57 protein-coding genes, 1 tRNA gene, 1 other RNA gene and 1 pseudogene (2 of these 60 cut by a window edge) are annotated in these 53818 nt (G+C 67.9%); 34 read left to right on the forward strand and 26 right to left on the reverse strand.

Features of this window, described 5'->3' with window-relative positions; genetic code table 11:
* Positions 1-609 carry the 3' portion of a dihydroorotase gene (locus tag AAW00_RS13295; protein WP_047004920.1) on the forward strand. Its footprint begins 615 nt before the window's first position, so the window shows 609 of its 1224 coding nt (coding positions 616-1224); its start codon lies off the left edge, out of view; it ends in the stop codon at positions 607-609.
* The gene (locus AAW00_RS13300) at positions 596-1360 is read left to right on the forward strand and encodes an SDR family NAD(P)-dependent oxidoreductase (RefSeq protein ID WP_047004921.1); all 765 of its coding nucleotides are present in this window, start codon (positions 596-598) and stop codon (positions 1358-1360) included. The genes AAW00_RS13295 and AAW00_RS13300 overlap by 14 nt, the downstream gene beginning before the upstream one ends.
* Before the next feature lie 63 nt (positions 1361-1423).
* Here the strand turns inward: AAW00_RS13300 and AAW00_RS13305 are convergent, their stop codons facing one another.
* The 3 genes from AAW00_RS13305 to AAW00_RS13315 are packed head-to-tail and all read right to left on the reverse strand — an operon-like array spanning position 1424 to position 4068.
* A complete protein-coding gene (locus AAW00_RS13305; RefSeq protein WP_047004922.1) occupies positions 1424-2854 on the reverse strand; it encodes an SPOR domain-containing protein in 1431 nt (476 codons plus the stop codon).
* Positions 2855-2869: 15 nt separating this feature from the next.
* Positions 2870-3349, reverse strand: coding sequence for a hypothetical protein (locus tag AAW00_RS13310; RefSeq protein WP_047004923.1), 480 nt, complete (start codon positions 3347-3349; stop codon positions 2870-2872).
* Positions 3349-4068: a ParA family protein gene (locus tag AAW00_RS13315; RefSeq protein WP_047004924.1), complete on the reverse strand. Its 720-nt coding sequence runs from the start codon at positions 4066-4068 to the stop codon at positions 3349-3351. The genes AAW00_RS13310 and AAW00_RS13315 overlap by 1 nt, the downstream gene beginning before the upstream one ends.
* 251 nt (positions 4069-4319) lie before the next feature.
* On the opposite strand from AAW00_RS13315, the gene AAW00_RS13320 reads away from it, so the two are divergent.
* Positions 4320-5516 carry an SPOR domain-containing protein gene (locus AAW00_RS13320; RefSeq protein ID WP_047004925.1) on the forward strand — a complete coding sequence of 399 codons (1197 nt, stop codon included), beginning with the start codon at positions 4320-4322 and terminating at the stop codon, positions 5514-5516.
* A gap of 34 nt (positions 5517-5550) precedes the next feature.
* The gene (locus AAW00_RS13325) at positions 5551-6822 is read left to right on the forward strand and encodes a DUF418 domain-containing protein (RefSeq protein WP_052761954.1); all 1272 of its coding nucleotides are present in this window, start codon (positions 5551-5553) and stop codon (positions 6820-6822) included.
* Here the strand turns inward: AAW00_RS13325 and AAW00_RS13330 are convergent.
* The 6 genes from AAW00_RS13330 to AAW00_RS13355 all read right to left on the reverse strand — a co-directional run bounded on the left by AAW00_RS13330 (position 6819) and on the right by AAW00_RS13355 (position 11561).
* Positions 6819-7487: a hypothetical protein gene (locus tag AAW00_RS13330; protein WP_047004926.1), complete on the reverse strand. Its 669-nt coding sequence runs from the start codon at positions 7485-7487 to the stop codon at positions 6819-6821. The genes AAW00_RS13325 and AAW00_RS13330 overlap by 4 nt on opposite strands.
* Positions 7488-7527: 40 nt before the next feature.
* Positions 7528-7743 carry a hypothetical protein gene (locus tag AAW00_RS13335; RefSeq protein WP_047004927.1) on the reverse strand — a complete coding sequence of 72 codons (216 nt, stop codon included), beginning with the start codon at positions 7741-7743 and terminating at the stop codon, positions 7528-7530.
* Between the two features lie 145 nt (positions 7744-7888).
* Positions 7889-9391: a ribosome biogenesis GTPase Der gene (gene der / locus AAW00_RS13340; RefSeq protein ID WP_047004928.1), complete on the reverse strand. Its 1503-nt coding sequence runs from the start codon at positions 9389-9391 to the stop codon at positions 7889-7891.
* Positions 9392-9441: 50 nt separating this feature from the next.
* Positions 9442-10086: a murein L,D-transpeptidase catalytic domain family protein gene (locus AAW00_RS13345; RefSeq protein WP_047004929.1), complete on the reverse strand. Its 645-nt coding sequence runs from the start codon at positions 10084-10086 to the stop codon at positions 9442-9444.
* 83 nt (positions 10087-10169) lie between these two features.
* The gene (locus tag AAW00_RS13350; protein ID WP_047004930.1) at positions 10170-10607 is read right to left on the reverse strand and encodes a VOC family protein; all 438 of its coding nucleotides are present in this window, start codon (positions 10605-10607) and stop codon (positions 10170-10172) included.
* A gap of 144 nt (positions 10608-10751) precedes the next feature.
* Positions 10752-11561 (reverse strand): TorF family putative porin, encoded by an 810-nt coding sequence (locus tag AAW00_RS13355; RefSeq protein WP_047004931.1) that lies wholly within the window; start codon positions 11559-11561, stop codon positions 10752-10754.
* Positions 11562-11865: 304 nt separating this feature from the next.
* Here AAW00_RS13355 and AAW00_RS13360 point away from each other — a divergent pair, with 304 nt between their 5' ends.
* Positions 11866-12684 carry a metallophosphoesterase family protein gene (locus AAW00_RS13360; RefSeq protein WP_047004932.1) on the forward strand — a complete coding sequence of 273 codons (819 nt, stop codon included), beginning with the start codon at positions 11866-11868 and terminating at the stop codon, positions 12682-12684.
* An 11-nt stretch (positions 12685-12695) separates the two neighbouring features.
* On the opposite strand, the gene rnpB is transcribed toward AAW00_RS13360, so the two are convergent.
* The 5 genes from rnpB to AAW00_RS13380 all read right to left on the reverse strand — a co-directional run bounded on the left by rnpB (position 12696) and on the right by AAW00_RS13380 (position 18314).
* Positions 12696-13113: RNase P RNA component class A (rnpB, locus tag AAW00_RS14400), an RNA gene on the reverse strand.
* A 26-nt stretch (positions 13114-13139) separates the two neighbouring features.
* Entirely contained in the window at positions 13140-16466 is a 3327-nt protein-coding gene (locus AAW00_RS13365; RefSeq protein ID WP_047004933.1) for a S41 family peptidase, read from the reverse strand.
* A 78-nt stretch (positions 16467-16544) separates the two neighbouring features.
* Positions 16545-17249: an N-acetylmuramoyl-L-alanine amidase gene (locus AAW00_RS13370; protein ID WP_047004934.1), complete on the reverse strand. Its 705-nt coding sequence runs from the start codon at positions 17247-17249 to the stop codon at positions 16545-16547.
* A gap of 5 nt (positions 17250-17254) precedes the next feature.
* Complete coding sequence (locus AAW00_RS13375; protein ID WP_047004935.1) at positions 17255-17908, reverse strand: histidine phosphotransferase family protein; 654 nt, start codon at positions 17906-17908, stop codon at positions 17255-17257.
* 10 nt (positions 17909-17918) lie between these two features.
* The gene (locus AAW00_RS13380) at positions 17919-18314 is read right to left on the reverse strand and encodes a M67 family metallopeptidase (protein ID WP_047004936.1); all 396 of its coding nucleotides are present in this window, start codon (positions 18312-18314) and stop codon (positions 17919-17921) included.
* Between the two features lie 17 nt (positions 18315-18331).
* Here AAW00_RS13380 and AAW00_RS13385 point away from each other — a divergent pair, with 17 nt between their 5' ends.
* The 5 genes from AAW00_RS13385 (at position 18332) to AAW00_RS15085 (ending at position 22541) form a co-directional block, all read left to right on the forward strand.
* A complete protein-coding gene (locus AAW00_RS13385) occupies positions 18332-19285 on the forward strand; it encodes an RluA family pseudouridine synthase (protein ID WP_047004937.1) in 954 nt (317 codons plus the stop codon).
* A gap of 126 nt (positions 19286-19411) precedes the next feature.
* Positions 19412-20311, forward strand: coding sequence for an RNA polymerase sigma factor RpoH (rpoH, locus tag AAW00_RS13390; RefSeq protein WP_082125092.1), 900 nt, complete (start codon positions 19412-19414; stop codon positions 20309-20311).
* A gap of 88 nt (positions 20312-20399) precedes the next feature.
* The gene (gene mtgA, locus AAW00_RS13395) at positions 20400-21071 is read left to right on the forward strand and encodes a monofunctional biosynthetic peptidoglycan transglycosylase (RefSeq protein ID WP_047004938.1); all 672 of its coding nucleotides are present in this window, start codon (positions 20400-20402) and stop codon (positions 21069-21071) included.
* A 161-nt stretch (positions 21072-21232) separates the two neighbouring features.
* Positions 21233-22213 carry a cation diffusion facilitator family transporter gene (locus AAW00_RS13400; RefSeq protein ID WP_241461747.1) on the forward strand — a complete coding sequence of 327 codons (981 nt, stop codon included), beginning with the start codon at positions 21233-21235 and terminating at the stop codon, positions 22211-22213.
* 46 nt (positions 22214-22259) lie between these two features.
* Positions 22260-22541, forward strand: a complete 282-nt coding sequence (locus tag AAW00_RS15085) for a hypothetical protein (protein WP_156170082.1) — start codon at positions 22260-22262, stop codon at positions 22539-22541.
* A gap of 21 nt (positions 22542-22562) precedes the next feature.
* On the opposite strand, the gene clpX is transcribed toward AAW00_RS15085, so the two are convergent.
* Together clpX and AAW00_RS13410 are read right to left on the reverse strand one after the other, a co-directional pair.
* A complete protein-coding gene (clpX, locus tag AAW00_RS13405; protein ID WP_047004940.1) occupies positions 22563-23837 on the reverse strand; it encodes an ATP-dependent Clp protease ATP-binding subunit ClpX in 1275 nt (424 codons plus the stop codon).
* A 196-nt stretch (positions 23838-24033) separates the two neighbouring features.
* Positions 24034-24729: an ATP-dependent Clp protease proteolytic subunit gene (locus AAW00_RS13410; protein WP_047004941.1), complete on the reverse strand. Its 696-nt coding sequence runs from the start codon at positions 24727-24729 to the stop codon at positions 24034-24036.
* A gap of 141 nt (positions 24730-24870) precedes the next feature.
* Here AAW00_RS13410 and AAW00_RS13415 point away from each other — a divergent pair, with 141 nt between their 5' ends.
* Both AAW00_RS13415 and AAW00_RS13420 read left to right on the forward strand, forming a co-directional pair.
* The gene (locus tag AAW00_RS13415; RefSeq protein ID WP_047004942.1) at positions 24871-26415 is read left to right on the forward strand and encodes an amidase; all 1545 of its coding nucleotides are present in this window, start codon (positions 24871-24873) and stop codon (positions 26413-26415) included.
* A 106-nt stretch (positions 26416-26521) separates the two neighbouring features.
* On the forward strand, positions 26522-28621 hold the full coding sequence (locus AAW00_RS13420; RefSeq protein WP_047004943.1) for a TonB-dependent receptor plug domain-containing protein: 2100 nt from the start codon (positions 26522-26524) through the stop codon (positions 28619-28621).
* Positions 28622-28695: 74 nt separating this feature from the next.
* Here AAW00_RS13420 and tig read toward each other — a convergent pair whose 3' ends face one another.
* Together tig and AAW00_RS13430 are read right to left on the reverse strand one after the other, a co-directional pair.
* The gene (gene tig / locus AAW00_RS13425; protein WP_047004944.1) at positions 28696-30294 is read right to left on the reverse strand and encodes a trigger factor; all 1599 of its coding nucleotides are present in this window, start codon (positions 30292-30294) and stop codon (positions 28696-28698) included.
* A gap of 63 nt (positions 30295-30357) precedes the next feature.
* A tRNA-Leu gene (locus tag AAW00_RS13430) sits at positions 30358-30442 on the reverse strand.
* A 161-nt stretch (positions 30443-30603) separates the two neighbouring features.
* Here AAW00_RS13430 and AAW00_RS13435 point away from each other — a divergent pair.
* Both AAW00_RS13435 and AAW00_RS13440 read left to right on the forward strand, forming a co-directional pair.
* The gene (locus AAW00_RS13435) at positions 30604-30831 is read left to right on the forward strand and encodes a hypothetical protein (RefSeq protein WP_047004945.1); all 228 of its coding nucleotides are present in this window, start codon (positions 30604-30606) and stop codon (positions 30829-30831) included.
* Between the two features lie 32 nt (positions 30832-30863).
* A complete protein-coding gene (locus tag AAW00_RS13440) occupies positions 30864-31145 on the forward strand; it encodes a DUF3297 family protein (protein ID WP_047004946.1) in 282 nt (93 codons plus the stop codon).
* A gap of 18 nt (positions 31146-31163) precedes the next feature.
* On the opposite strand, the gene nhaA is transcribed toward AAW00_RS13440, so the two are convergent.
* The gene (gene nhaA / locus AAW00_RS13445) at positions 31164-32393 is read right to left on the reverse strand and encodes a Na+/H+ antiporter NhaA (protein WP_047004947.1); all 1230 of its coding nucleotides are present in this window, start codon (positions 32391-32393) and stop codon (positions 31164-31166) included.
* A gap of 176 nt (positions 32394-32569) precedes the next feature.
* Here nhaA and AAW00_RS15555 point away from each other — a divergent pair.
* Positions 32570-33178: pseudogene (locus AAW00_RS15555) on the forward strand (glycosyltransferase); the annotation flags it as partial.
* Positions 33179-33234: 56 nt separating this feature from the next.
* Here AAW00_RS15555 and AAW00_RS13455 read toward each other — a convergent pair.
* The 4 genes from AAW00_RS13455 to AAW00_RS13465 all read right to left on the reverse strand — a co-directional run bounded on the left by AAW00_RS13455 (position 33235) and on the right by AAW00_RS13465 (position 35865).
* Complete coding sequence (locus AAW00_RS13455) at positions 33235-34812, reverse strand: recombinase family protein (protein WP_047004949.1); 1578 nt, start codon at positions 34810-34812, stop codon at positions 33235-33237.
* Positions 34813-35036: 224 nt separating this feature from the next.
* The gene (locus AAW00_RS15090; protein WP_156170083.1) at positions 35037-35186 is read right to left on the reverse strand and encodes a hypothetical protein; all 150 of its coding nucleotides are present in this window, start codon (positions 35184-35186) and stop codon (positions 35037-35039) included.
* Positions 35183-35587, reverse strand: a complete 405-nt coding sequence (locus tag AAW00_RS13460; protein WP_047004950.1) for a hypothetical protein — start codon at positions 35585-35587, stop codon at positions 35183-35185. The genes AAW00_RS15090 and AAW00_RS13460 overlap by 4 nt, the downstream gene beginning before the upstream one ends.
* Entirely contained in the window at positions 35584-35865 is a 282-nt protein-coding gene (locus AAW00_RS13465; RefSeq protein WP_047004951.1) for a hypothetical protein, read from the reverse strand. The genes AAW00_RS13460 and AAW00_RS13465 overlap by 4 nt, the downstream gene beginning before the upstream one ends.
* 137 nt (positions 35866-36002) lie before the next feature.
* On the opposite strand from AAW00_RS13465, the gene AAW00_RS15335 reads away from it, so the two are divergent.
* Positions 36003-36761, forward strand: coding sequence for a hypothetical protein (locus AAW00_RS15335; protein WP_206539333.1), 759 nt, complete (start codon positions 36003-36005; stop codon positions 36759-36761).
* Between the two features lie 6 nt (positions 36762-36767).
* On the opposite strand, the gene AAW00_RS14355 is transcribed toward AAW00_RS15335, so the two are convergent.
* Positions 36768-37595, reverse strand: a complete 828-nt coding sequence (locus tag AAW00_RS14355; RefSeq protein ID WP_082125094.1) for a helix-turn-helix domain-containing protein — start codon at positions 37593-37595, stop codon at positions 36768-36770.
* On the opposite strand from AAW00_RS14355, the gene AAW00_RS13480 reads away from it, so the two are divergent.
* Genes AAW00_RS13480 through AAW00_RS13510 form a run of 7 tightly spaced genes read left to right on the forward strand, consistent with a single transcriptional unit; the run spans position 37589 to position 41399 of the window.
* Positions 37589-37924, forward strand: a complete 336-nt coding sequence (locus tag AAW00_RS13480; protein WP_047004952.1) for a hypothetical protein — start codon at positions 37589-37591, stop codon at positions 37922-37924. The two genes, AAW00_RS14355 and AAW00_RS13480, sit on opposite strands and share 7 nt — an antisense overlap.
* Positions 37921-38442 carry a phage regulatory CII family protein gene (locus tag AAW00_RS13485; RefSeq protein ID WP_156170084.1) on the forward strand — a complete coding sequence of 174 codons (522 nt, stop codon included), beginning with the start codon at positions 37921-37923 and terminating at the stop codon, positions 38440-38442. Before AAW00_RS13480 ends, AAW00_RS13485 begins: the two co-directional genes overlap by 4 nt.
* Positions 38435-38641: a hypothetical protein gene (locus AAW00_RS13490; RefSeq protein ID WP_047004954.1), complete on the forward strand. Its 207-nt coding sequence runs from the start codon at positions 38435-38437 to the stop codon at positions 38639-38641. The genes AAW00_RS13485 and AAW00_RS13490 overlap by 8 nt, the downstream gene beginning before the upstream one ends.
* Entirely contained in the window at positions 38641-39225 is a 585-nt protein-coding gene (locus AAW00_RS15190) for a hypothetical protein (protein WP_047004955.1), read from the forward strand. The genes AAW00_RS13490 and AAW00_RS15190 overlap by 1 nt, the downstream gene beginning before the upstream one ends.
* Positions 39222-39788: a helix-turn-helix domain-containing protein gene (locus AAW00_RS13500; protein ID WP_162199440.1), complete on the forward strand. Its 567-nt coding sequence runs from the start codon at positions 39222-39224 to the stop codon at positions 39786-39788. Before AAW00_RS15190 ends, AAW00_RS13500 begins: the two co-directional genes overlap by 4 nt.
* Positions 39788-40810 (forward strand): DUF6551 family protein, encoded by a 1023-nt coding sequence (locus AAW00_RS14360; RefSeq protein ID WP_052761956.1) that lies wholly within the window; start codon positions 39788-39790, stop codon positions 40808-40810. The genes AAW00_RS13500 and AAW00_RS14360 overlap by 1 nt, the downstream gene beginning before the upstream one ends.
* A 4-nt stretch (positions 40811-40814) precedes the next feature.
* Complete coding sequence (locus AAW00_RS13510; RefSeq protein WP_047004957.1) at positions 40815-41399, forward strand: hypothetical protein; 585 nt, start codon at positions 40815-40817, stop codon at positions 41397-41399.
* 2 nt (positions 41400-41401) lie between these two features.
* Here the strand turns inward: AAW00_RS13510 and AAW00_RS13515 are convergent, their stop codons facing one another.
* Positions 41402-43021 carry a hypothetical protein gene (locus tag AAW00_RS13515; RefSeq protein WP_047004958.1) on the reverse strand — a complete coding sequence of 540 codons (1620 nt, stop codon included), beginning with the start codon at positions 43019-43021 and terminating at the stop codon, positions 41402-41404.
* 44 nt (positions 43022-43065) lie between these two features.
* On the opposite strand from AAW00_RS13515, the gene AAW00_RS13520 reads away from it, so the two are divergent.
* Positions 43066-45024: a DNA primase family protein gene (locus AAW00_RS13520; protein WP_052761957.1), complete on the forward strand. Its 1959-nt coding sequence runs from the start codon at positions 43066-43068 to the stop codon at positions 45022-45024.
* 2 nt (positions 45025-45026) lie between these two features.
* Here AAW00_RS13520 and AAW00_RS13525 read toward each other — a convergent pair whose 3' ends face one another.
* Positions 45027-45872: a hypothetical protein gene (locus tag AAW00_RS13525; protein ID WP_156170085.1), complete on the reverse strand. Its 846-nt coding sequence runs from the start codon at positions 45870-45872 to the stop codon at positions 45027-45029.
* Positions 45873-46181: 309 nt separating this feature from the next.
* On the opposite strand from AAW00_RS13525, the gene AAW00_RS14365 reads away from it, so the two are divergent.
* The 10 genes from AAW00_RS14365 to AAW00_RS13575 form a co-directional block, all read left to right on the forward strand.
* Positions 46182-46676, forward strand: coding sequence for a hypothetical protein (locus AAW00_RS14365; protein ID WP_156170086.1), 495 nt, complete (start codon positions 46182-46184; stop codon positions 46674-46676).
* Between the two features lie 85 nt (positions 46677-46761).
* Complete coding sequence (locus AAW00_RS13535; protein ID WP_047004960.1) at positions 46762-47112, forward strand: hypothetical protein; 351 nt, start codon at positions 46762-46764, stop codon at positions 47110-47112.
* 93 nt (positions 47113-47205) lie between these two features.
* Entirely contained in the window at positions 47206-47697 is a 492-nt protein-coding gene (locus AAW00_RS13540) for a hypothetical protein (RefSeq protein WP_156170087.1), read from the forward strand.
* A 17-nt stretch (positions 47698-47714) separates the two neighbouring features.
* Entirely contained in the window at positions 47715-48152 is a 438-nt protein-coding gene (locus AAW00_RS13545; RefSeq protein ID WP_047004962.1) for a hypothetical protein, read from the forward strand.
* Between the two features lie 575 nt (positions 48153-48727).
* Positions 48728-49000 (forward strand): hypothetical protein, encoded by a 273-nt coding sequence (locus AAW00_RS13550; protein WP_047004963.1) that lies wholly within the window; start codon positions 48728-48730, stop codon positions 48998-49000.
* Between the two features lie 79 nt (positions 49001-49079).
* Positions 49080-49565, forward strand: a complete 486-nt coding sequence (locus AAW00_RS14370; RefSeq protein WP_156170088.1) for a hypothetical protein — start codon at positions 49080-49082, stop codon at positions 49563-49565.
* A complete protein-coding gene (locus AAW00_RS13560; protein ID WP_047004964.1) occupies positions 49558-51270 on the forward strand; it encodes a terminase large subunit in 1713 nt (570 codons plus the stop codon). The genes AAW00_RS14370 and AAW00_RS13560 overlap by 8 nt, the downstream gene beginning before the upstream one ends.
* The gene (locus AAW00_RS13565) at positions 51267-52532 is read left to right on the forward strand and encodes a phage portal protein (RefSeq protein WP_052761960.1); all 1266 of its coding nucleotides are present in this window, start codon (positions 51267-51269) and stop codon (positions 52530-52532) included. The genes AAW00_RS13560 and AAW00_RS13565 overlap by 4 nt, the downstream gene beginning before the upstream one ends.
* Entirely contained in the window at positions 52516-53403 is an 888-nt protein-coding gene (locus AAW00_RS13570) for a head maturation protease, ClpP-related (RefSeq protein WP_206539334.1), read from the forward strand. Before AAW00_RS13565 ends, AAW00_RS13570 begins: the two co-directional genes overlap by 17 nt.
* An 18-nt stretch (positions 53404-53421) precedes the next feature.
* A protein-coding gene (locus tag AAW00_RS13575; RefSeq protein ID WP_047004965.1) for a phage major capsid protein crosses the window boundary here: on the forward strand, positions 53422-53818 show its start. It continues 857 nt past the right edge of the window; only the first 397 of its 1254 coding nucleotides appear in the window; it begins with the start codon at positions 53422-53424; its stop codon lies beyond the right edge, outside the window.

A 53818-nucleotide genomic window follows, 5' to 3' on the forward strand; every position in this document is an offset into this window, starting at 1 on the left:
GCCGAGAAGAGCGGCGCAAGGGTGCACGCGCGGCAGGTGACGACACGCGCGGGCCTCACGCTGGTGCGGGCGGCGAAGGCGCGGGGCGTGGCGATCACCGCAGGGGTGACGCCGGCGCATTTCATGCTGTCGGACCTGGCGCTGGCTAATTTCCGCACCTTCGCCCGCCTCTCGCCGCCGCTGCGCAGCGAGGACGACCGGCAGGCGGTGATAGAGGCGATTGCCGAGGGCACCATCGACGTGATTTCCAGCGGCCACGATCCGCGTGGGCCGGAGGACAAGAACCTGCCGTTCGCCGATGCCGCGCCGGGCATGGCCGGGGCCGAGACGCTGCTCGCCATGACCCTGACGCTGGTGCGCGACGAGGTGATCGACCTGCCGCGCGCCTTCGACCTGCTCGCCCGCAATCCCGCGCGATTGCTGGGTGTCGAGGCGGGCGAACTGGCCGCGGGCAAGGAAGCCGACGTGCTCGTGCTCGATCAGCACGCGCCGTGGGTGGTCGACAGCAGCGAGATGGCGGCCGCCGCGGGCAACACCCCGTTCGACCGCCAGCCGGTGGAAGGCCGCGTGGTGGCGCTTTTCAAGGGAGGCGTGCGTGTCGACAAGTGAATTTTCGGGCAAGACCGCGCTGGTGACCGGCGCGGCGCAGGGCATCGGGGCAGCCTGCGCGGCGGCCTTGGCAGGGTCGGGCGTGGCCAAGGTGGTGCTGGTCGACCTCGATGGTGCGACACTCGAAGCGATGGACTTGCCGTGCGAGGTGGTGCGCGTGGCGGGCGACGTGACCGACGAGGCGCTGTGGGCGCGGGTGGAGCAGGCCTGCGGGACCCTCGACTGCGCCGTGCTAAATGCCGGGATCGCGGGCACGCCCGCGCTGCTTTCGGACATGAGCTATGAAGACTGGCGGCGCGTGGTCTCGGTCAACCTCGACGGGCTGTTTCTCTCGCTCAGGAGCACCATGAAACTGGCAGCCAAGGGCGCGGGCGTGGTCCTGACGGCCTCGGTCGCGGGCGTGAAGGCGGAACCCGGCACCGGCCCCTACGGCGCGTCCAAGGCCGCCGTCCTGCACCTCGCGAAGATCGCCGCCAAGGAAGGCGCGCGTCGCCGCATCCGCGTTAACGCCATCGCGCCGGGCGGGGTGGATACGGCGATCTGGGACGCGGTGCCCATGTTCTCCGACCTCGTCGAGAAGCACCAGGGCGACCGCGCCGGTGCGCTGGAGGAAATGGCCAGCTACGCGACCCCCATGGGCCGCTTCCAAAGCCCTGAGGAAATCGCCGCGCAGGTGCTTTTCCTGCTCTCCGACGCGGCGGGCACGATCACCGGCACCGCGCTGGTCACCGACGGCGGTTACTCGCTTTAGCCCAAAGAAAAGGCCCCCTTCCGCTGAGGGAAGGAGGCCCGAGGTTCAGAGAGAACTGTTAGGCTAGCGACGCGCGAAGCGCACGGGGCCGCGGTCGATGGCGCCGGGCAGCGGGCTGTTGGCGGCCCAGCTGATGCAGCCGTCGCCTCCCGAGGAGCTGACGCGTCCGCACATCGCGCGGCTGGAGGCGCGGTCGAAACCGCCCGCCGACACGCGCCAGTAATTGCGGCCGTTCACCACCGCCTGGGTGATGACCATCTCGCGGTCGGCAAGCTCGGGATAGCGCGAGCGGTAGATGCCCCAGGCACGCCGGGCACCCGCTTCGCTGGCGAAGCTGCCGAGCTGGACGAGGTGCGTCGGGTTGGCGGAGGGCGCGGGGACCGGAGTGGTGTCGAGACGCGGCTGGGCCAGGCGCTGCGCGGACGGCGCGGCACGCTCGGCACGCGGCGCGACCGGAGCGGGCGCGGCGGCCACCGGGGCACGCGGCGCGGGGGCCGCATCGGCAAAGGCCTGCGCGAAGCTGGCCGGAGCCGGAGCCGGAGCCGCAGCGGATGGCGGGGCAGGCGCCGGGGTAGCGACGAGAGCCGGCCGCGCCGCATAGCGATTGTCCGAGGGAGCGCCGACCGCGGGCAGTTCGCTGCCCGATGCGGGCACGGCCATGCGCGCCTGCTGCACGGGGGGCAGCGGCAGGGCGGCCGGAGCGGCGTAGGTTTGGGCGGGAGCAGGAGCGGCGGACGCTTCCATCGCCAGATCGGCGGCACCCGGCGTGTTGGCGAGCGCGAGGTGCACCGGCTGGCCGGCATCGCGCACGTTCGTCGGCACACCCAGCAGGCTGGCGATGCGCTGCTGGTAGGCCTCGGCATGGGCCATCGCGGCCCATTCGCTCATCCGCGCACCCAGCTCGCCGGCGGGAACGTCCTGCGCCGCCATCGTGCGCGCCTCGCGCCAGCGACCGGCCACGGCATAGGCGTAGGCGAGGTTCTGGCGGCTCTTGACGGTGTTGTCGCCGCCGCGAATGGCATTGGTCAGCACGTGGATGCCGCGCTCCGGCTGGCCGGACAGCGCCAGCGCAAGGCCGAGGTCGGCGGGCGCGATCTGGCCTTCCCAGTCGAACAGGATGTCGGCGGCCTCGGCGAAACGGGCCTGGCCGTTCAGCGCGAGGGCGAGGCTGAGGGCAGCGCGCGGGCTGTTCTCGCCCAGTGCCATCGCGTCCTCGAACGTGGTGGAGGCGGAGGCGAAGCGCCCGGCCTCGAGGTAGGCGTTGCCCAGCGTCATGCGGTAGGCGGCATTGCGCGGATCGGCGGCGACGGCGGCCTCCGCCGCGGCCACGGCGCGCGAGGTCTGGCCGCTCGCCAGCGCCTGCTGCGCCTGCGCGGCGGAAACCTCGGCCCGCGGCGCGGCGGCGGAGGTGGCGCAGCCGCTCAGCATGGCCGCGGTCATCGCGGTCGAGAGGCCGAGGGCGACGAGATGGTTGCGCTTTTCGGGTGCGTACATGATCTTAGCCTTCCTTCAGGACTGCTTGCCGCGCGGCCGCATTCCTGCGGCGATCGCTTCGATTTCCGGGTTGGCGGCGAGGAAGCGGTCGAGCGCCTCGGTCACCAGCACCTGCGCGCTGCAGCCGTGCAGCGTTCCCGCCAGCCGCAGCTTCAGGTGGCGCTCGGCATCGAGACGCAGGGTAAAGGCCTTGCGACCCTTCGTGGCGGGCGCGGTTCGCGGGGCAGGCGCGGCCTTCACACGGTCGGCGGCGAGCGGCAGGGGGACGACGGTGTCGTCGTTAGCGCCCCATCCCTCGCCCCTGTCTTCACCCATGTCGTTCCAGCCCAGCGCACCCTGGCTCACGGCGAGCTCGTCGAGCTCGTCCGAAAGTTCGGCCATGCGCGAATCCTGGCCAAGCATGGCGCGCATGGCGGGCTTGGCGGAACCCTTGCGCGCCAGCAGCATCGGGCCGAGCGAGGCGAAGGCCTTTGTCTCGGTGACCGCGGCGCCCATCACTGCGCCACCCGGCGGCCGAACCCGCCCTGCTGCGCGCCGCGCTGCATCCCGGCCTGGGCCGCATGGCCCGGCGCGGCGAAGACGGTGCGGCGGAAGTTCTTTTCCAGGCGATCGGCGACATAGTGCCACAGCGCGGTGACCTCCTGCGCGCTCCGGCCTTCGGGATCGACCTCCATCACCGTGCGCCCGTCGATCATCGAGGCGGCGAAATCGGTGCGGTGGTGGATGGTGATGGGGGCCACGGTGCCGTGCTGCGACAGCGCCACGGCGGCCTCGCTGGTGATGCGGGCCTTGGGCGTGGCCGCGTTCACGACGAAGATGAGCGGTTTGCCGGCACGCTCGCACAGGTCGACCGTGGCGCCCACGGCGCGCAGGTCGTGGGGGGACGGGCGGGTCGGCACGACCATCAGCTCGGCTACGTTGATCACGCTCTGAATCGCCATGGTGATGGCGGGCGGGGTGTCGATCACGGCCAGCTTGAAGCCCTGCTGGCGCAGGATCGCCAGATCGTTGGCGAGGCGCGCCACGGTGGTCTGGGCGAAGGCGGGAAATTCCGCCTCGCGCTCGTTCCACCAGTCGGCGAGCGAGCCCTGCGGATCGATGTCGATGAGGACGACGGGACCCGCGCCGGCCCGCTGGGCCTGCACCGCCAGGTGCCCCGAAAGCGTGGTCTTGCCCGAACCACCCTTCTGCGATGCCAATGCTAGAACGCGCAAGGCTAATCCCCTTAAAGTCTTGACCCGGCCCATTGCGGTGTGCGGGCCTTCCGGGGATTGGCTTCGCAGGATACCGTTTATTTTGAGTTAAAGGGCGGGCTGCGAATGTCAGGAAATTCGACACGCCCGGCCTCGCTTACGGCTGGCTTGCGGCAGGGCGGATGCTACGCGCTACGCATAAACGCTTTGCTAACGCCCCGTTTACTATGGCAGTCTCCATGACAGGCACGAAGCTGCCAGGGGAAAGAGCCATGCCGCGAACGATCGCCCGCTGGGGCTGGAAAACCGCCGCCATTGCCGCGCTGGCCGTGGGCGCCGCGCCGACGGGCGCGACCGTGCGCGACGGGGTGGAGGCGTGGAGCCGCGGCGACTATGCCGAGGCCGTCGCCCAGTGGCAGGGTCCGGCCGCCGCGGGCGACCCCGATGCGATGTTCAACCTTGCCCAGGCCTATCGCCTCGGGCGCGGGGTGGTGGAGGACGCGGCGCGGGCCGAGGAGCTCTATCGCCGCGCGGCCGAGGCGGGCCACGTGCAGGCCGCCGACACCTGGGGGCTGATGATGTTCCAGGACGGTCGGCGCGAACAGGCGCTGCCGCTGGTCGAGGCCGCCGCCCGGCGCGGCGACCCGCGCGCGCAGTACCTCGTCGGCATCGCCCATTTCAACGGCGACCTCGTCCCGCTCGACTGGGAACGTGCCTATGCCCTGATGATGCTGGCCAATGCCACCGGCCTGCCGCAGGCGGGTCCGGCGCTGGCGCAGATGGACCAGCACATCCCGCTGGAACAACGCCAGAGCGGCGCGGCCCTCGCGCGCGTGCTGGAGGAGGAGGCCGTGGCCGCGCGCCAGTCCGAACTCGCCGCCGCCGATCTCGCTGTGGAAGGCGGCGTGCCGACCGCTTCGGGAGCCCCCGTCGCCGTGGCCAGCGCCAGCCCGCGGGTGCCGCGCCCGATGCAGACGGTTGCCGTCTCGCCCTCCGTCGCCGCCGCGCGCGACGCGGTGATGCAGGCGCGCCAGGCCACCGGCACGGCCAGCCCCGCCGAGGCCGGAGCGAGCTACGCCAATGCCGCGCCCATTCGCATTTCGCCCACCCCGCGGCCCGCGCCGAGTGCGACACCCGCGCCAGCCCCGGCACCGGCACCCGCACCCGCCCCGGTGGCTGTCACGGCGAACCGGCCCGAACCGGCGGCCCCCGCGCCGCGCCCTGCTGCCGCCCGCGCCAACGGGCCCTGGCGCGTCCAGCTCGGCGCGTTCGGCGTGCCCGGCAACGCAGAGCGGCTGTGGTCGCGCGTGTCCGGTCGGCCCGAGGTTGCAGGCTACGAGCGGCTGCTGCTGCCGACCGGCCGCGTCACCCGCCTGCAGGCCGGCGGCTATGCCAGCCAGTCCGATGCCCAGAGCGCCTGCAACGGCCTGCGCCGCGCGGGCTTCGAGTGCCTTGTGACGCGCAACTGATCGGCTAAGGCGGCGCTTCTGCAAGGGGCGCACCATGGACCGCGACGACATCGACGAGCCGGAGCCACACGCCGGACCGCCCGCACCCGTCGCGCGGGCCGAACGCATCGTGGCGCTCGACGTGGTTCGCGGTATCGCCGTGCTCGGCATCCTGCTCGCCAACATCACCGCCTTTGCCCATATGCGCGCCGCCTATTACTGGCCGCCCGCGCTGCCCGGCGGGGCGCAGGCCTCGGACGAGTGGCTGTGGCTGGCGCAGTTCGTGCTGGTCGACGGCAAGATGCGCGGCCTCTTCGCCGTCCTGTTCGGCGCGGGCCTCGCCCTGTTTGCCGAGCGCGCGGTCGGCATCGCTGGCCTGTGGTTGCAGGCGCGGCGGCTGGCATGGCTGGCGCTATTCGGCGCGCTGCACTTCGTCCTCCTGTTCGACGGCGACATCCTGCTGACTTATGCCGTCGCCGGGCTGATCGTGCTGCCGTTCCTCCATCGATCGCTCGACTTCGCGGTGCTGGGCCTGATCTGGGCGATGATCGGCGCGCTGGTCGTGGCGGCGGCCTACTTCTCGGCGGCCCAGCTCGAATGGCAGGCGGTAACCACCGCACCCGGCGAGGCATGGCTATCCGTCGAGCAGGCCTGGCAGGCGCGCCTCGCGGAATACGCGGCAGAGGCGCAGGTGCACCTGTCGGGCACCTATGCCGACGTGGCGGCGATGCGCCTTGCCGACCTTCCCTCACACGCCGGGGATGCAGTCACCTTCGTGTTTTTCGAGACGATCCCGATGATGCTGATCGGCGTGGGCCTCTACCGCGCCGGGCTGCTCACCGATTCCGCCGTGCGGCGACGCTGGCGCAGAGCCGCGTGGGTCGGTCTGCTGGCGGGCGCGGGTGTGCTGGCGGTCACGGGCCTTGCCGTGATGGACCGCGGCTTTCCCATCTACCAGACGCAGTTCGCCTTCTACGGCGTGGCGGGGCTTGCCAACGTGCCGTTCGTGCTGGGCGCGATGGTGCTGCTGACCGACTGGGCGGAGCGCGCGCGCGAGGGCTGGCTGGCCGAGCGGCTGGCGCTGGCCGGGCGCATGGCGTTCAGCAATTACGTCGGCACCTCGCTGATGATGATGCTGATATTCGATGGCTGGGCGGGCGGGCGCTTCGGCACCATGCACCGGGGAGAGCTGCTGGTAGTGGTCCTGCTGGGCTGGGCGCTCATGCTGACCTTCTCGCGCGTGTGGCTCGCACGCTTCCGCTACGGTCCGCTCGAATGGCTATGGCGCTGCCTGACCTACTGGCGACGCTTTCCGCTACGGCGCTAGGGGAGGCGGCGGAAGAGGGTCTCGCGCAAGGGAGCTCCCGCGCCCTGCATCTGACCGCCCGCAAAGAGCTGTACGTTCAGCGTGCCGCCATCCGCGAGGTCGAGCACCAGCGAGGCGACGGGCCCGCCTTCGACAGGGACGAGGTCGATCAGTCTGGCGTGCAGGTACGGGAGCGCCGCCCCGTCCACGATGACGCCGGCGCCTCGGAAAGCGAGCCGCTGACCCTGCCACTCGCCGCGCCATTCGCCCTGAAAGGCTTCGGGCAGGTCGGCCCCTTGCGGCAAGTCGATGAAGGGCCAGCGCGGCGGACGCACCTTGGCCCAGTCCACCGCCTCGCGCCGGACGAGGTTTGCCGGATCGCCGCGTCCGCAGACCATCAGCCCGCCGTCCGGATCGAGCGCCAGGAGGTAGATCGTCTCGTCCTCCCAGCCATCCGGCAGCCGGCCGGGGTCGGAAAGCGTGTTGAGCACCATCGTCCACCCGTCGCCCTCGCGCAGGAAGAGGTCATGGACCATGAGTTCACGGTCGGCCCGGAGCGTGCGCCCCTCCACGACCAGCCCCGTCCCGCCGCTTTCCGGCCAGAGCCACTCGCCCTGTATGGCCGCAGGAAAGGGCGCATCGGGCGCCAGCGACACGGTATCGGCGAGGTCGGGTTGAAAGGGCATCGACCGGCCTTTAGCCGACAGAGACCAACATCGCGTTACCTCACGCCGCCGCGCTGATTTCCCAGTAGGTGCGTCCGCCGCGGCCGTGCTTCTCGATGGTGGCGACGAGCTTGTCGCCGTCGTGGAGCTCCGCCACGCCGCGCTCGAGGTTGATGTCGGCAACCACCAGCGCGGTCGTGAGGTCGGGGACGGGCAGGCTCTGCCGGTCGCCCGATGGCAGCCCGCCCTGGTTGAACTCGACACGATATGAACTCATCGGCGACCTCTCTTCCCGCGGGACACAATGAACGCCCGCAGGACCATGATTGCCGCGAGAAAATGGCTGAAAGCTGTCGATACAGAGATGCCAGCCGCAGATTTTGGGCAGTCCGGCGCGAAACGGGCGCCGTTTGCGATGGGCGTCAGTCGCGCCCGGCGCCGCCGCTGAACTTGCCGCCGCCGCCGCGATTGGAATCGTAGGGGTTCTTCGGGCTCTTGAGCGAAAGGCGCACCGGCACCGCGCCGAAGCCCAGTTCGCGCCGGATCCCGTTCAGCAGGTAGCGTTCGTAACTGGCGGGAAGATCGAACAACCGGCTGCCGAAGATCACGAAGCGCGGTGGGCGGGTGCCGACCTGGGTGATGTAGCGCAGCTTGATGCGCCGACCGCCGGGTGCGGGCGGGGGGTTGGCGGCGAGCGCGTCGTCGAACCAGCGGTTGAGCGCGGCGGTCGGCACGCGGCGGCTCCAGTCGGCGCGCAGCTTGAAGGCCGCGCCCAGCATGGTGTCGAGCCCCTTGCCGGTCATGGCGGAGACGGCGAACAGCGGCACGCCGCGCAATTGTGAAAGGCCTTCCTCCAGCGCCGCGCGGATGCCGTTGAACAGGCCGCTGGCGTCCTCCGCCACGTCCCACTTGTTGATGGCGATCATCAGCGCGCGCCCTTCGTCGAGCACCTTGCTGGCGATCTTGAGGTCCTGCACTTCCAGCCCGCGCGTCGCGTCGAGCAGCAGCACGACGACCTCGGCATAGTCGACCGCGCGCAGGCCGTCGGAGACACTGAGCTTCTCCAGCTTGTCGACCACCTTGGCGCGCTTGCGCATCCCGGCGGTGTCGATCAGCTGGATGTCGCGCACCTCGCCCGACTGCGGATCGGTCCACTGCCAGTCGACCGAGATCGAATCGCGGGTGATCCCCGCCTCCGGCCCGGTCAGCAGGCGGTCGTCGCCCAGCAGGCGGTTGATGAGCGTGGATTTGCCCGCGTTGGGTCGCCCGACGATGGCGAGCTTGAGCGGCGCTTCGGGATCGTGCTCCTCGAGGTCGACATCCTCGCCCGCCGCCTCGGCCTCGGCAATGCGGCGCGCGCGCTCGTCGGCGGCTATCGCGGCGTCGTGCTCGGCCTCAATCTCCAGCTGTTCGGCGCGCTCGCCGATCAGCGGGATGAGCGCGGCATACAGGTCGGCCACGCCCTCGCCGTGCTCGGCGCTGACGGGCACGGGTTCGCCGAGGCCCAGCGCGTAGCTTTCGAGGATGCCCGACTGCCCGGCGTTGCCCTCCGCCTTGTTGGCGACGAGGACTACGGGCACCTCCTGCTCGCGCAGCCACTGGGCGATTTCCTCGTCGAGCGGGGTGAGACCCGCGCGGCTGTCGAACACGAACAGCGCCGCGTCCGCGCCCTTTAGCGAGACCTGCGTCTGCGCGCGCATCCGGCCGGGGAGGCTGGCGTCGTCCTCGTCCTCCCACCCGGCTGTATCGACCGCCTCGAACTCCAACCCCAGCAGGCCCGCATTGCCCATCCGCCGGTCGCGGGTGACGCCGGGCTGGTCGTCGACCAGCGCCAGCTTCTTGCCCACCAGCCGGTTGAACAGCGTGGACTTGCCCACGTTGGGGCGGCCGATGATGACGACCTGGGGAAGCTTCCTGACGGACATGATGGCGCGTCAGGTGGCGTTTTCGCCTCGGAATGGCAAGCGAATTGGGTTCAGGCGGCCAGGCGGTCGGCGTAGAGCAGCGTGCCCTTGGGCAGCCGGTCCATGACCTCGCCGATCAGGTGACGCTCGCAGGCGAAGCAGCCGTAGCTGCGCCCGATCTTGCCCTGCGCGGCGACCAGTTCGGGCGCGACATAGTCCGCGCCGTGCATCACGATGGCGCGCTGCATGGCGAGGTCGTTGTCGGGGTCGAGCCCGACGAGGCGACGCGAGCGGCCGTACTTGCCGATGTAGGCCTCGCCCACAAGGAAAGCGCCACGCGAGCTGGCGTTGGAGCCTTCGACATTGGAGAACTTGGCGAGATAGCCTGAGTGCGCCGGGTCCGATCCTTGCCCGTGCGCGACGAGATAGGTCGCGAAGGCCTTGCCCCCTGCCACGTCGTACAGCGTGAAACGCTCGGCGGAGGAGTGCTCGGCGAAGTCGACCACGCCGATGACATCGCGCCTGCCGATGGCGGCTGCGTGCCCGTCCAGCGCGGCGAGCGCCCGTTCGACGAGCGGAGAGGGCGCGGCCACGCGCGGCACAGCGGCCAGCGGCTTGGGCGCCGGTGAAGCAGCGGCGTGCGCGAGCGATCGCTCTCCCAGCACCGTCGCGGGAACGGCGGCGGTCAGGGCCAGCAGGCCGGCGGCTTTCAGCAAGTCGCGGCGGTGGGGTCGGGTCGCGGTATCTGCTATCACGTTGAGGGTATTAGCAAATCCGCGCTGAACCCCAGCTTACGGGCTTACCAGCTGCCGGTGTTCGGCATGCTCGCCCACGGTTCCTGTGGCGGGAGGTGGCCGTCCTGCAGCAATTCGATGCTGATGCCGTCGGGACTGCGGACGAAGGCCATGTGCCCGTCGCGCGGAGGGCGGTTGATGGTGACGCCCGCGTCCATCAGGCGCTGGCAGGTCTCGTAGATGTCGTCCACGCGGTAGGCGAGGTGGCCGAAGTTGCGCCCGCCGGTGTAGCTCTCGGGCGCGCTGCCGTCCTCGGGCGGCCAGTTGTAGGTGAGCTCCACCTCGGCGACGCCCTCCTGTCCCGGCGGGGCCATGAAGATAAGCGTGAAGCGTCCCTTCTCGGATTCGATGCGGCGCACCTCCTCCAGCCCGATCAGTCTGAAGAAATCGACCGTTGCCTCCGGGTCGGCGACGCGGATCATGGTGTGCAGGTACTTGGCCATAAGATGCTCCAGAATGCTCTTGGCAAGCCCATAGCGCGCCCCATGGCGAAAGCGAAAGGGGCGACGACAGCGAAAGGGCCCGCGCCGTCGCCGGCACGGGCCCTCCCGTTCCTCGCTGCGGTCAGCGATGTATCAGGAGAGGTGTCAGAAACTGGCCGAGAGCGTCAGCACAACAGCGTCGTCGGTGTAATCGTAGACGAAATCGTCGGTGAACACCGCCGGGGTGCCGCCGTCGTCGAGCAGGACGGGATCGCCCTCCGCACCGACGTAGGCGAGGCTGAGCGACAGCGGCGTGCCCGACAGGGCGACCTCCGCGCCGACGGACCAGTCGAAGGCCGTGCCGTCGGGGGTGTAGGTCAGGAACCCGTCGGTATAGCCAAGGTGCGCCGAAAGGCTGACGGGCGTGCCGGGCACGCCGAAGCCGAGATCGCCGTAGACATAGACGTTGTCCGTGCCGCCGAGTGAATCCTGCTCGGGCGCGTAGGCGATGCCCAGCGTCGCCTCGGCCGGGCCGATCGATGCGCCGACCGATGCATAGCCTTCGTAGTAGTCGAATTCGCCGGGCCCGGCATTGGGATAGAGGTAGGCGATCACGCCGACATCGACGGCGGCAACGCCGAATTCGCCGGCCCAGCCGCCATAAACGTCGAGTTCGGTGTGGCCGTAGCCGACCGTGTCCTCGTCGAGCGAAGAGCCCCAGGTGCCGACGTAGAAACCGGCAGGCAGGCCGAGGTCCACGCCGCCCTGGATGGCGATGTCGCCGCCAGACAGATCCACGCCGCGGAAACGGTATTCCGAGGTGATGGCGGCGTTCGCGGAGAACTCGATGCCGAGGCCGCTGTCGTCCTCGACCTCGTCGGCGGGGTTGGTCACCTGCGCCGCGGCCGGGACGGCGAGCGCCGTCATCGTTGCGAAGAGCGAAGCAGCAGCAAGGCTGCGAATGGACGTAAGCATGGGCAATTTCCTTAAATTGCTGGTGTGAAAATGCTTCGTCCCACCTGCGCCAGCACGGCCCGCGCATCTTTGTTGTGCCCGATACCGCATTTGCGCAATCTTCATGCACTCTGATGCTGCACTGCACAAGGGATTTTCGCACACCCTTGTCGTGCCCCGGCAGGTGTGGGAAAATTGCATCACATTCAGCCTGCGATCAGCAAAACCCGCCGAGGGGCGCGGGCATCCCGCTCAGGCCGGTGGCGCACCTCTGTTGCACCGCAGCGCCGAGCCATTATGTGACCGCCCGCAAAGACAACCGACCATGTTCGAATTCCTCCGCTCCAGACTGGCCCCCGGCAAGGCCCCCGCTCGATCCAGGGGGCCGCGCGTGCCCGATGGCGAGCGAGTCTATGCCGTGGGCGACATCCACGGGCGCAGCGACCTCTTCTCGGCGATGATCGACGCCATCGAGCACGATTTCGCCGAGGCGGGTGAGGGCGTGACCTCCACCGTCATCCTGCTCGGCGATCTCGTCGACCGCGGCCCCGACAGCGCGGGCGTGCTGTGGCTGGCGCGCAAGTGGGGCAAGCGGCGTCCCGTGCGCGTGCTGGCCGGCAACCACGAGGAAATGATGCTCAAGAGCTTCGAGGACACCGATGTCCTCAAGCATTTCCTGCGTCATGGCGGGCGCGAGACGCTGCTGAGCTACGGCGTGGATCGCAAGGCATTTACCAAGGCCAGCATCGAGGAGGTGCGGGCCCTGCTGGCCGAGCACGTTCCTGCCAAGGACCGGCGTTTCATCGAGGGTTTCGAGGACATGGTACGGATTGGCGACTACGTTTTCGTCCATGCCGGGATCGAGCCGGGCGTGCCGCTGGACGAGCAGAAGACCCGCACGCTGCGCTGGATCCGCGAGCCCTTCCTCAGCCACGCGGGCGCGCACGAAGGCATGGTGGTGCACGGCCATACCATTACCGAGGGCGTGGAGGCCACGTCGAACCGCATCGGCATCGACACCGGCGCCTATGCCAGCGGGCGGCTGACGGCGCTGGTGCTGGAGGGCGCGGAGCGGCGCCTTATCAGCGTTGTCGAGGGCAAGAAGGGCGTGTTCGCCGTGGAGAATTCCGCGCTTCCCGCCTGAGGCGCGGATGGAGTGCCGGGGAGCCTGTAAGCCGGGTTCTGTCCCGCGACCGATATAGAACCTATCAGCGCCGCGGGGGCAGCCATTCATCTTACGCGGGGGATCGCTCCCGCCGCTCCAGCGACCAACCCGGGTCTCTCGCGGCGAAACGCCGTTGCCCCGAAAGGCGCGAGACCCCTATGCGGTCTTGCTCCGGGTGGGGTTTGCCGTGCGGGCGCCGTTGCCGGAACCCCGGTGCGCCCTTGCCGCACCCTTTCACCCTTGCCTGTGCCCGCAAGCGGGCCATCGGCGGTTTGCTCTCTGTGGCACTTTCCCTCGGGTTCGGCCCGAAGGCTTCCCCGGGCGGGCGTTACCCGCCACCCATGTTTCGTGGAGCCCGGACTTTCCTCGGCCATCCTTGCGGACGGACGCGGCTGCCCGGCTCCCCGGCACGAGCTTCCCTAGGCTCCGCCGCCTCAGTCGTCCAGCCGCCGCACGTCGCTCGCCGGCGTGCCGAGCGGCGAGAGCGGGCGCGGGCGCAGAACCGGCACCGGCTCGGCGGCAATCTGCCGTTCGAGCAGGGCGACGGCGGCGGCGAGCTGCGCGTCTTCGCCCTCGAACCGCGCACGCGGCAGGTTCTCGACAGGATAGTCCGGCGCGACGCCCAGCCCCTCGATGATCCAGCTGCCGTCGAGCGAATACTGCGCGAACTCGGCGATGCGCACCGCGCCGTTGTCGGTCAGGCGATTGGCGTCGCCCAGCCAGATACCTGCCCCTGCCGTGCGCTGGCCCACCAGCGGGCCGATGCCGAGCGACTTGATGCCGGCGGCAAAGGTCTCGCCGTCGGAGTAGGTGCCTTCGTCGATAAGCACGGCGATATGGCCGCGGTAGGCGTCCTGCATGTTCGTCGTCACCCGGCCCGTACCGTCGGGAGAGGCCCAGAAGGCCCACGGTTGGCGCAGCAGCTGCGATATGAGGATGGAGTCGATGCTGCCGCCGTTGTTGCCGCGCACGTCGATGATGAGGCCGGGGCGGTCGAGCTGGGCGAAATAGTCGCGCGCGAAGCTGGCGATGTCGTCCGGCCCCATCGCCTGCAGGTGCAGGTAGCCCACGTCGCCGCCCGAAAGCTGCGCCGTGGCGGCGCGGCGGCCCTCCACGAAATCGAAGTACTGTGCAGCGCGCAGGCCCTGTCGGCCCATCGGCTCGACGATGGCGCTGACATTGCCTCCGCCACGCACGAGGTCGAGCCGCACCTGCTGCCCGGCCTTGCTGGCCAGCGCCATGCCGAGATCGGCCATCGAAGCGACCGCGCGCCCGTCCACCCGGCGGATCACGTCGCCTTCGCGCACGTCCACGCCGGGCCGCCGCAGCGGCGGGCGGCGGGAGACGAGGTCGGCCTCGGCGCGGTAGATGCGATCGATCCTGAGGCCGCCCTGCGCCGGCGACAGGTCCGCACCGAGATAGGCCATCTCCGGATTCTCGCTGTCGCCCGGCAGGTCGCCGGGCCGCACCTGGCTGTGCAGGATGCCCAGCTGCGAGGCCATCTGCCCGAGGATCGTGTTGAGTTCCGCCCGGTGGCCGATGCGGTCGACCAGCGGCTCGAGCGAGGTGCGCACGCCGCGCCAGTCCACCCCGCGCATGGCGGGGTCGTAGGCGAAGTCGCGGTGCAGACGCCAGGCGTCGACGAACATCTGGTGCCATTCGGCGACCGGGTCGATGGTGAGCCGCCAGTCGCCCAGCCGCACGCGGTTCGGAGCGGGATCGTCGGGCATCTTGGCGGCGGCGGGGACCAGGGCATAGACCGGCGCATCGGGCGAACCGGTCACGACGAGCGCGGTCTCCCCGTCGGCAGAAAGGTCGAACCCGCTCGCATCGGCGACGAAGACCTCCTCCTTTGCATCAAGCGTGTCGATCTTGATCGAGACGAGATCGTCGCCGCGCATGGTGTAGAGGAACCCTTCGCTGGCGCGCAGGAACTGGCCGACCCCGGCCTCGACGGGGAGCTGGTAGAGACGGTCGGCGAGGCCGGAGAGGACGATGTTCGCGGGCGAGGTTTCGGCCTCGTCGCCATCGCTCTCGTCCTCGCTCTCCTCGCTGCCCGATGCCGCGGGCTCCTCCTCCGCGTCGTCCGAGGCGGTCAGCTCGTTCTCCTCGGTGAAGCGGAATTCGGCCGCGGGGTCGAGTTGCAGGGCATAGACCTGCCCGCGGTCGGGGAAATCCACGCCCATGCTGCGCTCGTTCCACGGATGGCCGGGGCTGGGCGCGAAGTTGCGGTCGGAGATGAAATAGAGCCAGGCCCCGTCGTGGGCGAAGGCCGGTGCATAGGAATTGTAGCGGCCCGAGGTCCCCTGCACCCGCGCGCCGGTGGCAAGGCTCTGCACCCAAACGTTGGCGATCGCGCCGCCCAGGCCCATCGTGTTCTCGGCATAGGCGATGTGCGTGCCGTCGGGCGAAAAGGCGATGTCGCGGAAAGGCGCGTAGTCGCCGGTGTCGTTTGCCGCGAGCAAGGTCACGCGCCCGGTGGCGACATCCACGCGCTGGAGCCGCGCCTGCTTGTCCCACACCACCAGTGTGCGCCCGTCGGGAGAGGCGGCGAAAGACAGGATGTAGGCATCATAACCGCGCGTCACCGGCACCGGCGCACCCGACCCGTCGGCGGCCATGGCGTAGATGTCGCCGCGGTCGCCCTGGTCGAGGATCATGAAGATGCGTTCGCCGTCCGGGCTCTCCACCGTTTCGCGGGCGCGGGCCTCCAGCGGGATCGCCAGCTCAACCCGCCGACGGCTGCCCGTGGCGCCGAGCGCCGCGCGGCCGCGTGCCGTCACCGCCACGCGCTCGCCCGAGGGCGACAACCGCGCCGAGGTGACGAGCGAGAGCGGGTTGGCGATGGTGCGATTGCGGGTCTGTTCGCGGTCGGTGACGATATCGAGCGCGAGCGGGCGCATTGTGTTCGCGGCCAGCGAATAGACCTGGATGTCCGCGCCGTTCTGCAGGAACACCTCGCCCCCGTCCATGCTCGCCTGGAGCACGGGGAAGGGCAGTGCGGCCGAGTGCTGGCGCGCGTCGCTGCCATCCTCCGCCACCGACCACACGGCATCGCCGCCGCTCTTGTCGGAGACGAAATAGACGCGCCCGCCCGACGCCATCGGGAAGCGGATCTGCGCGCCGAAGTCGGGCAGCAACCGGGTCGCCTCGGCATTGGAGTCCATGGTCCAGCGCCACAGTTCGCCCATCGAACCGCCGCGGTAGAGCACGGCATTGTCGCGCGAGGAATCGTAGAGGCCGCGGCGGCTGAAGAAGAGCGTGCGCCCATCCGCGCCGAAGGTGGCATCGTTGGCGCGCCACAGCGGGATGGCGACTGGCTCGCCGCCTTCGGGCGCGACGGTATAGAGCGTGGAGGTCTGCCCGCCCTGTTCGCCCATCGCGGCGAAGATCACTTGTCCGTCGGGCGTCCAGCCCACCGTGCGGACCGAACCGCCGAGGAAGGTCAGCCGCCGCGGCGCGCCGCCCGCCAGCGGCATGACGTAGACGTCGGCGGGGCTGTCGTAGGAGGCGGTAAAGGCCAGCCAGCGCCCGTCGGGGGAGATCTGCGGATCGGCCTCCACCTCCTCGTGGTTGGTCAGGCGGATGGCGCTGCCGCCGGTGCGCGGGGCGCGCCACAGGTCGCCCTCGCTGGCGAAGACGAAGACGTCGTCGTGCGCCTCGGGATATTGGTAGAAGCCCTCTTCGGCGGCGGCGGGCGCTGCAGTGCTGAAGGCGAGCGCCAGCGTGCTGGCGGCAAGGGCGAGGCGAGTGCGGATCATGTGTGGTTTCCCCCGAAACGGTGTGCCGCGGGAATGCTGGCAACGACGAGGCTTCGCAAGCGCTATTCGACGATCCGCCTAGCGGTGCGCGCCCCGGTCGCGGTCGAGCAGCAGCTGGAACAGGATGGCGCGAATCTCGCCGTCGATCTCGCCGTCGATCCGCTCCGGCCGCCAGCGCCGCTGGAAGGCCTCGACGGCCTTGTGCCCGTCGGTGATGTCGTAGCCGAATCGCTCCAGCGCGAGATAGAAGCTGGCGTCGTTGTCGAAGGGATCGCCACGCTCGAGCTTCTCCGGCCGGGGCAGGCAGAGCTTGTACTCGGCGAGGCGGTCCCACGGGAACATCTCGCCCGGATCGATCTTGCGCGCAGGCGCCACGTCGGAGTGACCTACGACGTTCGCGCGCGGGATGTCGTGCCGCTTCACGATCCGCGCGAGCAGCGGCACAAGCGCCTCGAACTGCGCGTCGGAAAAGGCGCGATAACCGTTGGCGTGACCGGGGTGGTCGAGCTCGATGCCGATAGAGGCGGAATTCACGTCCCGGTGGCCGCGCCAGTAGGAGAGACCGGCGTGCCAAGCGCGCTTGTCCTCGGGCACCAGCCGCACGACCTCGCCGGCCTCGGAGATGCAGTAATGCGCGCTGACCTTGGCTTCGGGATCGCACATCCGGGCGATGGCGGTCTCGACCGGCTGCATCTCGGTGTAGTGCAGCACGACCATCGTCACGGGCAGGGCGCGCTCGTCGAAATTGGGCGAGAGTTCCTCGCGGTGGACGAGCTCGTCCATCGAGGTCAGCCGATCATGCCGTCGGGGTCGGGCAGCACCGCGCCCAACACCAGCGCCCCCTCGCTCTGCGCAAACTGCACCCCGCCGCCGAGGCTGGTGGCTAGCTCGCGGATCATGTGCGCGGGCGCGGTCTTGCCGGAAAGCTCGGCCGGGTCGAGCTCGCCCGCCAGCGCCTCGCCCACCTTGGCGTCGAACGCGATGCGCGGACCGGCGGCGCGGATGGCGATCTCGGTCGTGCCGCCGCTGCGCTCCGCGCCCACCGCCAGCGTGCCGCCGCGCACCAGCGCGTCGAGGCCGATCGAGGCGAGGTTGAGCAGCACCTTGACCGCAGGCTTGACCAGGCTCTGCTCGCCCACGGCCCATTCGAGCGTCACCCGCTCGTCGTTGGCGGTGAGCGATTGCAGCACCTCGCGCGGCTCCTCGGCCGGGACCATTTCGCCGAAGCCGCCGGCGGCACCATAGGCGAGGCGGAAGAACTTGAGCTTGCTGGCCGAGGTGCGCGCGCTCTGTTCGAGCAGGTCGAGGCAGCGCTGGCGCATCTCCGGATCGCGCTCGTCGGCGAGCAGCTCCAGCCCGTTGTTGAGCGCGCCCACGGGGCTCAGCATGTCGTGGCACAGGCGCGAGCAGAGAAGGGCGGCAAGATCGATGGAGGAGTTCATGGCGCGCCTCCTAGCGGGTTGGCATGGCGAGGGAAAGCGGCTCGAAGCCGCCGGGCGCATCGCGCCACCAAGTCGTCGCACCGGGCGCAATGACCGCCCAGATCGCCCCGTCGCCGGCCGCCATGGCCTGATCCGTGGCGGAGGGCCTGGCGGGGCCATGCGGGTGGGAGTGGAAATAGCCGAGTACCTGAGGGCCGCCCGCGCGCGCGGCCCGGTGCGCGTCAATCAGCGCCTGCGGGTCGATCTCGAACCGAGTGGCGGGCGCGGGGTGGACGTTGGCGGCGGGGATTATCGCCTCGATCCGCTCGGCAGAGCCGGTCAGGATGCCGCAGCATTCGAGCGGATGGTGCGCGGCGGCTTCAGCAGCGAGCTGCTCGAGCAACGCGCTTGAGACTTCGATAGGCATGACGCATGAGCTCTAGCATGGCGACACGCGAAACCCGCACAGGAAAGCTTGCGAGCGAGGGCCGGCTCGACAAGGTGCTGGCCGAGGCGACCGGGCTTTCGCGCGAGAGGGTAAAGGCGCTGATTGGCGAGGGGCAGGTCGAGGTGGACGGGCAAGTCGCCACCAGCCCTTCGTCAAAGCTATCAGGCGGCGAGACGTTCGCCGTCCACATTCCGCTCCCAGCCGATCCACAGGCCTATCCACAGGACATCCCGGTCGTCGTGGTGTTCGAGGACGAGCATCTGATCGTGGTCGACAAGCCCGCGGGCATGGTCGTGCATCCGGCGGCGGGCAATCCCGACGGCACGCTGGTGAACGCGCTGCTGCACCACTGCGGCGGCTCGCTGAGCGGTATCGGCGGCGTGGCGCGGCCGGGCATCGTCCACCGGATCGACAAGGATACCTCGGGCCTGCTGGTGGTCGCCAAGAGCGACGCCGCGCACGAGGGACTGGCGCGCCAGTTCGCCGACCATTCGCTGGAGCGCGCCTATCTCGCCGTTACCGCCGGCCTGCCGAGCCTGGGGGCCGGCACCGTTGATGCGCGACTGGGCCGTTCCGACGCCGACCGCAAGAAAATGGCGGTGCTGCCCAAGGATTCCTCGCGCGGCAAACGGGCAGTCACCCATTACAAGGTGCTGAAGCCGCTCGACCATGCCGCACTGGTCGAATGCCGGCTGGAAACCGGGCGGACCCACCAGGTGCGGGTTCACCTTGCATCAATCGGTCATCCGCTATTGGGAGACCCTGTCTATGGACGTTCCCCATCCGCGCTGAAACCGCTCATGAAGCGACTCGATTTCCGCCGCCAGGCACTCCACGCGGCGGTGCTCGGGTTCGTTCATCCGGTGACGGGGCACGCCCTGTCGTTTTCCAGCGAAATGCCCTCCGATATGGCGGAACTAATCGACGAACTGGGTCATTCAAATCGATGAATTGCACCCTATATCGCACGCGCATCGTGTATGAGGGTTATGCACATGCAAAAGTGGCCGCAACGGCCGGGTGCCCAGCAGGGGCCCGACAGCAGCGGTCGACGACGAGAAAGGTTTGGGACCACTGTGAGTAATACACGAAAGAGCGTGCCAGCGCTCAGCGGAGAGCAGAGCCTCAACCGCTATCTGGCTGAGATCAAGAAATTCCCCGTCCTTACCGCCGAGCAGGAATACATGCTCGCCAAGCGGTACGAGGAGCACGAGGATCCCGACGCCGCGGCGCAGCTGGTGCAGAGCCACCTGCGGCTCGTGGCCAAGATCGCCATGGGTTATCGCGGCTACGGCCTGCCTGTCAGCGACCTCATTTCCGAGGGCAACGTGGGCCTGATGCAGGGCGTCAAGAAGTTCGAGGCGGACCGCGGCTTCCGCCTGGCGACCTATGCCATGTGGTGGATCAAGGCGAGCATCCAGGAATTCATCCTGCGCTCGTGGAGCCTCGTGAAGATGGGCACCACCGCGGCGCAGAAGAAGCTGTTCTTCAACCTTCGCCGGATGAAGAAGCAGCTTGAGGCCTACGAGGATTCGGACCTCCATCCCGACGACGTGACAAAGATCGCGACCGATCTCGGCGTGCCCGAGCAGGAAGTGATCAACATGAACCGCCGGATGATGATGGGCGGCGACGGCTCGCTCAACGTCTCGATGCGCAACGGCGAGGAAGGCAGCGGCGAGTGGCAGGACTGGTTGCAGGACGACCGCCCGCTGCAGGACGAGACGGTGGCCGATGCCGAGGAAGCCACGGTGCGCCGCGAGATGCTGATCGAGGCGATGGATGCGCTGAACGACCGCGAGAAGCATATCCTCACCGAGCGCCGCCTGACGGAAAACCCGCAGACGCTGGAAGAGCTTTCGCAGGTCTACGATGTCAGCCGCGAACGCATCCGCCAGATCGAGGTGCGGGCCTTCGAGAAACTGCAAAAGGCGATGCAGCGAATCGCGACGGAGCGATTGCTGCCCGCGATGTGAGGCACTAGACATTAGCAACAGCATGAGGGGTCGGGCGGAAACGTCCGGCCCCTTTCGTTTGCGCGGCGGCGGCGGTAGGGCAGCGCCCATGGCGCTCCGCATCCTCAGGTTCCTCGCAAAGTTCGTGGTCGTCTTCGTCGTGTTCAGCGTGGCGCTGACACTGCTCTTGCGCTTCGTCCCGGTCACCTGGACCGCCACCATGCTGATGGACGAGCGCAGCGTGACGCGCGACTGGGAGCCGCTCTCAAGCATCGACCGTAACATGGTGAGCGCTGTCATCGCAGCGGAGGACGGCAAGTTCTGCAGTCATGACGGCTTCGACCGCAAGGCGATCGAGCAGGCGCTGGAGGAACGTGCCTCGGGCGAGCGGCAACGCGGGGCCTCGACCATCAGCCAGCAGACCGCCAAGAACGTGTTTCTGTGGCAGGGCGGCGGTTGGTTCCGCAAAGGGCTGGAGGCCTATTTCACCTTCCTGATCGAAAACCTGTGGGACAAGCGGCGGATCATGGAGGTCTATCTCAACGTTGCCGAGACGGGCCTCGGCACATACGGCGTGGAGGCCGGGTCGCAGCGCTACTTCGGCCACTCCGCCGCGCGCCTGACGCAGGACGAGGCGAGCCGCATCGCCGCCGTCCTCCCCAGCCCGAAGACGCGCGAGGCGGTCAATCCGGGCGGCTTCACCCGCCGCTACGGCAACACCATCGAGCGCCGCATCGGCCAGGTCCGCCGCGACGGACTGGACGAGTGCGTGTACGATTGAGGAAATTACCCCTCTCGATCAGCCTCTTGGCATTCCCCTAGAATGTTATACTATCACACTAATGATATTTCATAACGCATTGATGCGCAAGGTTTTTCCTTGGCATCTGTCAGCCAGAGGCTATGCCGTCGGCTGACGCAGGCGAGGAAACAGGGGCGGATTTGGGACATTCTCACGCACACGGCGGACACGGGCACGGGCATCACGGCGGCAGCCATGGCGGCCATGGCGGCCATGGCCATGCCCATGCGCCCAAGGACTTCGGCCGGGCCTTTGCCGTGGGCGTGGTGCTCAACACTGCGTTCGTGCTGGTGGAGGCGACCTTCGGCTTCCTTTCGGGCTCGATGGCGCTGGTAGCCGATGCGGGGCACAACCTGTCGGACGTGCTGGGCTTGCTGATCGCCTGGGGGGCGAGCGTGGCGGCGAAGAAGCCGCCGTCGGCACGCTTCACCTACGGCCTCAAGAGCTCCACCATCCTCGCCGCCTTCGCCAATGCCGTTCTGCTGCTGGTGGCCATCGGCGCGATCCTGATCGAGACCGTGCGCCGCCTGATCTATCCGGTGGAGCCAGAGGGCACGACGATGATCTGGGTGGCGGGCATCGGCATCCTCATCAATACCGCCACGGCGCTCATGTTCATGCGCGGGCGCAAGAGCGATCTCAACGTGCGCGGCGCCTTCCTGCACATGGCGGCCGACGCGCTGGTGAGCGTTGGGGTCGTGATTGCGGGCATATTCATCCTGCTGACGGACGAGCCGCTGATCGACCCCGTCGTCAGCCTCGTCATCGTGACAGTGATTGCCTGGGGCACCTGGGGCCTCCTCAAGGACAGCGTGAAGATGAGCCTGCTCGCCGTGCCCGACAGCGTGGACGAGGCGGGGGTGCGCGGCTTCCTCGCCGGCCTGCCGGGCGTGGCCGCGGTGCACGACTTGCACATCTGGCCCATGTCGACCACCGAGACCGCACTTACCGCCCACCTCGTGATGCCCGGCGGCCATCCGGGCGATGCCTTCCTGCGTGAAGCGACCGGCGAGCTGGAGCACCACCACGCCATCGGCCACGTCACGATCCAGGTGGAGACCAGCCGCGAGGAATGCGTCGGCGAGGACTGTCTCGAAAGCGTTCATCGACCGCAAAGCTGACGCCGCGCAGGATGGTCGTCAGATATTCACAGGGGGGACATTCTCGATGAGACCAGCGCGTTTCATTCTCGCCGCGGCCGGCAGCCTGACGTTACTTGGCGCATGCGTTGCAACCGGCGACGTCGCAAACCCGCAAGATCCGCTGCAGGCTCCATCGCAGACCGAAAGCCTGGGCGAGCAGATGCGGGCGGAGGCACGCGGCGATGGCTGCCTGGTCGCCGGCAATGCGCTGGATACCAGTGACCGGTGCCGGGCCTTGCGCGACATTATCGCGCCGCCTGCGGCACCGCCCGCACCCCCGGCCCCGCCGCGCCCCACGCCGAACTGACGCGGGGCCGCGGGAGCGACCTTAGGCCGCCTCGTCCTTCTTGGCCTTCTCGTCGTCGTTGGAGACGACGCGCACGGGTTCCTTTCGGCCCTCGACCACGTCGCCGTCGACCACGACCTCGCTCACGCCTTCCATGCTCGGCAGGTCGAACATGGTGTCGAGCAGGATGTGCTCGACGATCGAGCGCAGGCCGCGCGCGCCGGTCTTCCGCTTGATGGCCTTCTTGGCGATCGCGGTCAGCGCGTCGTCGGTGAAGGTCAGGTCCACGTCTTCCAGCTCGAACAGCTTGGCGTACTGCTTGACCAGCGCGTTCTTCGGCTCCTTCAGGATCGTCACCAGCGCCGCCTCGTCGAGGTCGTGCAGGGTGGCGATCACCGGCAGGCGGCCGACGAATTCGGGAATCAGGCCGAACTTGAGCAGGTCTTCCGGCTCGCACTTCTCCAGCATCTGGCCGATGCGCGCCTTGCTCGGTTCATCGACGTTGGCGCCGAAGCCGATCGAGCGCTTCTGCAGGCGGTCGCCGATGATCTTTTCGAGGCCCGCGAAAGCGCCGCCGACGATGAACAGGATGTTCGTGGTGTCGACCTGCAGGAATTCCTGCTGCGGATGCTTGCGCCCACCCTGCGGCGGGACGGAGGCGGTGGTGCCTTCCATCAGCTTGAGCAGCGCCTGCTGCACGCCCTCACCGCTGACGTCGCGGGTGATCGAGGGGTTTTCCGCCTTGCGCGTGATCTTGTCGATCTCGTCGATGTAGACGATGCCCTGCTGCGCCTTCTCGACGTTGTAGTCGCTCGCCTGGAGCAGCTTCAGGATGATGTTTTCCACGTCCTCGCCCACGTAGCCGGCCTCGGTCAGCGTGGTGGCGTCGGCCATGGTGAAGGGCACGTCGAAGGTGCGCGCCAGCGTCTGCGCCAGCAGCGTCTTGCCGCTGCCGGTCGGGCCGACGAGCAGGATGTTGGACTTCGCCAGCTCCACATCGTTGCCTTTCCCTGCGTGGGCGAGGCGCTTGTAGTGGTTGTGCACCGCAACCGAGAGCACGCGCTTGGCGCGGTCCTGCCCGATCACGTAGTCGTTCAGCGTGGCGCAGATGTCCTGCGGGGTAGGAATGCCGCCGTCCTTGCGCGCGGCGAGGCCGCTCTTGGCCTCTTCCCGGATGATGTCGTTGCACAGCTCGACGCATTCATCGCAGATGAACACCGTCGGCCCGGCAATCAGCTTCCTCACCTCGTGCTGCGACTTGCCGCAGAAACTGCAGTAGAGGGTGCTCTTGCTGTCCGATCCGCTCAACTTGGTCATAATCCTTCGTCCGTGAACCCGCAGCACCGAAGGGTGCGGTTTTGGCGGATTCGACCTCCCACTCTAGGGCGGGAGGCCACAATATCAATCAATCCTATCCTTAACATCCACGCCTTGCGCCAGCCTGAAGAGGCAGGGTTGCCAAATTGCTACATTCGGCGGCGTGGAGGGTGGCGCCAGGGGCGCGCGGGCAGGATTATTCGGAGTCCTTGGTCGGCGCGCCGCCGGTGCCGGTGATGTCGCCCGCCTCGTCGTCCTTCGGCCGGTGCGCGAAGACCGCATCGACGATGCCGAAGGCCTTGGCTTCCTCGGCCTCGAGGAAGGTATCGCGGTCCATCGCCTTCTCGATATCGGTCAGGCTCTGGCCGGTGTAGCGCACGTAGAGATCGTTCATCCGCGCACGGATGCGCAGGATTTCCTTGGCCTGGATCTCGATGTCCGATGCCATGCCGCGCGCGCCGCCCGAGGGCTGGTGCACCATGATGCGGGCATTGGGGAGCGCCACGCGCATGCCCGGCTCACCGGCCGCCAGCAGGAAGCTGCCCATCGAGGCGGCCTGGCCCACGCACACGGTGCGCACCTTGGGCTTGATGTACTGCATGGTGTCGTGGATCGCCATGCCGGCCGTCACCACGCCGCCGGGCGAATTGATGTACATGGAGATGTCGTTCGAGTTCTCCGACTCGAGGAACAGCAACTGGGCGACGATCAGGCTCGCCATGTTGTCTTCCACCTGACCGGTGACGAAGACAATGCGTTCGCGCAGCAGGCGGCTGAAGATGTCGAAGCTGCGCTCGCCGCGGCTGGTCGATTCGACCACGACGGGCACCAGGGCGCCGGTGATGGGGTCCTGGGTGAAGCGGTCCTTGTTGTCGCCGAACAGGTCGAGCATGCGAAAAATGTCCTCTCGTCTCGGGGGTAGGGCGCCTATGTCGCCTCGCCTGCGCGCAAGTTCAAGAGGGGGGCTTCAAAACCCGGGGAGCCGAGCCGGCGCGGCTTGCCAGACCGGCGCGCGGGCCGCACAAGGCGGGCCATGGGACGCTCCTCCACAGCCGCGCTCGCCGCGCTTCTCGCTCTGTCCTTTCCCGCGATGGCTGCCGCGCAAACCGTGGCCACACCGCCGATCGCCGAGCGCGCGGACCCGCTGCCCTTCGATCCGGCAGCCGAGGCAAGGGTCTATCTCGAGCGCATCGCGGCGCTCGACGATGCGGGGCCGCAGCTGAACGCGGTCGTCGTCCACGATCCGGACGCGGCCGAGGCGGCGACCATCGTGAACGGTGGCAGTCGGCTCGCCGGGCGCACGGTACTGGTGAAGGACAACATCGAGACCCACGAGTGGCCGACCACCGCCGGTTCGCTGGCGCTGGAAAATAATGCCACGGGCCGCGACGCTCCGCTGATCCAGCGCCTGCGCGCCAATGGCGGTGTGGTGCTGGGCAAGACCAACCTTTCCGAGTGGGCCAACTTCCGCAGCTCCGACAGTTCGAGCGGGTGGAGCGCCGTGGGCGGCATCACCCGCAACCCGCACGCCACCGACCGCAGCGCTTGCGGCTCGTCCTCGGGCAGCGGCGCGGCGGTGGCGGCGGGGCTGGCCTGGGCGGCCATCGGCACCGAGACCGACGGCTCCATCACCTGTCCCGCCAGCATGAACGGTGTGGTCGGCTTCAAACCGAGCACGGGCCTCGTCAGCGGCGAGCTGATCGTGCCCATCAGCGCCAGCCAGGACACCGCCGGGCCGATGGCGCGCAGCGTCATCGATGCCGCAATGCTGCTGTCGGCCATTGCCGGGCCGGACTACGGCGAAATGGGTGAGGGCGACCTCGCCTACGATTTCACCGCCGGGCTCGATACCGCCTCGCTTGCGGGCGTGCGCGTGGGCGTGCTGCGCGGGCGCGACGGCGGGTTCGAGCCGCTCGGCCAGCTTTACGAGCAGGCGCTCGACGACCTCAGGCGCGCGGGCGCGGTGATGGTCGACGTGACCTACGAGGGCGACCCGCAAATGGGCGCGGACGAATACACGGTGCTGCTCTACGAGTTCCGCGAGGGTCTTGACGCCTATCTCGCCGCCTCGCCCGCCGACATCCCGGTGCGATCCCTGCAGGACGTGATCGACTTCAACGCCGTCCATGCGCTGAGCGAAATGCGCTGGTTCGGACAGGACATCTTCACCGCCGCGCTGGAGGCGACCAACCGCGCGGCCTACGAGGCGGCGCGCGCCAACAGCTTCCGCCTCGCCGGGCCGGAAGGTATCGACCGGCTGCTGGCCGAGAACGACGTCGACGTGCTCATCGCGCCGACGCGCGGGCCGGCATGGTCGATCGATCTCGTCAACGGCGACAACTTTCGCGGCGGCATCGGCATCGGCATCGGCAGCCTCGCCGCAATCGCCGGATACCCGCACCTGACCGTGCCCATGGGGGCGATCGAGGGCCTGCCCGTCGGCCTCTCCTTCATCGCCGGCAAGTGGAGCGACCACGCCGTGCTGCGCGCGGGCGCCGCCTATGAACGGGCGCGCAGCGTGCCACTCCGCGAACCGCTGTTCGCGCCTTGGCAGCCTGTCGGCGAGGTGCAGCCCTGACCCGTTGACCGTCCTTGCCGCCCGCCTGCCCTTGGGCTAGCGGGCGCGGACCAAATCAATGAAGCGCAACGTTTTCCTCTCGCGGCCGCGAGCCTCGTCGCTGCCCATGGCAGCCGCGCTTGTCGCTATCGGCGGGCCGGCGCTGGCGCAGGATGCCGCCACGACCGGCGACGCGCCGCCGCCGCAGGACACCGAGATCGTCGCGCCCGCCGAGGAGGCCGTCGAGGCGCGCGAGGTCTACACCCCCGCCGACTTCGCCCGCTACGCTCCGCGCAACGCGCTCGACATGATCAACCGCATCCCCGGCTTTGCCGTCAACCGCGGCGGGGGCGGTGGAGGCGGCGGGGGTGGCCGCGGCTTCGGGCAGGCGCAGGAAAACCTGCTGATCAACGGCGAGCGTGTCTCGAGCAAGTCCACCAGCACCGCCGACCAGCTCGCCCGCATCCCGGCGGACAACGTGCTGCGCATCGAGGTGGTGGACGGCGCGACGCTCGACATTCCGGGCCTGTCCGGCCGCGTCGCCAACATCATCGCCGAAAGCAGCAGCGTGGCGGGCCAGTTCGAGTGGCGCCCCAGCGTGTCGCTCGGCGAGGGACGCGTGACGCCGCTCGAGGGAGAGGCCTCACTTACCGGGGCCATGCTGGGCATCGACTACACGCTCGCGCTGCGGATGAGCGAGTTCGCACGCGGCCAGCGCGGCCCGGCGATTTTCACGGATGCCTTTGGCGTGGTCGACACACGCGAGAACACGGCCTTCGACCGCTTCCGCCGTCCGACGCTGAGCGGCAACTTCGCCTTCAAGCCCGCGCCCGGCGTGGCCGCCACCGTGAACCTTACGGGCGGCATCGAGCGCTACCGCTCGCGCGAGGGCGAGGTGCGTGTGGGCGGCAATCCGCTGCCATCCTTCGACGAGAGCGTCGATGCGGTCAGCGACGAATGGTTTTACGAGATCGGCGGCGATGTGACCTTTCCGCTGGGCGGCGGGCAGATGAAGCTGATCGCGCTCGAAAGCTTCGAGCACAAGGACCGGACCGATACCTCGCTGATCGCGGAAGGCGCGCGAACCCCGCGCGGCTCGCGCTTCCGGCGTGTCGCGGACATCGGCGAGCGCATCGGGCGCGGCGAATACACCTTCGGCCTGTGGGGCGCCGACTGGCAGCTCTCCGCCGAGGCGGCGTTCAACCGGCTCGACCAGACCGGCGACCTGTTCGCCTACGACCCGGTGGCGAAGGACTACGTAGCGGTGCCCTTTCCCGGAGCAGACGGCGGCGTGCGCGAGGATCGCTACGAGGGTCTTGCCAGCGTCGGCTTCGCCCTGCTGCCAACGGTCTCGGTCCAGGCCGTGGCGGGGGCCGAGTATTCGACCATCGCGCAAACCGGCAGCAACGCTCTCTCGCGGACCTTCGTGCGGCCCAAGGGCAGCCTGATCCTTGCCTGGGCGGCGGCGGAGGGTCTCGACCTGTCGCTGGAGATCGCGCGGCGCGTGGGCCAGCTCTCCTTCGGCGATTTCCTTGCCAGCGTCAGCCTCAATGACGACCGCGAGAATGCCGGCAACAATTCCCTGCGCCCGCAGCAGAGCTGGGAGACCAAACTGGAGGCGCGGCGCGAATTCGGCGCGCTGGGTTCGGCCACGCTCACCTTGTTCGACCAGCGCATCGAGGACCTGGTGCTGATCGTGCCCGTGGAGGGCGGCGGCGCGGCGCAGGGCAACGTGTCCGGCGCGCGGCGCTACGGCGCGGCGCTCACGGGCACCTTGCAGATGGAGCCGCTCGGCTGGCGCGGAGCGCGGCTGGATGGGAGAATCGCGTGGGAGGACTCGCGGCTCGACGATCCGGTCACCGGGCTCGCGCGCCGGTTCGACGGGCTCGACCCCTTTGAGGTGGAGCTGAACCTGCGGCACGACGTGCCCGGCACCGACTGGGCCTGGGGCGGCGCCTTCCGCGACCGCTCACGGGCACTCAACTACCGGGTGACCGAGACCTTCTTCAGTTACCGCGAGACGACCGAGGTGACCGCCTTCGCCGAGCACAAGGACGTGCTGGGCGCGACCGTGCGGCTGACGGTGAGCAACCTCGCCGACGAGCCCAACGTGCTGATCCGCGAGGTCTTCGCCGGCCAGCGTGGCAGTGCGCCGCTGCTGTTCACCGAGGAACGCCGCCGTTTCAGCGGCCCGCGCGTCCAGCTGCGGATCGCCGGCGACTTCTGACCATGCTCGCACAAACGAAAAGGCCCGCCCGGCGCTGATACCGGGCGAGCCTTTCGTGTCGCTGCGTAGGCAGCTTACTTCTTGGCAGGTGCCTTCTTGGCCGCGGGCTTCTTGGCCGGAGCCTTCTTCTCGGCGGCGGGCTTGTCGGCCGCCTTCTTCGCGGGCGCGGCCTTCTTGGCCGGAGCAGCCTTTTCGGCGGGCTCGGCCTTCTTTGCGGGCTTCTTGGCGGCGGGCGTCTTGTCCTCGGCCTTGTCGTCAGCCTTGTCGTCAGCCTTCTTGGCCGAAGCCTTTGCAGGCGCCTTCTTCTTTGCCGGGGCCTTCTTCGCTGCCGGAGCAGGCGCGCTTTCCTCGGCCTCGATCGCGGCTTCGAGCTCTTCGCGCGTCACTTCGCGTGTCGTCACCTCGGCCTTGTCGAATAGGAAATCGACGACCTTGTCCTCGTACAGGGGCGCGCGCAGCTGTGCCTGCGCCATCGGCTCGGAACGGACATACTCGACGAACCGCTCACGGTCCTCGGGGCGATACTGCTGCGCCGCCTGCTGCAGGAGCATCTGCATCTCCTGCTGCGACACCTCGACCCCGTTGGCCTGGCCGATCTCGGACAGCAGCAGGCCCAGGCGCACGCGGCGCTCGGCGATGCGCTTGTAATCGTCGCGCTCGGCTTCCAGCTCTTCCATCGCCTTGGCCGGATCGTCCTCGCGGGCGACTTCCTGCGACAGCTGCTGCCAGATCTGCTGGAACTCGGCCTCGACCATCGTTGGCGGGACGTCGAAATCGTGGTCGGCGGCCAGCTTGTCGAGCAGCTGACGCTTCATCTGTGTGCGGGTGAGGCCGGCGCTTTCCTGCTCCAGCTGGCCGCGCAGCAGGTCCTTCAGCTTGTCGATGCCCTCGAGGCCGAGCGACTTGGCGAAGTCGTCGTCGATCTTGGTCTCACCCTCGACTTTCACCTGGTGCACGTGGATGTCGAACTGGGCTTCCTTGCCCTTCAGGTTCTCGGCCGGGTAATCGTCGGGGAACTTGACCGTGATGGTCTTGTCCTCGCCGGTCTTCATGCCGACCAGCTGCTCCTCGAAGCCGGGGATGAACTGGCCCGAACCGATCACCAGCGGCGCCTCGGTGGCCTTGCCGCCCTCGAATTCCTCGCCGTCGAGCTTGCCGGTGAAGTCGATGATGAGCTGGTCGCCGTCGGCGGCCTTCTTCGACTTCGGAGCATCCTTGTAGCTCTTCTGGCCCTCGGCGATGCGGCCAAGCGCCTCGTCGAGCTGCTCGTCACTCACGGGCACAGTCAGCTTTTCCAGCGTCAGCCCTTCGATGGAGGGCGCCTCGATCTCGGGCAGCACCTCGACCTCGACAGTCAGCTCGGCGTCCTTGCCCTGCTCGTAGCCGTCGATCATCTCGACCTTGGGCTGGAGGGCGGGGCGCAGCTTCTTGTCCTTGAGCAGGTCGTTCACCGATTCGCGCACGGCATTGTTCAGCACGTCGGCGTGCAACGCCTCGCCGTGCATCTTGCGCACGAGGTTGGCGGGCACCTTGCCGGGACGGAAGCCGGGCATGCGCACCTGCGGCGCGACCTTCTTCACCTCGGCATCGATCCTGGCATCGATATCCTTGGCGGGGATGGTCAGCGTATAGCCGCGCTTGAGGCCTTCATTGGTGGTTTCGACGATCTGCATGGTCTGCCTTCATTCCAAAATCGGTTGCGCGCTCGCCGATATCCGCTCTGCGCAGGGCGAAACTGGTGCGGGCGAAGGGACTCGAACCCCCACATCTTGCGATACTGGTACCTAAAACCAGCGCGTCTACCAGTTCCGCCACGCCCGCGAGCCGACGAGTGGTGCAGGCGGGGGTCCGCCTGCGCACGAAACGCCGCCCTTAGAGGCGCGGCGGGCAAAGGGCAAGGCGCAGCTTCGGCGGGCCGGACCGGGGGAACGCGAGGGCGTGCGGGGACGTTCGATTGGCACGACAAACCGAGGAGCAAGACCATGACCGCCACCACGCCTGATCCCGACTCCGATCCCATCCCCGGCGGCGACACCGACCATCCCGGCGATACCCCGCCCGAGGTGCAGCCGGACGAGGGCGGCGACGTCGATACGCCCGCCGCTCCGCCCGAAACCCAGCCGGACCAGGGCGATGTCGACATGCCCGAGGCGCCCGACGAGATGCCGTCCATCGATCCCGCGCCGCAGACGATGCTGCCGCCGGATTGATTTGTGTGCGATCTCGTCTAGGGGCGCTTGCCATGAGCGACGACAAAACCACCGACACCCCGCCCGATCACCTCTCGATCGACCCCGCCAGCGAGCATTTCGATGCCGACAAGCTGCAGCGCGGCGTCGCGATCCGGTTCAAGGGCCGGGAGCGCAAGGACATCGAGGAATATTCGATCTCCGGCGGCTGGGTGCGCGTGCAGGCCGGCAAGACGGTGGACCGCAAGGGTCGCCCGCTGACGATCAAACTCACTGGCCCGGTCGAAGCCTGGTACGAGGATCTGGGCGAGGACGCGCCGGTCGCGAAGGCCTGATAGCCCCGCGCAGCCCGGTCACACGACCGGGCTGTTCGGATTGTCCTTTTCCGCATCGTGGCGGCTGGTCATCCGCAACACGAAATAGCCGAGCAGCGCGCTGACCAGCGATCCGCACAGGATGCCGATCTTGGCCTCGTCGCGCAGCATCTGCGCCTGTTCGCCCGCGCCGGGGAAGGCGAGCTCGCCGATGAACAGGCTCATCGTGAAGCCGATGCCGCACAGGATCGAGACGCCCCAGATTTCCGGCCAGCTGCTATTCGCGGGCTTGGGCACGAGGCCCATCTTCACCACCGAATACACGCAGGCGAAGATACCCGCCTGCTTGCCGAACACGAGGCCCGCGGCCACAGCCAGCGGCAGCGGATCGAGCAGCGCATCGAGGCCGAGCCCGGTCAGGCTGACGCCGGCGTTGGCGAAGCCGAAGATCGGCACCACGATATAGGCGTTCCACGGCACCAGCGCGTGTTCCATGCGCTCGAGCATGGGCTCCTCGCCGTTCTTCGAATGCATGGGGATGGTCAGCGCGGCGAGCACGCCGGCGATGGTCGCATGGATGCCGGAGGACAGCACCAGGTACCACAGCACCACGGTCAGCGCGATGAAGGGCAACATGGACGAGACCTTGGCCTTGTTCATGGCGATCATCACGCCCAGCACGACCAGTGCGCCGATCAGGTAGGCGAGGTCGAGGTCGGCGGTGTAGAAGATGGCGATAACTGCGACCGCGCCGATATCGTCGACGATGGCGACGGTCAGCAGGAACAGTCGCAGCGCCGCGGGCACGCGGGTGCCGAGCAGGCCCACCACGCCCATGGCAAAAGCGATGTCGGTCGCCGCCGGGATGGCCCAGCCGCGCGCGAGGCCCGGCTCTCCGCCCGCCACCAGCATGTAGACCGCAGCCGGCGCCGCCATGCCCGCGACGGCGGCGAAGACCGGCAGGTTGCGCGCCTGCGGATCGGCGAGGTTGCCGCACACGACCTCGCGCTTCACCTCCAGCCCGACGACGAAGAAGAAGATGACCATCAGCCCGTCGTTGATCCACAGGTGCAGGGTGTTGAGGTAGAAGGTGTCCTTCGACCACAGGTAGCCGTGGAACAGCTGGTAGTAGCTGTCGCTGACCCCCGAATTGGCGATGATCATGGCGACGATCGCCACTGCGATCAGCAGGATGCCCTGGAAGGAATCGGCGCGGAACAGCGCGGCGAAATTGCGCTGGGCGCGGGCGAGGAAGCTGGTCTGGGTCATGTGCAAGAGCCAATTCCTGAATTGTTCCTGCTTTGCAAGCCTAGCCCTAACGACCGGGCCGGTCCCGCGCGGAGCAACGAGACGGGCGACGATTTAAGTCTCTATTCTGAAACGGGAAACGGTCCTACAGCGCGTCAGGTGTCGCAATTTTCGTACGAGATCGGGTCTGTCTACGCATGGGTGACGCATTCACCACTTGGTTTGCGAACGCGGAGTACGAATTGCTGCTCTTTGCGGGAATTTTTCTGTTGCTGGGAGCGCTCGACGAATTCGCAATCGACCTTGCATGGATTGGCTTTCGTTTTGCCGGCAAAGGGAGGACGGCGACAATCGACCGTGAAGAAGTCTCGAAACGACCACTGCGAGGCCGCGCCGCTGTCATCATAGCCGCTTGGGACGAAGCAAATGTTATCGGCCACACGGTGAGACACGCGCTCGAGGTGTGGCCGCAAGAAGATTTGCGCCTGTTCGTTGGATGCTATCGCAACGATCAGGCCACGATCGACGCCGTGAAAAAGGCTGGAGCGAACGACGCTCGGCTCAGGATCGTCGTGGATGATGTCGACGGTCCCACAACCAAAGCGGATTGTCTTAATGCCATCTACCGCACGATTGTCGCCGTAGAGAAGGAGTCCGGTGAACCTTTTCGCCTTGTCATGATCCACGATGCGGAAGACATGGTTGATTCGGCTGCTCTCTCCCTGGTGGATGGAGCGATGGACGATTATGCCTTCGTCCAGCTCCCGGTCTTGCCGCAACCGCATCGCAAGTCTCGTTGGATCGGCAGCCACTATCTCGAGGAATTTGCGGAACCGACTTGCCCGTTACCGCAAACGCGGCGTCAGGCGGTGCGGCGGGTGGCGAGGGTGACGATTTCGTCGAGGTGGCGCAGGACTTCGATGGTGACGCCGCGCTGTTCCTCGCTGGGTGACACGACGATGCGGGCGATCAGCTTGCGCAGTTTCGGGGCGGCCTCGCGGCGGGTGGTTTCGTCGGCGAGTTCGTCGGCGAGGTTGGCGATGGCTTCGCGGTATTGCCTGGCGAGACCGGGGTGGAGGGCGATGGTAGGGACCGCCTCGGCGGCTGCCAGCGCGCGCTCGGCTTCGGCCTGGTCGGTCTTTGCCGTGGCGAGCGCGGTGCGGATCTCGGCGAAGGCGCTGCCGCCGGCGGCCACCGCGTCGACGAGGCGCTCGACCTTGCGCGCGGCCTCGGCGCGGCGGCGTTCGAGGCGGCCGCGTTCGCCGGCGGCCTCGCGGGCCCGCCTGGCGGCTTCGACTCGGTACTCTTCGAGATAGGCCTCGACCGCCTCGGGCGCGAGCATGAGGCCGCGCAGTTGCGCGAGCACGGCCGCCTCGTACCTGTCCTTTTGTATCGTGCGATCGTTGCTGCAAGCCTTGGCGTCGACGAAGCGGCTGCAGCCGAAATAGCCGCCGCCGCGCATGATGAATTTCGACCCGCACACGCCGCACTCGCCGAGGCCCGAGAGCAGGTGCTTCGGCCGCCGCTGGCGTTCGGGCCGGCTCGCGCCCTTCGCGTGGCTGCTGCGCGCCTGCAGCTGCGCCTGCACCGCGTGCCATAGCGTGTCGTCGACGATCCTGAGATGCGGCGCCTCGCCGGTGTGCAACTCGCCGTCGCCCGGCGCCATTCGCCGCTGACGGGTGCGCGGGTCCGTCACCTGCTTCGAGCGGCCGTAGACGAGCCGGCCGATGTAGACCGGGTTGGCGAGGATCGCGAAGCCGGCGTTGTGGTGGCCGATGATGGTCGAGGGACGCCAGATCGCGCCGCGCGGAGCGGCCACGCCTTCCGCGTTCAGGTCCATGGCGATGGCGATCGGCGAGCGGCCCGCGGCATACTCTCGGAAGATCCGACGCACGATCTCGGCCTTGTCCTCGTCAATTTCGCGCAGGCCGCGGATGGCCTCGCCCTTGTCGTCGAACCGGGCGACCTTGCGGTAGCCGTAGGCGATGCCGCCGGTGGCCTTGCCCTGGGCGATGTTGCCCCGGTGGCCGCGGCGCACGCGGCTCGCCAGGTCCTTGCGGGTGCGTGCGTCGAACAGGCCCTTGATGGTGCCGGTGATGTCGTCGACCACGCCGTCCATGAGGGTGAAGAGGCGCGCACCGGCAAACTCGATGCGTTCGCGCACGGCGAAGGCGTCGCCCTGGTGGCGGGCGATGCGGTCGGTCGATTCGGTCAGAACCTGGTCGATGTCGTGGCGATCGATCCGGTCGAGCAGGGCGGCAAGGCCGGGGCGCTGCACGTCCTCGATGCCGGCGGCACCGCTGATGGCGGCGTCGGAGAATTCCGCGACGATCTCCCAGCCCTCGGCCTCGGCACGGGCGCGGCAGGCGGCGAACTGGTCCGCGATCGAGCGCGGGTTCTGGATGGCCGAGCTATAGCGGGCGTAGATCAGGGTTCGCATGGTCGGCCTCGCGCACGGGAGCCCGCGAATCCGCGCGGGCGGCGGCAATGTCCCTCGCCACGTGCGCGCGCGCAAGGGCGCGGGCGAACTCAATCGCATCGGAGGGCGGGAGGGCGGTCATGGCCTCGCGCGGTAGGCGGCGGCAAGGCGGGCGAAGGCGCGCGGCTCCATCCACTGGGCGATGCGGGCGAGGCGGCGCTCGGCCTCTGCAGGGGAGAGGCGGGTCATTGCAGGTGCTCCGAACCGAGCACGAGGGCGTTGCTCAGCAGCAGGAGGCAGAGGACCGCGATTGCGGCGGTTTGGGCATCGCGGCGGAGGTCCTCGGCAGGGTAGGCGGCGAGAACGCCCAGCCAGAGGCGCAGGAGGCGGGTCATGCGGCCGCCTTCGCCTCGATCTGCAGATCGGCGGGCACGAAGGGCCGGCAGCCGAGGTGGCAGGCGAGGATCGCGAGGTCGGCACAGCCTTCGAGCCGGGCGCCTACCGAGGCGTCGCGCGCGTGTGCCACGGCGGCGAGCATGGTTTCGGGATCGCACAGGTCCATCGCGGTCAGTTGGCGCGCGACGGCATCGCCGGTACCGGCGCGGCGGTAGTCTTCGAGCGTGATGGCCAGATCGGAGTGGATGGCCGCCGGATCCGCGCCGCAGACGAGCGCGGCGGCAGCCCAGGGGCGCAGGCGGCACTCAGCCTCCTCGCGCGCCCAGATGGCGTTGTCACGGCGGGCCTGCGCGGCAGAGCGTCGCAGGCGGAACTGGGCAAGGGCGATGTCGGCGATCATCCCTGGCCTCCGGCAGCGCGGCGGCGGCGGGACTGGCGGGCCTTACCGACGCCGCCGTGGGCGGCGGCGTCGGGGGTCTCGAAGAGCTCGGCGCGCGGCATGGTCAGGTTGGCGGAGGCACCGGGGAGGGGGGCGGTGGCTCCGCCGGGCAGCCGCCGTCGCCTCTCGACAAGAACGGTGCCGTCGGGATGCTCGCGCTGGATACGCACCGGCTCCGCCGTGTGCAGGCGGTAGGCGATAGATCCGGCGTGAGGAAACGGGGCGGGGGATGCGAGCATGGGAAATCTCCGCTGGCGTGTGGCGGAAATAGATGACGGAAATATCCGCTGTCAAGCGCGAATGGCGGAAATATCCTTTACTTGCGCGTGACCGTAAACCGAGGCAGCCTGCAGGCCGATGAATTGAAAGGGGTTCCATGGGGCAGGAATACAGGGTCGAACTCGTGTCGCGCGGGTTCGACGCGCAGGCGCTGGCCGATTTGCGACAAGGGGACCGGGTCAGGTTCCGGCATCTCAAGGATCACCCGGACGACCCGCGCAGCATCGCCGTCATCGATGCGCAGGACCGCCGGCTCGGCTACCTGCCCGCGGTCCACCCGATGGTCGACGATATGCACGACCGGCAGCAGCCGTTCGATGCAACCGTCGCCTCGGTCGATGGCGACACGGTCGTCGTCGACGCGGTCGCTCGCGATGGCGCGGGTGTGGCCACGATGGGCGGGGCAGCTGTCGCACCGGCGAAGAAGCGGGGTTGCCTGTTCTGGGGCTTGGTTGCGGGCGGCGTCCTCGTCGGGCTTGCGGTGCTTGTCGCTATCGTTGGACCGAGCGCTGAGCAGCGAACGCAAATTGCTGATGGGAATGCGGCCGATCAGGCTTCGCCGCCTGACGAGGATGTCGCTGAAAATCCGCAGCCCGCCGAACCGGTCGCTCCGCCCGAACCCGTCAATTCGCCGGAAATGTCGGCGGCGGAATTCGCTTCATTGCGCTCAGGCATGTCCTACAGCGAAGCAGTGGCTATAATTGGCGGCCCGGGCGAGCTTATGTCCGAAAGCGATATCGCCGGCTACAACACGCGGATGTACCAGTGGGACGGAGAAGGCGGCTTCGGTGCTAACGCGAATGCAATGTTCCAGAACGATGAGCTAGTGAACAAGGCGCAATTCGGCCTGGAGTGACGAGGGTCAGAACAGCAAGTCCGTTTGCGGGCGGATGCGGTGGATGCGCTTTACCTGGCGCATGGAGATGACGAAGGTTTGCGGCGGGTTGAACTGCTGCAGCACCACCTCGGTCGCGGTGCGCCGCACCAGGCGCTTGACCAGAACGCCGCCTACGTCCTCGCTCGCGCCGTCGCGCAGCTGGACGACGACATCGTTCCCCGCTGCGATGTGGGCGCGGGGATCCACGATGCCGATCTCGCCCGGCTCGAAGCGGGGTGACATGCTGTCGCCGACGAAGGTGATGGCGTAGAGATCTACTGCACCGCGCAGCGCTGGCGGCCGCGCCAGGTATCGCTGGTGATAGTCGGGGTCGAAGCTGGAGCGCTCGATCAGCACGGTCTCGCCATCCTCGCCGGTCACCTCGAGGTCGGCGCAATCGCCCGTGCCGACGAGCGGGATACCCGGATCGGCGCGGTCCGGACGGGTCCAGTCGACCGGTGCATCGTGGATGGCGACTTCGCTGCCCACGGGTTCCGGGTTGCCGACGAGGCCGCCCAGCCAGTCGGCGCTGACGCCCAGTTCGCGGGCGATCGCGGTGAGGCGACTGGAAGCGGGCATCCCGCCCTTGCCGTTGAGGATCTGCGAGATGTACGAGTGGTTGGCGCCGATCGCCAGGCTGAGCTGGCGCGGGCTCATTCCCCTGTCGAGCAAGGTTTCACGCAGGCGGTCGCGCAAAATATCGGATGAGTTTGCCATCGGGACATGATGGCGGAAATTTCCGCTCGTAGTAATGGAGGAAATATCCGCTTGACAGGTGGCGGATATATCCGTCATTTTCTTGAGCCATGACATCCGAACGTCCCCTGCTCGATCTGCTCAATGCCTGCGCCGATACATGGGCGCAGGCCAACATGACGACCCTGGCCCAGCTCTCGCTGCGGGTAACGGGCGGCAATAACCGTTTCTTTCGCGACCTGGCGGCAGGCAGCGATCCGGGCGTGGGCCGAGTCGAGCGCTTCGCCCGTTTCCTCCACGACCCGGCCAACTGGCCCGAGGGGCTGGTGCCCGAGGTGGCGTGCGAACTCGCTCATCGTGTCGGGGTTAGCGGCGCGGCGCTGTCGGCGGCAACCGGACAGGCGGTCGATCTGTCCGGCCTCGCGCGGGCGGAGCGGGCGGCGTGAGCGGGCCTGGACTTCCCTCTGCGCTCTCGCCCGCGCTGGTGCGGATCAAGCGCGCGGTGCGCGCAGCCGTGCAGCTGTGCGGCGGCGTCGACGGGGCGGGTGCGACCGCTGGACGCAGCCGCTCGGTGGCGGGGGACTGGAACAACCGCAATGCCGCGATCTTCCCGCCCGCCGACTGCGCCTTCGCACTCGACGAGGCCTGCCTGATCTCCGGCGGCGGCCTGCCAATCCTCTCGGCCTTGGCGGCGGAGCTCGGTGCGGTGGTCATCGTGCTGCCCGATGCCGACGCCGGCGAGGATGCGCTGTCCGGTGCCTTCGTCGAGGCGGCGGCGGAGTTCGGCGACGTCTCGCAGCGGCTGCGCGATGCGCTGGCCGACGGCAGGCTCGAGTCGCACGAGCGCGCCGCGCTGGTCGCCGAGATCGACGAGGCGCAGGCCGCGCTGGCTCGGCTGCGGCACCTCGCGAGCGGGGACGTGGTGCGCGTGGCCGCTCGCGACGGCGAGGCCAGCCATGGCTGACGGCCGCTGTCCCATAGCCGAGGGCGCGATCGAGCCCGCCGCGCGCGAGGCGTACCTGCGCGAGGATCTCGCGCTCGGCCTCGCGCTGCAGCTTTCGATCGCGATCAGCCTGAAGCGAATCGCCGACGACACGGTGCACGTCACTTTCGAGTCGGACGAGGGGCAAACGGCTCCGTTCGCCGGGTTGGTGCGCAACTGATGGCCGCGCCCGCCGCCAGCACCACCGAGACCTTTTCGCTCGCGCTTTCGCTCGCCGCGCCGGTGGCGGAGCTCGAGGCGTGGATGGCGGATGCGGCGCCGGGCGGGCAGGTGGTCTACGCCACGGGCGTGGTGTTGCCGCGCGCGGCGGCGGGGGTCCAGCTCGTGCAGCGTTGGGTGCGCGAGGGGCTGGTCGACCCGGTCAGCCGCCGCGACCCGGCGAACCCGCGGCAGTTCCAGTTCATCGCCCAGCGGCGCGGGGCCGTGCCCGCCGTGGCCGGGGCTGCTCCGCGCGAGATGACCTCGGCCACCCGGCGCGAGCGCGATGCGCTGCTGGCACTGCTGCGCGACTGCGCGGTGCGCGGGCGCGAATGCCCCTCGAACACCGGGCTGGCGCGCGCGCTCGACCTCGGCGGCTCGCACCGCGGGCGCAGCCGCGCGAGCTACCTGATGCACCTGCTCGAGGTCGATGGCGCGATCCGCGTCGAGGGCCGGGGCCGCAATGCGCCTCGCCTCGTTACCGTGCTCGCCGCGGGGCGGGGCCGGGGGAAGAGCACCCGAGACACCCCAGGCCAGCGAGAATGACCGTGCCGCAGAGTCTTGATCGATGGGAGCCATCGCGCGCGATGCTGGCGGTGGTCGACCGCGCGGCGGCGATCGTGCGGGTGGACCGCGAGACGTTCCTCGCACGGGGCCGCGACCGCGAAGTAGTGCGCGCGCGCCAGGCGGCGGCTTGGGTGCTGCAGGCGCGTTGGGAGCACCTGTCGCTGTCCATGCTCGGCAAGGTCATGGGCAACCGCGACAATTCGACCATGCTGTTCTCGCTGCGGCAGGCGCGGGCCTTTCGCGAGCGCGACGAATGGTTCCTCCGCCTGACCGACGCCCTGCTCGCCTTTGCGCGTTCGCAGGCGGACGGGCCGGGGCGCGAGGAAGAAGCGATCCTGCTGCTCGAGGCGGAGAACGCCGCGCGCGAGGCGCTGCACCTCGAGGACGAGCCTTTGCAAGCGCCACGGCCCGCCGAGCGCGGCGACGTTCAACAGGAGTCCGACGAGCTCGTCGGCTACGATTTCGAAGACATGCTGGTGCGCGGCAGCGCGGCGCTGCTCGCGGCGATCGGCGCGGCCTACCCGGAAAGGATGGTGGCGTGATGCCCCGCAGTTCAACAGCTCGCCTGAAGCTCAATCCGCCGCTCGGCCACCTGCCGGCGCTGCAGTGGGGGCTCGTCGGCCAGCTGCAGGTCGATGCCGGGTACCAGCGCAGCGTGGTGGGCGGAGACAGCCAGGCGCTGATCCGGCGCATCGCGCAACACTGGAACTGGGACCTGTGCCAGCCTCTCGTCGTCAGCCGCCGCGCCGACGGATCGATGTGGGTGATCGACGGACAGCACCGGCTCGAGGGTGCGAAGCTGCGCGGCGACATTCACCAGCTGCCCTGCGTCGTCGTCGATTACGCCTGCCGCGAGGACGAGGCGGCGAGCTTCGTGCACCTCAACCAGCAACGCCGCCCGCTTTCGAAGCTCGATCTGTTCAAGGCCGCGGTCGCCAGCGAGGATGCGGAGGCCTGCGCCATCGCGGCGGCGATCGCGACGGCGGGGCTGGAGCTGGCACCGCACATGAACGCCTCTGTTTGGAAGCCGGGCATGCTGGCGAACATCGGCGGTATCGAGGGTGCCTGGCGCAAGCACGGGGCGCTGGTCACGGGCGAGGCACTGCAGGCGCTGGCGACGGCATTCGCGGGCGAGGTGCTGCAGTACGCGGGCACGCTGTTCCCCGGCGTGGTGGCGGTCTGCGTGCGCGAGTGCCGAGATCGGCAGGATTTCGAGGCGGGCAAGTTCGCCGCCTTCACCGCGAAGCTGGGTTCGCGCGGGCAGAAGGCCTTGCGCGAGGATATTTTGCTCGAGGCCGCGGCCGATGAGATGCTGGGCCGCGTGGGTGCCGCGGTGCGCGTGGTCACCGAGTTGTGGCAGCCGGACCTCAAGGCGAAGCGCCACGCAGTGAAGCGCGCGCTCGGCGAGGCGGTGCCGGTGGCGGCACCCGCTGCGGCCGCAGTGCCGTCGGGGGCGCAGACAGGCGACAAGTCGGCCTGGTGCGACCAGTGCGACGCGCGCCGCTCGCTGAGCCAGGTGGCCGCTTGCGTCAGTCCGTTCTGCTCGTTCGTGAAGGCGGCGTGACCTCGTGACCCGCGCCCATAACGTCCTGACCGCGGCCTATCTCGCGACGCCGTTCGCGGCGATCGCGAGGGTGGAGGCGATGGGGGTGCCGCAGGCTCTGCTCGCGCAGTTGACCGGCGCGGGGCAGGTGGCGGCGGGGCGGGTGGCGGTCTCGCCCGACGGCAGGCGGTTCGAGCCCAAGGGGGCGGATGCGCGGTTGCTGCTGGGCGTGACCGATCCCTTCGGCACGGTGATCGACGTGGTGGCGCTGTCCTCTACCTGCGAGGACGACTGGGCGCTGCTGACCGGGCACGGCGACGTGCTGGGCGTGGCGGCCTTCGACGCGGTCGACCATGCGCTCGCCACCGAGCGGCCAGCGCGGCTGCAGCTCCACGCGACGCCGTGGGACTGGCTGCGCGGCGGGGGCGAGGGGATCTGCGTGCTCGACTGGAACCGCGGCGTCCTCGCGCACCTGCGCAGCCTTGGCGAGCGGGTGACGCTGATGGTGGATGGCGCGGCGATGAAGGCGCGGCTGAAGGCCATGCTGGCGCGCGGCGGCGTGCCGCTGGTCAGCGCCTCGGGCGGTGCGGTGCTGGGGAGGGCGGGGTGATGCTAGAGCAAATCTATCGTCGTAATCATCACACCGTCCGCGACAAGCTCGCCTTGCTTCAGCTTCTTCACGACTGCTTTTGCGATAAGGCCTCCATTGTCCTCCGCGACCCGCATCATGTCGTCCTTGGACAAGCGTTGGAGACCCGTCAGATCTTTCAAAGCTTTTTGGCTGACAAACACAGGAACTTGCCGCTCGCCGAAATTGAAAATGAGTTTGACCTGTGTCCGACTCGATTGCTCGGGGATAGCTTCTACAAGCGGCTCCACCGAGAAGTCGCCTGCATCGTAATTCAGGCTTTTCAGCGTCCAGCCCTCAACGGCGACCCCACGATCAGCGTATCCACCGCGATCACCGCGGGTTGCGCGGACCCTTGCGAAAAGCGGCATTCGCAGCGGGAGCGGCCTGTCGCTCTCGATCAAATCAACACGTCCGTAGGTGCCATCCTCCATCTGAAAAAAGACTTGCCCGGCATCCAGGCGAAATTGCCCTTCGATCTCCACGGCCTGATCAGCGGGGATCGTGGTGAAATTGCTCTCGCTATCGGTCGGTGGCCAGCCATTGCTGGTGGCTGGTTCGATCATCTCCCACTTGACGATGGAAAGGTCCTGACCTTCCAACACCGCCTCAACCCTGAGGTCTTCCCCGATTGGAACATCTTCATAGAGGTTCTGCGGTGCTACGATGCGGTATTCCGATCGTTCCGTCCGAAAAACGGCGAACCGTCCGCCATGTGTTGTCACGATGCGTCCAAACATGACGACAAGTCTGGCGTCCTGCTCCTCGCTCGGTTCCCTATCGAGATTTTCTGGGACTACTGGATCATTGTCGACAACCAGCGTGTCGCCCTGTTCAGTCACGAATTGCCTGTCGTCTTCGTCGGTGAGCGTGTCGGCATCCAGCTTGGTGGCAGACTGCAGGTTGATAACGACCTCGCTGGGGCCGCTTTGATCGATGTCGAGGGATCCGCGTATCGAGGCCCTCAGTCCGTCAGCGATGATGGACGTGTTGGGGTCCAGAGCGGAAACGTCGGCGACGATGCGCAAGCCATCGTCGGTCTCGAATATCGGCGCGGCGTCCGCATCATCGATATGAAATGTTCCGACGAGTTCGATCATCTTTTCGTCGCGGTCGGGCGTGGCCGTTGGACTGCTAACGATCGCTTCGCCAACGCCTTGAACTTCTATCCGGCCGGCCGCGCGTCCTTCGACCGGCGCGAAGCGTTGCCCGCCGGCGACCAGCTTCAGGTCAAGTTCCAATGGCTGCGGGAGAGCACCGCACTCGATCGTGATGCGCGTGCCGCCATAAGATTGGCCCATTGCAGCAGTGGCCTGTGCCATTTGTTCTTCCGGCTGCTGCAGGTGCTTGTGAACGGCGATTCCGAAAATGCCGACACCGCCAGCAGCAATCATTCCGAGACATACAAGCTCGAGCAGTGTCGAACCCTCTCCAAGGTGGGCGACCGAGATGACAACGTCAGCCCCCGCGTCGGGTTGTCGGCGGATGAATGCGACGATTTCTCCAGCCCAACGAAGCTGGTCTTCCGCAGGAACGCGCGTGTTCGTGTCGATTGTGATCCTGAGGGTCTGATCACCTACTCTGTTATCTGTCGGCTTCCACATCCCGTCGGACTGCCGGAATTGTACGAAGATTTCCAGAGGGCAGCATGACCACCCGCAACCCCTTTGCCGCGGGCGGCGACCCGCAGGGTGTCCCCGCGCCCCCTGTCGATGAGGCAGGCTCCGGCGCGGAGGGCGGGACTGTTACGCGCATCCGCGCGCGGGTGTCGCCCGCCGCCGATCTCGCCTGCTGCAAGCTGCCGCTGACCGACCTCGGCAATGCCGAGCGTTGGCGGGTGCGGTTCGGGGACGATTTTCGTTTCTGCCCCGAGATCGGGTGGTTCGCCTGGGACGGGCGGCGCTGGGCGCTGCTGTCCGAAGAGCGCGACAAAATCCCGGCGCGGGTGATGCAGTCGGTGTTCCTCACCGTGCGCGCGATCCGCAACGAGGCGCATCTCGTCGCCGCGACCGGGGCCGAGCCGCCCGAGTTCTTCGGCAGCAAGGCGAGCGAGGCGCGTTTCCACCTCGTGGCCGAGCGGCTGCGCGACGAGGGGCAGGACGCCTACCTGCGGCATGACGATGGCGGGGCGAACGCGCTGTGGCTCGACGGCCTTTCGCGGATGGATTTCGCCGTGGACCTCGGCAAGGACAAATTCTTCTCCACCGCGATCGCCGCCTGGGCGAAGACGAGCGAGGGCAGCGGCAAGCTGAAGGCGGTGGCCGACCTTGCCAAGAGCTTCGAGGCGATCACCATCGGCCCCACCGCGATGGACGGTGATCGCATGGCGATCAATGTCCTCAACGGCACGCTGCGGCTCGAGCGCCGGAACGTGAAGCGGACCGCGCGCGAGATCGAAGAAAAGACAGCCCTTCGACAGGCTCAGGGTGAGCGGGGAGTGGTTTCCGAATGGCGCAGCGAGTGGACGGTCAAGCTGCACCCGCACGCGCGCGGCGATCTCATCAGCAAGCTCGCCCCGGTCGAGTACCGGCCGAAGAAGCTGTGCGCGGCCTACGATGGCTTCATCGAACGGGTGCAACCCGACCCGCACATGCGCCGGTTCCTCCACCAGTGGGGCGGGCTGTCGCTGACCGGCGACATCGGCGAGCACAAGATGGCCTTCTTCCACGGCGGAGGGCGCAACGGCAAGGGCACCTGGGTGGAGCTCGTCGCCGCGATCGCCGGCGATTACGCCGGCAGCGTTGGCGTGGAATCGCTGGCGGACACTGGCGGCAAGCGGCGCGGCGACCAGGCGACGCCCGACCTTGCCGAGTTGCCCGGCGTGCGGTTCCTGCGCGTCTCCGAACCCGAAAAGGGCATGGCCTTCAACGACGGGCTGGTGAAGCAGCTGACCGGCGGCGACCCGGTGAAGGCGCGCTTCCTCAACAAGGGATTCTTCGAATTCCTGCCCAGCTTCAAGATCACCATTTCGGGCAATAACAAGCCCAACGTGCGCGACACCAGCCACGGGTTCTGGGCGCGCATGCAGCTTGTCCCCTGGGCCGTCACCATCCCCGAGGACGAGATCGATCGCCGTCTGCCCGAGGCTTTGCGCGAGGAGGCATCGGGCGTGCTCAATCGGCTGATCGAGGGGCTGATCGACTGGCGGCAAAATGGTCTGATCGTGCCCGAGGCGGTGCGCATGGCGACGCGCAGCTACCGTGACCAGAGCGACGATCTCGGCCGTTTCCTCGCCCAGTGCTGCTGGGTGTCGGATGCAGACGCCTCGCTGCGCGTCGGGGCGAAGGACCTATTCGAGGTGTTCGAGGCCTGGGCCGAGCAGGGCAGCGGTACGAAGTGGAGCATGAAGGGCTTCAAGAAAGCGATGGAGGATCGCGGGTTCGAGCAGAAGCAGTCGAACGGGATGAAGTGGCTGCGCATCGAACTGCGCCCGGGCGTCAGCGTGGAGCGGGTGAAGGCGGGTGATTTGCCGGACGTGCCCTCAAGCAGCGAAGCGGTAGGGCGAAACGATCCCTCCGCGGCGGATGGCTCCGGCGGTCAGGCTGGCGGGGGTGCGGGGGGAGGCGCTTCGTTCGATCCGGATGCGCCGGTGCCGGGGTGGGAGTGATGTTAGGTAAAGGAAGAAGAACCACTCTCGAGGACGAATTCGCCATCCGAATATCCCTCGAAAACCGCGACGAACTTGTGCACCTCGTGGAAAATGTCCTCATAACCCGCGTCGATAGCGATTATGGTCTCTGTTCCACTATCTTGAAGGGCGCGGTTTCCAGTATCAGAGTAATTCATCACGACATCGCAAACATCGTTGGGTGCAAGAGGCAGAATGTAGCCATCCTCGTCGAAATCAATTGGCTCGCTGCCACCCCGCGCATAAATGTGACTTGTTACCCAAGCAGAAAACTCAAGAGCTGGAGTTGCGCCACTGTTGATAAAACGAATCTTGTGCCTGCCATCCTCGACCAAAATTTTGGCGGACACGTAGGCTCGAAGCTGCCTTTTCTGGCCGTCAAGAGCGAGAGTATTGGCTGTCTCCGCATGCTCAAGGGCTTGACGCGTAATCCGGATTTGCTGGATCAGGAAAAACGTTCCGACCGCGGTTATCACGCTTGTGATAACGCCAATTACAAACATCCACACGGCTATCGCAGCCATTCGCTCCTGAGCAGCGAGCATGCGGTCGTCGCGCATGTCGCTGTCCCCTGCTGGCGAGGCCGTCGTAAAACCCTCAGCCCAATCTGGAATGCCTGGCGCAACCTCCGTTGCTGCCTCACCTGCCCAACTCCCCGCCAGCAAAGCAGCGGCCAGATAGACCACGCCGAGAAGAAGCGCGCAGGTGAACGCAAGTGCCAATCCACCCCCGACAACCCTGCTGATCCCGCCTGTTTTCATTTGCACCTCATGGCTGGAAGAATTGAGACAGGGTGGAAGACTGCGCAAGCGGGCAGGCGAAACCATCCCCCGCCCTTCCACCGGAAAGCGCGTCGCGTCGTGAATGGAAGGCAGCGAAGCGCGGGTTTCCGCCGTTTCCGCTCGCCTTTGGAAGGGTGGAAGGCTGCCGGGGGTGAACGCCGTGCGCGTTAGGGGAGAGGCTTTTGCGCACGGGGCTTGGCGGCTTTTGCCTTCCATCCTTCCAAATGGGTCTTCGGGTGGAAGGGGCCTTAAGAGCAAGGCTTTCGAATTGTTGCGATTTTGCCTTGGCCGGGCGGCGGGCGCCTCCCTTCCGCCGGGCGGATTATTGGCAGTGCCATGGAAAGGAGTGACGAGATGAGCGGATTGCCGCGCTGCGTGGACGAGATGGAGGAGGCCTTCGTGCGCTCGCACCTGCTCGAAGCGCGCGAGCCGGGGGGCGGGCGCTGGCCGTTCGCGGGCGACGGGCCGTGGCACCTCATCAGCCGCGAGGCCGCGGCGGGCGATGCCGATGCGCGCGGCGGGGTGGACGGCGACAGCGCCGAGGTCGCGCCGCGCGTCGCGCTCGATGCCGCCGAGGTGGCCGAGCTCGCCGAACTGCGCCGCTGGCTGCTGCTGGTGCCCGATGCCGCCGCGCCGCTGGGCTGCGATCACGACCGGCGCCTGGTGTGGCTCGGCACGGGCGCGCTTGCTCGCGGCGAGGGGCGGGTGCCGTGGACGGCGCTCAAGGGCTGGATCGGCTCGCCGCGTTCGCCCGAGGCGCTGGTGCGGCGATACCGGATGGCGCTGGCGGGCACGGTGTGTGTGCTCAACGGATGGCCGAGCCGCCGGGCGCGGGCGATGGCGGGGTGAAGAAGCCGCGGCCCTTGTTGCGAGACTTTACGGATTTCCATGCCTGTGCTACCCGCCAGCCATTATTGAAAACCGGGGGGAATTCATGCTTTTACCGATCTATCTCGTTGCCGCGGCCTTCGTTCCGGCTTCTCTGCCTGCTGCGGATGCTGCGCAGTCTGCGACCACCTATCATTACTGCTGGGCGATGGCCGGTAACCGTTCCTTCTATTCGGACGTCTTCGCTGATTCACGGAACACCTATCACGTGGCCTTCGAAAACAGCTGGAACTCGTTCCTTCGCGCCAACGTGAGCAACTTGAGTGGCCTTCGGACGGGATGCAAAGGTCCCTATGACACACGCCGCGAGGCCGTGGACGAGCTTAACGAGGACCGTGCCGGCGACCGGGACGGTGGATACGAGCCGGTGCTGACGAACTGGGGTTATCGAGGCTAAGGCGGCGGTCGCGCAGTGAGAGCGGCGTCGTTTGCATCGTTCCACCAGTCCTTGGTCAGCTCGCGCGTGACGATACCGACAATGAGACGAAACGTGATGATCATCGCAGCGGCGATTGCTATCGCATTCCCTGCCTTCGCGCGTGCGCAGTCTCTCGAGAATGCGTTCGCATTCTTCGACCAGGTCATGATGAACCGGGCGACCGTCCTGACACGTCATCCGACCGTGGAAAGATCCATCAACCACGTCAGGTTTACGCCAACAAGCTCTCAAACGTCGCAGTGCCGCACGACGATCGCCGGCAATACAGTGCCCGCGGATTACTTTCCCAGTGCGTCCGCCTCGATTGCCTGGACACAAGTCATTGAGGTTCGGCCGCTGAGCAGAAATGCGGAACGTCCCGGGCTCGTGATCATTGGCGGCGGCTATACCCGCGTCTTCAACGGTTCGGGGAATTATGACCATTCAACCGGGCCGACAGCCGGGATTACCATCCTGACAGGATCGGCCGCGATGGATACCCGTCTGACCAATGCGATCAATGTCATCATCGCCAACTGCGCCGACCGCTCGCTCGGCTTTTGAAGAGAGGCAAGAACGCCATGCGCATCCCGAATATTTCCTGTCGAGCCGCCGGCTTCGCCCTTTCCCTGTTTCTTTGCGGAGGGGGTGCCGCCGCCGCGCAGCCCGACGACATCTTCCTTTCCTGCAGTTCGCCGTCGTTTGCCGATCCAATCGTCTATCGGATCCGCGCCGACGGACTTTCCCGCTGGAACCAGCAAGGTCAGCGCTGGTCGTCGACATGCGGAATGGATCTCGACTGCAGTGTCGAGTTACGTGATGACACGATCGTTCATCGCGAGAGCTATCGAGGCGTGATCCAGAGCTTAGCGGTCTTCTCGCGCGTGACTGGAGCGATGACCGAAACGATGGTCGCGCCTGGCCTCAGTCTGCAAGACCGCAATGGACGCTTCATCAGGAGCGCGACCTATTCTTGCACGCCGGTCGACAGCCCGGCTCCTGCGACCAGGCGGTTCTGACCCTGCGCCAAGATTCACGAAGGGACCTTGTGGCAGTTTCCGAGCCACGGCCGGTTCGCGGCGTCATACCAGCGGACAACCTCTGCGATATCTACTTTCAAACCGGCACAAATCGCTACACCGTCGTTTACATGGGGTAAGCGAGCGACCCGAATTGGAAGGTGATGAGGTCCGCTTGGGACGTGCTCTGGACGATGGGCGCGATGTTTCCGTATCCGCCGCAGGATTCGCCCCTCGTGTCTTCAGGGCTCTCACTGTCATCTGGGAGGCATGTTCCACCACTGTCGACAGCCGAACCGGTTTCTGACCACGAAAGCTGATAGCGGCCGAGCACGGAAAAAGGCTGATTCCCCGACTGAGCAGCCTGTCAAGCTGGGCAATTGATTGCGCAGCAAATTTCGGTGTTGGTTTCTTCAGCAAAGCGGGGGCATTCTTGGGATAGCCTTGGCGCTGGCGCTCGGATTGGGGGCGGACGCGGTCGGCACCGGTGCTAGGGTCTTCTCCTTTCATATGCGGGACACGGCATGGGCCGGTTGAGCGGATTGCCCTCACGAATCGGCGCTCTGCCGGCGCGGGTGGCGGCTCTGCCCAAGGTGGCCGAGCGGTTCTACCAGTCGAAAGCCTGGCTCGATTACCGGCGCAGGCATGCGGCCTGGACGCGGGCGCGGCTCGGCGGTCTGTGGTGCTGCCAGTGCGGGGGCACGCGGCGGCTGATCCTCGACCACCGGGTCGAGCGCAAGGACGGCGGGCCGGACTTCCCTCCGTTCGAGCAGGCCGACTGGTATTGCGGCGGCTGCCACAACCGCAAGACGGCTCAAGCCCGCGCGGCGAGGGCTCGCGGTGGCTGAGGCGAGGGGGGAGGGCGAAACTTCACAAGGCGCGCGGCCTGCTGACCGCCGCCCCTCTCATTCAGGGAATTTTTTTGGCGTGACGGAAATTTTGGACATCGATCTGTTCGGTGATCCGGTTTCGCCGCGCGTGGAGGGGCGAGGGCGGCCGGAGTTCGCCTGGACCCTCGAAAGGTCGAACCGCGTGCTGCTCGCCTTCGTGCGCGGGCTGACGCTTGCGGAGACGGCGGAATTGATCGGGTGCGACGTGAAGACGCTGCGCAAACATTTTTCCGCAGAGCTCGCCGTCCGCAAGTCAGCGGCGCTCAGGATGGAGCAGCGCCAGCTCGAGCGGCTCAACGCGGCGGCCGAGGACGGCAGCGTGGCGGCGGAGAAGGAGCTCGCCAAGCGGATCGAGACGCTGCGGATGCGAGACCATGCGGCGAAGCAGGCGATCCGCGCGCCGACCAAGAAGGCGGCCAAGCTGGGCAAGAAGGAACAGCGGCGCATCGATGCGCGCTATGCCGGGGCGGCGGATCCGGAGTGGGCCGACCTCGGCCTGGTCGCGCCGGCGGGGCATGGCTAACGAAGACGCAGGGTGGGTGTTCGCCTGCCCGGACTGGTGGGAGCGGCTGCAGGCGGGCGAAAGCCTCGTCCCCGACCTGCCATTGGACGAGAAGGCGGCGGCCCGCGCGGTCGCCATCTTCAACAAGCTGAGCCTGCCCGACGTGGCCGGGTTCCCGCGGCTGCGGGACGCGGCGGGGGACTGGCAGCGCGACATCGTCGCCGCGCTACTCGGCTCGGTGACGGCGGACGGGTACCGGCAGGTGCGCAAGCTCCTGTGCATGGTGCCCAAGAAGAATTCGAAGACGACGGGCGCGGGCGCGATCGCGGTGACGGCGCTGCTGGTCGATGCCTCGCCCAACCAGACCTACTACCTGTTCGGGCCGACGCAGGCGATTGCGCAGCGTGGGTTCGACCAGGCGAGCGGGATGATTGCCGCCGACCCGGTGCTGAAGGCGCGGTTCGCCGTGAAGCACCACGTCAAGACGATCGCGGACCTGGTGACGGGCTCGACGCTGAGGGTCCAGACCTTCGACGAGAAGGTGGCGACGGGAGTGATCCCCAAGGGGATCGTGGTCGACGAGCTGCACATCCTCGGCAAGGTCCACTACGCCGAGCGCGTGCTGGGCCAGCTGTGGGGCGGCATGGTATCGAAACCCGATGCCTTCATGCTGCTGATCACGACGCAGAGCGACGAGCCGCCCGCGGGCGTGTTCAAGGCCGAGCTCGACTTGGCGCGGGGGATCCGCGACGGGCGGGTGACGGGCAAGGCGGCGGTGACGCTGCCGGTACTCTACGAGTTTCCGGAAGAGGTGCAGACCGATGCCGAGCAGCCGTGGCGCGACCCGGCGCTCTGGCCGCTCGTTCTGCCCAACCTCGGGCGATCGGTGCAGCTCGACCTGCTCGAACAACAGTTCGCCGAGGCCTGCGAGAAGGGCGATGGCGAGCTGGCGCGCTGGGCGAGCCAGCATCTCAACATCGAGATCGGTTTGGGGCTGCATTCGCAGCGCTGGCGCGGGGCCGATTACTGGCTCGCCGCGAGCGAGCCGGAGCTGACGCTGGAAGACCTGCTCTTGCGCTGCGAAGTCGCGGTGCTGGGCATCGACGGCGGAGGGCTCGACGACCTGACCGGCCTGGCGGTGGTCGGGCGCGAGGCGGGAACCGGCCAGTGGCTGGCGGTGCAGCGTGCCTGGGCGATGCGCGAGGTGGTCGACCTCAGGAAGGACGTGGCGCCGCGGCTGCTCGACTTCGAGCGCGAAGGCACGCTGACGCTGTGCGACAGCGCGACACAGGACCTTGAGGAGGTTGCCGCACTGGCGCGGCAGGTGCGGGAATCGGGGTTGCTGCCCGAAAAGGGCGCGGTCGGGCTCGACCCGCTGGCGGTTGGCGGCCTCGTCGACGCGCTGATCGGGGCCGGGCTCGAGGACGAGCAGCTCGTCGCCATCGGGCAGGGTTTCAAGCTGTCGAGCGCGGTGTGGAGCGCGGAGCGCAAGCTGCGAGACGGGACACTGCGGCACGACGGATCGGACATGATGGCCTGGTGTGTGGGCAACGCGAAGGCCGAGCAGCGCGGCAACGCGGTGTACATCACGAAACAGGCGGCCGGTAAGGCCAAGATCGACCCGCTGGTCGCGCTGTTCAACGGAGTGAAGCTGATGGAGCGCAATCCGGAGGCGGCGGGCGGGCCATCGATTTACGAGGAACGCGGGCTGCTGGTGCTGGGATGAGCTGGGCGGAACGGTTGTTCAGCTGGACCGGGTCCGGCGTGCCTAATGCGGGGACGGCCGTTGGCGTCGCGCCCGCTGTGCAGGCCTATTCGGTCGAGAACCTGAAGCGCGAGATGCCGGCGTTCATGGCGGGTGGCTACGCGAACAAGACCGGTCGCTCGGTCACCGAGCACTCGGCGATGGCGAACGCGACCTTCGGGCGCGCGGTGCGGCTGATTGCCTCGACGGTGGGGATGCTGCCGCTCAACCTGATGTCGCGCGCGGCGGACGGCACGATCGCCAAGGCCGCCGGGCATCCGGTCCACCGGCTGCTGCGCACCGCGCCCAACGCGGCGCAGACGCCGACCGAGTTCAAGGCCTACATGCAGGGCCGGGCACTGCTTTATGGCGATGCCTACGCCTACAAGGTGCCCGGCGTGAAGGGCGTGCAGGCGCTGTGGCCGCTCGACCCGCTGCGGGTGACCGCCGAGCGATCGGAAAGCGACTTCGGCCTGGTGTGGAAGTATCAGCCGCGAAAGGGGCAGGCGCGCACGTTCGGCGCGGGCGAGCTGCTGCACCTGCGTTCGCCCTGGTCGCGGGACGGGCTGACCGGCGAGGGACTGCTGGCGCTGGGCGCCGAGGTGCTGGGTCTGGCCGATGCGGTCGACGAGTCCGCGGCGAGCATTCTCGCCAAGGCGGCCAACCCCGGCGGCTTGCTGCAGGTGCCCAACGGGCTCAGCGCCGAGGCCTACGCCCGGCTGAAACAGCAGTGGAACGAGCAATTCGACGGCTCGGCGAACGCGGGCAAGTGGATCGTCGGCGAGGAGGGCATGGAGGGCAAGCCCTTCCCGGCCAGCGGCCGCGAAGCGGAAAGCGTGGCGCAGCGCAAGCTGCAGGTTGAGGAGATTGCGCGGCTGACGGGGATTCCGCGTCCGCTGCTGATGGTCGACGACACCAGTTGGGGCAGCGGCATCGAGCAGCTCGGGCTGTTTCTCATCACCTACTGCCTGATGCCGTGGTTCGTGGCCTGGGAAGAGGCGGTGGCGCGTGACCTGCTGAGCGAGCGCGAACGCGAGACGCATTACGCAAAGTTCAACGAGGCGGCGCTGCTGCGCGGCAGCCTGAAGGACCAGGCCGAGTTCCTCGCCAAGGCGCTCGGCGGGCCCGGTGCGACGGGCTTCATGAAGCCAAACGAGGCGCGCGAGAAGATGGACATGAACCCCGAACCCTGGGGCGAGCAGCCGGGATGGCTGCAAGGAGATGGCGATGCAACGCAAGTTTAAGGTCTGGGCAAAGCAGCGCCCGGGCGCGCTGCCGGTGCCGGCCGACCGCAAGATTTCGGCCTATGCGCCTGCCGACGTCTACCAGCGCTGGAGCGCCGAGGCGGCCGGCGTACGCGCGGTCGAGACGGGCGACAACGTCATCACGATGTTCGAGGACATCGGAGAGGACTTCTGGGCCGGTGGCGGGGTGACCGCGAAGAAGGTGAGCGCGCAGCTGCGCGCCATCGGCGACCGGCCGGTCGAGGTTCAGATCAACAGCCCCGGCGGCGACATGTTCGAGGGCATCGCGATCTACAATGTGCTGCGCGAGCACCCGCAGCCGATCACGGTCAAGGTGATGGGCATGGCGGCCAGCGCCGCCTCGATCATCGCCATGGCCGGAGACACCATCGAGATCGGCGCGGCGAGCTTCTTGATGATCCACAACTGTTGGGTCGTCGCCATCGGCAACCGCCACGACATGGTCGAGACCGCCGAGTGGCTCGAGCCGTTCGACCGGGCCATGTCAGAAGTCTACGCCGCGCGCTCGGGCCAGAGCGTCGAGGCGGTGCAGAAGTGGCTCGATGCCGAGACCTACATGAGCGGCTCGATCGCCGTCGAGCGGGGATTGGCCGATGCGCTGCTGCCCGCCGACCAGGTGCGGAGCGACGATCAGACCAAGGCCGCCGACCAAGCTACGAATTCGCTGCGCGCCATGGAGCTGACGCTGGTGTCGGGCGGGATGTCCCGCAGCCAGGCGCGCGCACGCATCAACGAGATCAAGGGCACGCCCGGCGCTGCCCCTGCAGGCACGCCGGGCGCTGCCGATGAACCGGATGCCGATCTGACGGCGTCCTACGACCGACTGCTGGCCGCGATGAAGAGCGGCTGATCCAAAGGACCTATTCCCATGCAGAAGACCGTACTCGCCGGCGCCGCGTCGCTGGCAGCCCTCTCGCTCGGCCTGGCACCGCGTGCCGTGCACGCCGCGCCGCGCGCCGACACGCAGGATCCGAAGGCGCTGGTCACCCAGCTCGCCGCCGCGTTCGAGGAATTCAAGACCACGAACGAGATCAAGGGCGCCGAGAAGGACGCGCTGGTGCAGGCCAAGCTCGAGAGCATCTCGAACGACATGTCCGACCTCACCGCCGCGATCGATGCGGCGAACGTGAAGCTCGCCGCCGCCAGCCTGGGCGGGGCGGGTGGCCCGGCCGATCCCGAGCACGTCGCGCAAATCAACGCCTACATGCGCGCCGGCACGACGCCGACGGTGCAGGCTGCCCTGTCCGAGGGCACCGATTCCGCCG

The sequence above is a fragment of the Aurantiacibacter luteus genome, from assembly GCF_001010945.1.
GTDB lineage: Bacteria > Pseudomonadota > Alphaproteobacteria > Sphingomonadales > Sphingomonadaceae > Alteraurantiacibacter > Alteraurantiacibacter luteus.

Coding starts and splice junctions, on each gene's coding strand:
- AAW00_RS13320 (WP_047004925.1), top strand. CDS start 4,320: ATGCCGCGAACGATCGCCCGCTGGGGCTGGAAAACCGCCGCCATTGCC.
- AAW00_RS13305 (WP_047004922.1), bottom strand. CDS start 2,854: ATGTACGCACCCGAAAAGCGCAACCATCTCGTCGCCCTCGGCCTCTCG.
- AAW00_RS13365 (WP_047004933.1), bottom strand. CDS start 16,466: ATGATCCGCACTCGCCTCGCCCTTGCCGCCAGCACGCTGGCGCTCGCC.
- mtgA (WP_047004938.1), top strand. CDS start 20,400: ATGGCGCTCCGCATCCTCAGGTTCCTCGCAAAGTTCGTGGTCGTCTTC.
- AAW00_RS13335 (WP_047004927.1), bottom strand. CDS start 7,743: ATGAGTTCATATCGTGTCGAGTTCAACCAGGGCGGGCTGCCATCGGGC.
- AAW00_RS13385 (WP_047004937.1), top strand. CDS start 18,332: ATGGCGACACGCGAAACCCGCACAGGAAAGCTTGCGAGCGAGGGCCGG.
- AAW00_RS13525 (WP_156170085.1), bottom strand. CDS start 45,872: ATGGTTTCGCCTGCCCGCTTGCGCAGTCTTCCACCCTGTCTCAATTCT.
- AAW00_RS13310 (WP_047004923.1), bottom strand. CDS start 3,349: ATGGGCGCCGCGGTCACCGAGACAAAGGCCTTCGCCTCGCTCGGCCCG.
- AAW00_RS13435 (WP_047004945.1), top strand. CDS start 30,604: ATGACCGCCACCACGCCTGATCCCGACTCCGATCCCATCCCCGGCGGC.
- AAW00_RS15090 (WP_156170083.1), bottom strand. CDS start 35,186: ATGACCCGCCTCCTGCGCCTCTGGCTGGGCGTTCTCGCCGCCTACCCT.
- AAW00_RS13535 (WP_047004960.1), top strand. CDS start 46,762: ATGCTTTTACCGATCTATCTCGTTGCCGCGGCCTTCGTTCCGGCTTCT.
- AAW00_RS13455 (WP_047004949.1), bottom strand. CDS start 34,812: ATGCGAACCCTGATCTACGCCCGCTATAGCTCGGCCATCCAGAACCCG.
- AAW00_RS13370 (WP_047004934.1), bottom strand. CDS start 17,249: ATGGACGAGCTCGTCCACCGCGAGGAACTCTCGCCCAATTTCGACGAG.
- tig (WP_047004944.1), bottom strand. CDS start 30,294: ATGCAGATCGTCGAAACCACCAATGAAGGCCTCAAGCGCGGCTATACG.
- AAW00_RS13420 (WP_047004943.1), top strand. CDS start 26,522: ATGGCAGCCGCGCTTGTCGCTATCGGCGGGCCGGCGCTGGCGCAGGAT.
- AAW00_RS13460 (WP_047004950.1), bottom strand. CDS start 35,587: ATGATCGCCGACATCGCCCTTGCCCAGTTCCGCCTGCGACGCTCTGCC.
- AAW00_RS13515 (WP_047004958.1), bottom strand. CDS start 43,021: ATGTGGAAGCCGACAGATAACAGAGTAGGTGATCAGACCCTCAGGATC.
- AAW00_RS14360 (WP_052761956.1), top strand. CDS start 39,788: ATGCCCCGCAGTTCAACAGCTCGCCTGAAGCTCAATCCGCCGCTCGGC.
- clpX (WP_047004940.1), bottom strand. CDS start 23,837: ATGACCAAGTTGAGCGGATCGGACAGCAAGAGCACCCTCTACTGCAGT.
- AAW00_RS13570 (WP_206539334.1), top strand. CDS start 52,516: ATGCAACGCAAGTTTAAGGTCTGGGCAAAGCAGCGCCCGGGCGCGCTG.
- AAW00_RS13565 (WP_052761960.1), top strand. CDS start 51,267: ATGAGCTGGGCGGAACGGTTGTTCAGCTGGACCGGGTCCGGCGTGCCT.
- AAW00_RS13375 (WP_047004935.1), bottom strand. CDS start 17,908: ATGAACTCCTCCATCGATCTTGCCGCCCTTCTCTGCTCGCGCCTGTGC.
- AAW00_RS13465 (WP_047004951.1), bottom strand. CDS start 35,865: ATGCTCGCATCCCCCGCCCCGTTTCCTCACGCCGGATCTATCGCCTAC.
- AAW00_RS14355 (WP_082125094.1), bottom strand. CDS start 37,595: ATGTCATGGCTCAAGAAAATGACGGATATATCCGCCACCTGTCAAGCG.
- AAW00_RS13360 (WP_047004932.1), top strand. CDS start 11,866: ATGTTCGAATTCCTCCGCTCCAGACTGGCCCCCGGCAAGGCCCCCGCT.
- AAW00_RS13350 (WP_047004930.1), bottom strand. CDS start 10,607: ATGGCCAAGTACCTGCACACCATGATCCGCGTCGCCGACCCGGAGGCA.
- AAW00_RS14365 (WP_156170086.1), top strand. CDS start 46,182: ATGAGCGGATTGCCGCGCTGCGTGGACGAGATGGAGGAGGCCTTCGTG.
- nhaA (WP_047004947.1), bottom strand. CDS start 32,393: ATGACCCAGACCAGCTTCCTCGCCCGCGCCCAGCGCAATTTCGCCGCG.
- AAW00_RS13325 (WP_052761954.1), top strand. CDS start 5,551: ATGGACCGCGACGACATCGACGAGCCGGAGCCACACGCCGGACCGCCC.
- AAW00_RS13520 (WP_052761957.1), top strand. CDS start 43,066: ATGACCACCCGCAACCCCTTTGCCGCGGGCGGCGACCCGCAGGGTGTC.
- AAW00_RS13380 (WP_047004936.1), bottom strand. CDS start 18,314: ATGCCTATCGAAGTCTCAAGCGCGTTGCTCGAGCAGCTCGCTGCTGAA.
- AAW00_RS15335 (WP_206539333.1), top strand. CDS start 36,003: ATGGGGCAGGAATACAGGGTCGAACTCGTGTCGCGCGGGTTCGACGCG.
- AAW00_RS13355 (WP_047004931.1), bottom strand. CDS start 11,561: ATGCTTACGTCCATTCGCAGCCTTGCTGCTGCTTCGCTCTTCGCAACG.
- AAW00_RS15190 (WP_047004955.1), top strand. CDS start 38,641: ATGGCCGCGCCCGCCGCCAGCACCACCGAGACCTTTTCGCTCGCGCTT.
- AAW00_RS13330 (WP_047004926.1), bottom strand. CDS start 7,487: ATGCCCTTTCAACCCGACCTCGCCGATACCGTGTCGCTGGCGCCCGAT.
- der (WP_047004928.1), bottom strand. CDS start 9,391: ATGTCCGTCAGGAAGCTTCCCCAGGTCGTCATCATCGGCCGCCCCAAC.
- AAW00_RS15085 (WP_156170082.1), top strand. CDS start 22,260: ATGAGACCAGCGCGTTTCATTCTCGCCGCGGCCGGCAGCCTGACGTTA.
- AAW00_RS13410 (WP_047004941.1), bottom strand. CDS start 24,729: ATGCTCGACCTGTTCGGCGACAACAAGGACCGCTTCACCCAGGACCCC.
- AAW00_RS13415 (WP_047004942.1), top strand. CDS start 24,871: ATGGGACGCTCCTCCACAGCCGCGCTCGCCGCGCTTCTCGCTCTGTCC.
- AAW00_RS13545 (WP_047004962.1), top strand. CDS start 47,715: ATGCGCATCCCGAATATTTCCTGTCGAGCCGCCGGCTTCGCCCTTTCC.
- AAW00_RS13480 (WP_047004952.1), top strand. CDS start 37,589: ATGACATCCGAACGTCCCCTGCTCGATCTGCTCAATGCCTGCGCCGAT.
- AAW00_RS13490 (WP_047004954.1), top strand. CDS start 38,435: ATGGCTGACGGCCGCTGTCCCATAGCCGAGGGCGCGATCGAGCCCGCC.
- AAW00_RS13440 (WP_047004946.1), top strand. CDS start 30,864: ATGAGCGACGACAAAACCACCGACACCCCGCCCGATCACCTCTCGATC.
- AAW00_RS13560 (WP_047004964.1), top strand. CDS start 49,558: ATGGCTAACGAAGACGCAGGGTGGGTGTTCGCCTGCCCGGACTGGTGG.
- AAW00_RS13500 (WP_162199440.1), top strand. CDS start 39,222: ATGACCGTGCCGCAGAGTCTTGATCGATGGGAGCCATCGCGCGCGATG.